The sequence below is a fragment of the Chryseobacterium culicis genome, assembly GCF_002979755.1.
In the GTDB taxonomy this organism is placed as follows: domain Bacteria; phylum Bacteroidota; class Bacteroidia; order Flavobacteriales; family Weeksellaceae; genus Chryseobacterium; species Chryseobacterium culicis_A.
In genome coordinates this window covers 156,665-214,335 of the sequence record NZ_PCPP01000001.1, presented here as the reverse complement: position 1 = coordinate 214,335, position 57,671 = coordinate 156,665, and the positions used below count along the sequence as shown (strand labels likewise).

At 36.1% G+C, this 57,671-nt stretch carries 52 protein-coding genes (1 of these 52 cut by a window edge); 19 read left to right on the top strand and 33 right to left on the bottom strand.

The annotated features are described in order from the left end of the window. Positions 1 to 1,475 carry the 5' portion of a T9SS type B sorting domain-containing protein gene (locus CQ022_RS01070; protein ID WP_105684234.1) on the bottom strand. Its footprint begins 628 nt before the window's first position, so only the first 1,475 of its 2,103 coding nucleotides appear in the window; the start codon lies at positions 1,473 to 1,475; its stop codon lies beyond the left edge, outside the window. Between the two features lie 193 nt (positions 1,476 to 1,668). Next, positions 1,669 to 2,466, bottom strand: a complete 798-nt coding sequence (locus tag CQ022_RS01065; protein WP_105684235.1) for a hypothetical protein — start codon at positions 2,464 to 2,466, stop codon at positions 1,669 to 1,671. A 204-nt stretch (positions 2,467 to 2,670) separates the two neighbouring features. Here CQ022_RS01065 and glgP point away from each other — a divergent pair, with 204 nt between their 5' ends. After that, positions 2,671 to 4,335: an alpha-glucan family phosphorylase gene (gene glgP / locus CQ022_RS01060; protein WP_105684236.1), complete on the top strand. Its 1,665-nt coding sequence runs from the start codon at positions 2,671 to 2,673 to the stop codon at positions 4,333 to 4,335. A gap of 81 nt (positions 4,336 to 4,416) precedes the next feature. On the opposite strand, the gene CQ022_RS01055 is transcribed toward glgP, so the two are convergent. Both CQ022_RS01055 and CQ022_RS01050 read right to left on the bottom strand, forming a co-directional pair. Beyond that, the gene (locus CQ022_RS01055; protein ID WP_105684237.1) at positions 4,417 to 4,605 is read right to left on the bottom strand and encodes a DUF6496 domain-containing protein; all 189 of its coding nucleotides are present in this window, start codon (positions 4,603 to 4,605) and stop codon (positions 4,417 to 4,419) included. Positions 4,606 to 4,618: 13 nt separating this feature from the next. Continuing rightward, on the bottom strand, positions 4,619 to 5,092 hold the full coding sequence (locus CQ022_RS01050; protein WP_105684238.1) for a hypothetical protein: 474 nt from the start codon (positions 5,090 to 5,092) through the stop codon (positions 4,619 to 4,621). 121 nt (positions 5,093 to 5,213) lie between these two features. Here CQ022_RS01050 and CQ022_RS01045 point away from each other — a divergent pair, with 121 nt between their 5' ends. Then, the gene (locus CQ022_RS01045; RefSeq protein WP_105684403.1) at positions 5,214 to 7,343 is read left to right on the top strand and encodes a S9 family peptidase; all 2,130 of its coding nucleotides are present in this window, start codon (positions 5,214 to 5,216) and stop codon (positions 7,341 to 7,343) included. Between the two features lie 58 nt (positions 7,344 to 7,401). On the opposite strand, the gene CQ022_RS01040 is transcribed toward CQ022_RS01045, so the two are convergent. The 3 genes from CQ022_RS01040 to CQ022_RS22840 form a co-directional block, all read right to left on the bottom strand. Then, positions 7,402 to 8,226 carry a GLPGLI family protein gene (locus CQ022_RS01040; RefSeq protein WP_105684239.1) on the bottom strand — a complete coding sequence of 275 codons (825 nt, stop codon included), beginning with the start codon at positions 8,224 to 8,226 and terminating at the stop codon, positions 7,402 to 7,404. 125 nt (positions 8,227 to 8,351) lie between these two features. Next, positions 8,352 to 9,149, bottom strand: coding sequence for a GLPGLI family protein (locus CQ022_RS01035; RefSeq protein WP_105684240.1), 798 nt, complete (start codon positions 9,147 to 9,149; stop codon positions 8,352 to 8,354). 90 nt (positions 9,150 to 9,239) lie between these two features. Further along, entirely contained in the window at positions 9,240 to 9,413 is a 174-nt protein-coding gene (locus CQ022_RS22840; protein WP_165791708.1) for a bacteriocin-like protein, read from the bottom strand. Between the two features lie 267 nt (positions 9,414 to 9,680). Between CQ022_RS22840 and CQ022_RS01030 the strand changes: the two genes are divergently transcribed. The 6 genes from CQ022_RS01030 to recG all read left to right on the top strand — a co-directional run bounded on the left by CQ022_RS01030 (position 9,681) and on the right by recG (position 18,629). Then, positions 9,681 to 11,336: a peptide MFS transporter gene (locus tag CQ022_RS01030; RefSeq protein WP_105684241.1), complete on the top strand. Its 1,656-nt coding sequence runs from the start codon at positions 9,681 to 9,683 to the stop codon at positions 11,334 to 11,336. Positions 11,337 to 11,470: 134 nt separating this feature from the next. Continuing rightward, positions 11,471 to 13,225 carry a peptide MFS transporter gene (locus tag CQ022_RS01025; RefSeq protein ID WP_105684242.1) on the top strand — a complete coding sequence of 585 codons (1,755 nt, stop codon included), beginning with the start codon at positions 11,471 to 11,473 and terminating at the stop codon, positions 13,223 to 13,225. A 61-nt stretch (positions 13,226 to 13,286) separates the two neighbouring features. Next, positions 13,287 to 14,276, top strand: a complete 990-nt coding sequence (locus CQ022_RS01020) for a YhcG family protein (RefSeq protein ID WP_105684243.1) — start codon at positions 13,287 to 13,289, stop codon at positions 14,274 to 14,276. Between the two features lie 23 nt (positions 14,277 to 14,299). Next, complete coding sequence (locus CQ022_RS01015; protein ID WP_105684244.1) at positions 14,300 to 15,811, top strand: peptide MFS transporter; 1,512 nt, start codon at positions 14,300 to 14,302, stop codon at positions 15,809 to 15,811. Between the two features lie 41 nt (positions 15,812 to 15,852). Next, positions 15,853 to 16,386 (top strand): thioredoxin family protein, encoded by a 534-nt coding sequence (locus CQ022_RS01010; protein ID WP_105684245.1) that lies wholly within the window; start codon positions 15,853 to 15,855, stop codon positions 16,384 to 16,386. Between the two features lie 155 nt (positions 16,387 to 16,541). After that, positions 16,542 to 18,629, top strand: coding sequence for an ATP-dependent DNA helicase RecG (gene recG, locus CQ022_RS01005; RefSeq protein ID WP_105684404.1), 2,088 nt, complete (start codon positions 16,542 to 16,544; stop codon positions 18,627 to 18,629). Between the two features lie 622 nt (positions 18,630 to 19,251). Here the strand turns inward: recG and CQ022_RS01000 are convergent. The 4 genes from CQ022_RS01000 to dapA all read right to left on the bottom strand — a co-directional run bounded on the left by CQ022_RS01000 (position 19,252) and on the right by dapA (position 22,064). Further along, positions 19,252 to 19,698 carry a response regulator gene (locus CQ022_RS01000; protein ID WP_105684246.1) on the bottom strand — a complete coding sequence of 149 codons (447 nt, stop codon included), beginning with the start codon at positions 19,696 to 19,698 and terminating at the stop codon, positions 19,252 to 19,254. Continuing rightward, positions 19,691 to 20,272 (bottom strand): helix-turn-helix domain-containing protein, encoded by a 582-nt coding sequence (locus CQ022_RS00995; RefSeq protein ID WP_105684247.1) that lies wholly within the window; start codon positions 20,270 to 20,272, stop codon positions 19,691 to 19,693. Before CQ022_RS00995 ends, CQ022_RS01000 begins: the two co-directional genes overlap by 8 nt. Before the next feature lie 296 nt (positions 20,273 to 20,568). Then, positions 20,569 to 21,072 (bottom strand): GNAT family N-acetyltransferase, encoded by a 504-nt coding sequence (locus CQ022_RS00990; protein ID WP_105684248.1) that lies wholly within the window; start codon positions 21,070 to 21,072, stop codon positions 20,569 to 20,571. A gap of 119 nt (positions 21,073 to 21,191) precedes the next feature. Further along, the gene (gene dapA, locus CQ022_RS00985) at positions 21,192 to 22,064 is read right to left on the bottom strand and encodes a 4-hydroxy-tetrahydrodipicolinate synthase (protein WP_105684249.1); all 873 of its coding nucleotides are present in this window, start codon (positions 22,062 to 22,064) and stop codon (positions 21,192 to 21,194) included. Positions 22,065 to 22,171: 107 nt separating this feature from the next. Here dapA and CQ022_RS00980 point away from each other — a divergent pair, with 107 nt between their 5' ends. From CQ022_RS00980 to recO, 4 genes are read left to right on the top strand one after another with little or no spacing between them, the layout of a single operon-like run. Then, complete coding sequence (locus CQ022_RS00980) at positions 22,172 to 22,930, top strand: 5'-nucleotidase C-terminal domain-containing protein (protein WP_105684250.1); 759 nt, start codon at positions 22,172 to 22,174, stop codon at positions 22,928 to 22,930. Beyond that, positions 22,930 to 23,880, top strand: coding sequence for a bifunctional metallophosphatase/5'-nucleotidase (locus tag CQ022_RS00975; protein ID WP_105684251.1), 951 nt, complete (start codon positions 22,930 to 22,932; stop codon positions 23,878 to 23,880). Before CQ022_RS00980 ends, CQ022_RS00975 begins: the two co-directional genes overlap by 1 nt. 1 nt (position 23,881) lies before the next feature. Next, a complete protein-coding gene (locus tag CQ022_RS00970) occupies positions 23,882 to 26,143 on the top strand; it encodes a T9SS type A sorting domain-containing protein (RefSeq protein ID WP_105684252.1) in 2,262 nt (753 codons plus the stop codon). Beyond that, positions 26,143 to 26,829 carry a DNA repair protein RecO gene (gene recO, locus CQ022_RS00965; RefSeq protein ID WP_105684253.1) on the top strand — a complete coding sequence of 229 codons (687 nt, stop codon included), beginning with the start codon at positions 26,143 to 26,145 and terminating at the stop codon, positions 26,827 to 26,829. Before CQ022_RS00970 ends, recO begins: the two co-directional genes overlap by 1 nt. A gap of 15 nt (positions 26,830 to 26,844) precedes the next feature. On the opposite strand, the gene CQ022_RS00960 is transcribed toward recO, so the two are convergent. The 4 genes from CQ022_RS00960 to CQ022_RS00945 form a co-directional block, all read right to left on the bottom strand. After that, entirely contained in the window at positions 26,845 to 29,514 is a 2,670-nt protein-coding gene (locus CQ022_RS00960) for an MGH1-like glycoside hydrolase domain-containing protein (protein ID WP_105684254.1), read from the bottom strand. A gap of 130 nt (positions 29,515 to 29,644) precedes the next feature. After that, positions 29,645 to 30,454 (bottom strand): glucose 1-dehydrogenase, encoded by an 810-nt coding sequence (locus CQ022_RS00955; RefSeq protein WP_105684255.1) that lies wholly within the window; start codon positions 30,452 to 30,454, stop codon positions 29,645 to 29,647. Between the two features lie 73 nt (positions 30,455 to 30,527). Continuing rightward, the gene (locus CQ022_RS00950; protein ID WP_228421827.1) at positions 30,528 to 31,001 is read right to left on the bottom strand and encodes a GNAT family N-acetyltransferase; all 474 of its coding nucleotides are present in this window, start codon (positions 30,999 to 31,001) and stop codon (positions 30,528 to 30,530) included. Between the two features lie 4 nt (positions 31,002 to 31,005). Beyond that, the gene (locus tag CQ022_RS00945) at positions 31,006 to 31,623 is read right to left on the bottom strand and encodes a DUF1684 domain-containing protein (RefSeq protein ID WP_105684257.1); all 618 of its coding nucleotides are present in this window, start codon (positions 31,621 to 31,623) and stop codon (positions 31,006 to 31,008) included. Positions 31,624 to 31,753: 130 nt separating this feature from the next. Between CQ022_RS00945 and CQ022_RS00940 the strand changes: the two genes are divergently transcribed. Further along, complete coding sequence (locus CQ022_RS00940; protein ID WP_105684258.1) at positions 31,754 to 33,334, top strand: GMC family oxidoreductase N-terminal domain-containing protein; 1,581 nt, start codon at positions 31,754 to 31,756, stop codon at positions 33,332 to 33,334. 2 nt (positions 33,335 to 33,336) lie between these two features. Here CQ022_RS00940 and CQ022_RS00935 read toward each other — a convergent pair whose 3' ends face one another. The 3 genes from CQ022_RS00935 to mqo all read right to left on the bottom strand — a co-directional run bounded on the left by CQ022_RS00935 (position 33,337) and on the right by mqo (position 36,179). Continuing rightward, on the bottom strand, positions 33,337 to 34,203 hold the full coding sequence (locus CQ022_RS00935) for an AadS family aminoglycoside 6-adenylyltransferase (protein WP_105684259.1): 867 nt from the start codon (positions 34,201 to 34,203) through the stop codon (positions 33,337 to 33,339). A gap of 1 nt (position 34,204) precedes the next feature. Continuing rightward, entirely contained in the window at positions 34,205 to 34,606 is a 402-nt protein-coding gene (locus CQ022_RS00930; RefSeq protein WP_105684260.1) for a hypothetical protein, read from the bottom strand. Between the two features lie 67 nt (positions 34,607 to 34,673). Continuing rightward, positions 34,674 to 36,179 (bottom strand): malate dehydrogenase (quinone), encoded by a 1,506-nt coding sequence (gene mqo / locus CQ022_RS00925; RefSeq protein WP_105684261.1) that lies wholly within the window; start codon positions 36,177 to 36,179, stop codon positions 34,674 to 34,676. A 511-nt stretch (positions 36,180 to 36,690) separates the two neighbouring features. Between mqo and CQ022_RS00920 the strand changes: the two genes are divergently transcribed. Genes CQ022_RS00920 through CQ022_RS00910 form a run of 3 tightly spaced genes read left to right on the top strand, consistent with a single transcriptional unit; the run spans position 36,691 to position 39,408 of the window. Next, positions 36,691 to 37,794 carry a hypothetical protein gene (locus CQ022_RS00920; RefSeq protein WP_105684262.1) on the top strand — a complete coding sequence of 368 codons (1,104 nt, stop codon included), beginning with the start codon at positions 36,691 to 36,693 and terminating at the stop codon, positions 37,792 to 37,794. A 10-nt stretch (positions 37,795 to 37,804) separates the two neighbouring features. Then, the gene (locus CQ022_RS00915) at positions 37,805 to 38,626 is read left to right on the top strand and encodes a hypothetical protein (protein ID WP_123864368.1); all 822 of its coding nucleotides are present in this window, start codon (positions 37,805 to 37,807) and stop codon (positions 38,624 to 38,626) included. Between the two features lie 11 nt (positions 38,627 to 38,637). After that, positions 38,638 to 39,408, top strand: coding sequence for a hypothetical protein (locus CQ022_RS00910; protein ID WP_123864367.1), 771 nt, complete (start codon positions 38,638 to 38,640; stop codon positions 39,406 to 39,408). Between the two features lie 76 nt (positions 39,409 to 39,484). Here the strand turns inward: CQ022_RS00910 and CQ022_RS00905 are convergent, their stop codons facing one another. Continuing rightward, positions 39,485 to 40,525 carry an NAD(P)H-dependent glycerol-3-phosphate dehydrogenase gene (locus CQ022_RS00905; protein ID WP_105684265.1) on the bottom strand — a complete coding sequence of 347 codons (1,041 nt, stop codon included), beginning with the start codon at positions 40,523 to 40,525 and terminating at the stop codon, positions 39,485 to 39,487. 224 nt (positions 40,526 to 40,749) lie between these two features. Here CQ022_RS00905 and CQ022_RS00900 point away from each other — a divergent pair, with 224 nt between their 5' ends. Next, positions 40,750 to 41,775, top strand: coding sequence for a M23 family metallopeptidase (locus tag CQ022_RS00900; RefSeq protein WP_105684266.1), 1,026 nt, complete (start codon positions 40,750 to 40,752; stop codon positions 41,773 to 41,775). A gap of 157 nt (positions 41,776 to 41,932) precedes the next feature. Here the strand turns inward: CQ022_RS00900 and CQ022_RS00895 are convergent, their stop codons facing one another. From CQ022_RS00895 to CQ022_RS00875, 5 genes are all read right to left on the bottom strand, one after another. Further along, positions 41,933 to 43,108 (bottom strand): MBL fold metallo-hydrolase, encoded by a 1,176-nt coding sequence (locus CQ022_RS00895; protein ID WP_105684267.1) that lies wholly within the window; start codon positions 43,106 to 43,108, stop codon positions 41,933 to 41,935. 15 nt (positions 43,109 to 43,123) lie between these two features. After that, entirely contained in the window at positions 43,124 to 43,777 is a 654-nt protein-coding gene (locus CQ022_RS00890) for an NAD(P)-dependent oxidoreductase (protein ID WP_105684268.1), read from the bottom strand. A gap of 62 nt (positions 43,778 to 43,839) precedes the next feature. Beyond that, entirely contained in the window at positions 43,840 to 44,250 is a 411-nt protein-coding gene (locus CQ022_RS00885; protein WP_105684269.1) for an Rrf2 family transcriptional regulator, read from the bottom strand. A gap of 66 nt (positions 44,251 to 44,316) precedes the next feature. Continuing rightward, positions 44,317 to 45,267, bottom strand: coding sequence for a hypothetical protein (locus CQ022_RS00880; RefSeq protein WP_105684270.1), 951 nt, complete (start codon positions 45,265 to 45,267; stop codon positions 44,317 to 44,319). Positions 45,268 to 45,408: 141 nt separating this feature from the next. Beyond that, positions 45,409 to 45,843, bottom strand: coding sequence for an FKBP-type peptidyl-prolyl cis-trans isomerase (locus tag CQ022_RS00875; protein WP_105684271.1), 435 nt, complete (start codon positions 45,841 to 45,843; stop codon positions 45,409 to 45,411). A 297-nt stretch (positions 45,844 to 46,140) separates the two neighbouring features. On the opposite strand from CQ022_RS00875, the gene CQ022_RS00870 reads away from it, so the two are divergent. Continuing rightward, the gene (locus CQ022_RS00870; RefSeq protein ID WP_105684272.1) at positions 46,141 to 47,148 is read left to right on the top strand and encodes a catalase; all 1,008 of its coding nucleotides are present in this window, start codon (positions 46,141 to 46,143) and stop codon (positions 47,146 to 47,148) included. Between the two features lie 176 nt (positions 47,149 to 47,324). Here the strand turns inward: CQ022_RS00870 and CQ022_RS00865 are convergent, their stop codons facing one another. The 9 genes from CQ022_RS00865 to CQ022_RS00825 all read right to left on the bottom strand — a co-directional run bounded on the left by CQ022_RS00865 (position 47,325) and on the right by CQ022_RS00825 (position 54,638). After that, complete coding sequence (locus CQ022_RS00865) at positions 47,325 to 47,738, bottom strand: nuclear transport factor 2 family protein (protein ID WP_105684273.1); 414 nt, start codon at positions 47,736 to 47,738, stop codon at positions 47,325 to 47,327. A gap of 3 nt (positions 47,739 to 47,741) precedes the next feature. Beyond that, on the bottom strand, positions 47,742 to 48,269 hold the full coding sequence (locus CQ022_RS00860) for a TetR/AcrR family transcriptional regulator (RefSeq protein ID WP_105684274.1): 528 nt from the start codon (positions 48,267 to 48,269) through the stop codon (positions 47,742 to 47,744). Between the two features lie 373 nt (positions 48,270 to 48,642). After that, positions 48,643 to 49,686, bottom strand: coding sequence for a TerC/Alx family metal homeostasis membrane protein (locus tag CQ022_RS00855; RefSeq protein WP_105684275.1), 1,044 nt, complete (start codon positions 49,684 to 49,686; stop codon positions 48,643 to 48,645). An 85-nt stretch (positions 49,687 to 49,771) separates the two neighbouring features. Next, entirely contained in the window at positions 49,772 to 50,380 is a 609-nt protein-coding gene (locus CQ022_RS00850) for a TerD family protein (protein ID WP_047382295.1), read from the bottom strand. 67 nt (positions 50,381 to 50,447) lie between these two features. Next, positions 50,448 to 51,395, bottom strand: a complete 948-nt coding sequence (locus CQ022_RS00845) for a hypothetical protein (protein WP_105684276.1) — start codon at positions 51,393 to 51,395, stop codon at positions 50,448 to 50,450. Positions 51,396 to 51,411: 16 nt separating this feature from the next. Beyond that, the gene (locus CQ022_RS00840) at positions 51,412 to 52,587 is read right to left on the bottom strand and encodes a toxic anion resistance protein (protein WP_185126834.1); all 1,176 of its coding nucleotides are present in this window, start codon (positions 52,585 to 52,587) and stop codon (positions 51,412 to 51,414) included. Positions 52,588 to 52,589: 2 nt separating this feature from the next. Next, positions 52,590 to 53,147 carry a TerD family protein gene (locus CQ022_RS00835; protein ID WP_105684277.1) on the bottom strand — a complete coding sequence of 186 codons (558 nt, stop codon included), beginning with the start codon at positions 53,145 to 53,147 and terminating at the stop codon, positions 52,590 to 52,592. Further along, a complete protein-coding gene (locus CQ022_RS00830) occupies positions 53,137 to 53,961 on the bottom strand; it encodes a phosphoribosyltransferase family protein (protein WP_105684278.1) in 825 nt (274 codons plus the stop codon). Before CQ022_RS00830 ends, CQ022_RS00835 begins: the two co-directional genes overlap by 11 nt. A gap of 8 nt (positions 53,962 to 53,969) precedes the next feature. Then, positions 53,970 to 54,638, bottom strand: coding sequence for an HAD family hydrolase (locus CQ022_RS00825; protein WP_105684279.1), 669 nt, complete (start codon positions 54,636 to 54,638; stop codon positions 53,970 to 53,972). A 626-nt stretch (positions 54,639 to 55,264) separates the two neighbouring features. On the opposite strand from CQ022_RS00825, the gene fusA reads away from it, so the two are divergent. After that, positions 55,265 to 57,331, top strand: a complete 2,067-nt coding sequence (gene fusA, locus CQ022_RS00820) for an elongation factor G (protein WP_228421831.1) — start codon at positions 55,265 to 55,267, stop codon at positions 57,329 to 57,331. The last annotated feature ends 340 nt before the right edge of the window (positions 57,332 to 57,671 follow it).

Here is a 57,671-nt window from a genome sequence, read left to right as displayed (position 1 = left end):
TCCAGAGTGGTCTGATCTTCTGCGCAAATAGTCACATCCTTAAGTTTATCAGAATATACAGGGGGAATAACCATTAAAGTAACCTTAGCCACATTATAACATCCCTGGGAATTGGAGACTCTCACATAAACAAATCCATTAGGAGCGATGTAATTATTGGCATTCAGGATCTCATTGGTCTGGCTAACAGCATCAGTCAGTGAAGGATAATATTTTTTTGTAGGATTGGTCTGGCCTGTTACCGAAGCATTGACCAGATTAAAAGAAGCTGTGGATGGGCTGGCTTCGATGAAGCATGATCTCAAAGTGGCCTCATTCACAACGACAACCGGATAAAACTTCAAGGTAATCTGTGCTACTGCAGTACATCCAAACTCAGAGATAACTTTCACATAAATAATTCCTTCTGCAGATACAAATGCCATGGGATTAGTAATCTCATTGACACCGGCATTGAGATCCGCCATCGTATGATAATACTTTTTAGTAACATTCGGGTTTCCAATAACGTCTGCGGTGGTTAAATCAAATAAAGCTGTGCCCGCATTATTATTGTTGCACTGAGTTAATGTTGCATTTTTAGCGGTAATAGATCCATCTTTGAATTTGAATGTTCCGACCTGTTTGCATTTGTTAAGAGGGTTAGTCGCATTGGTAGGATCCGTATAATTGATACTGTAATAATAGACCGTGGTTGTATTTACTGTGATAGGAGCTGTAATAGGGTTATTCCCTGTTAAAGCATCATTCTGGCTCAGGTGATAGCTTACCCCAAAGTTTTGATTTCCATTAAGAATTCCTGAGGATAATGTAGAAAAATCAAATAAAGCTGTTGTAGAACATATCACCACTTCTCTTGGATCTGCAGGATTTGCAGCCGGAATTCCGGGAGGATTAAAAGGTTGGGTCTGAATAGCCGGATCAGTAAATGGTGAAGCGAGTGTTGCAGTTCCACCCCATGTCAAAGAAAACGGAGCTGTGGTAGAACTTGTACTGCTTACCCAGTTGTCAATAAACAAATAATAAGTTTGTCCTGGTAAAACATCAAGATATTTGCAATACGGAGTTAAAGAACCTCCGGCAGCACTTAAAAGCGTACTTGTCATGTTCAATCCTGTAGCAGGACCAGGCCCGATAACCGTTGCAGCATTACAACGTATTGGTGACCCCAAACTTCCGCAGGTTACATTAGGACCAAAAATTGCCCAGTCATAATCTGCATCCGGATTATTCGGAACAAGATCAAAAGTAAGAGTTCCTCCTGTGGCGATTGTAATTTTATACCAAATTGAGTTGTGCTCACCAGTAAAGTCTATACAGCTTCCTGAGTTGACCAATTCTTTTATATTACCATATCCTGTAGGACTATAAGTGATATTTGAGTTTCCACAAACAGAAAGTGCAGTAGCACAATCGGCCTGAGCATAGAAAGTATGAGAGAGACATAGAAGTATGAAAAGTAAAAGTTTTCTCATAGATTTAATGTTTTTATGGTTACATCAGTTATACATCGTATTGATATTCAATGCACACCAAATATAATCTTATTTTAATTAAAAACAATGAAATCTAAATAATTTTAAACTATTACAAATTAAAACACTAAATAATTTCCAATTATTCACATTATCTCAAATTAATACACAAAATAACCAAACACAAAAAATCTTATTTTATACTTGTAATATTCCCACATAAATTTTCCAGATGAAATATTTTATGGAAAGGACTTTTTACTTCTTTCAAATGTTCTTTATCCTGAATGAAAGTATATCTTGAAGCAATAGAATTCATATCTGAAACAATAACTAACCAGCATTCATCTACAGAAGTATCATAATAAGGAAACTTTTCATTCTTCTTTTCAATGAGTTCCAGAATTTTTTCCGAACAGAGTTCATCAAACAGATTCATACTGTATTCGTGGGTGATAAATACATTTCTGCGATGAAAAGATTTTCTTACACTTTTTATGCAACCTACGGGTTTGTTTTTTTTGATGGTCTTATAAATGCTGATGATATTTTCCTGCTGTACTTCCAGGGTATCAAATTTCGTTTCCGGATGGAATTCTAAAAAATAAACACCACGATATTTCGTAGTGTCTTCCTGTTCTAATATTATTTCTGCCTGACGGAACATTTTATTCAAAGTACTTTCCACTTTCTTCATTTCCAGATGGTTGATTACTTCAGTCAGTTCTATTCCAATTTTTTTGTCGTTGAGTTTTGCGATAAAGTCTGGGCTCTCACAGGTAAGATTTTCAAATTTAACTTCGGGGAAGTGATGCATAAAAGAATTAAGAAGAAGGATCTCAGATTTCTTTCTGTACTTTTCACGGTCATGCAGCGGAGATTCGTCTATGGTACGGTGATACTTCTCTATGGGCTTTTTTTTCAAATGCCGGTTCAGGTAATATAAACTCAGATTCTTTATCAGATCTTCTTCAGAAAACGTCTTTTTCATGTGTGATTTTTTTATTTAATTAAAGAACACATGCAGCCCTGGGCTTTCATCATTAAAAGTTTTTGATAATCAAAAATTTACACTCTTAAAGATAAGCAAAAAAACAATCCGATATTTAGTTTTTAAATTAATTTATCGATTAATTAATGTAAAGTTTATTTTCATAATGTATACCTTTGCCTTTTCTAACACAAACGCACATTTATGGATTTTAGGAATTTCAAAATACCCTACAATATCAATCCTCAATACTCCAAAAAAGCCGTCTATTTCTCAATGGAATTTGCTCTTGAGCAGGTACTGAAAATATATTCGGGAGGGCTGGGCTTTCTGGCAGGATCTCACATGCGAAGTGCTTATAATCTTAAGCAGGATCTTATTGGAATCGGTATCCTATGGAAGTTCGGTTATTATGACCAGGCAAGAAATCACGATCAGACTTTACAACCTGTATGGACAAGAAAAATGTACAGTTTTCTTGAAGACACCGGAATAAAATTTCAAATCGAAATCCACAGTGCTCCGGTTTGGGTAAAGGTATGGTACCTTGATCCTGAAATTTTCAATACAGCACCTATGTTTTTTCTTTCCACAGACGTTCCGGAAAATGATCACGTTTCCAAAACAATCTGTCACAAGTTGTATGATGCCAATGAATCTACAAAACTCGCACAATATATTTTACTCGGAAAAGGAGGTGCCAAGTTACTGGACGAAATGAATATTGAAAGAGAGGTTTACCACCTCAATGAAGCGCATGGACTTCCCGCTGCATTCTATCTTCTAAAAAAATACAACGGAGATATTAATAAAGTTAAAGAAAAACTCGTTTTTACAACGCATACCCCGGAAGAAGCAGGCAACGAAAAGCATAGTTTCAGATTATGCTATGATATGTCCTATTTTTCAGGTTATAGCATGGAAGAGGTAAAAAAGATTGAGGGTTCTGATGATGACCGTTTTAATCATTCTCTTTGTGCATTGAGAATGGCAAGAATCGCCAATGGAGTTTCCCAGCTTCACGGTGTAGTTTCCAGAGCGATGTGGAGTAAATATCAGGGAATCTGCGAAATCACATCAATTACCAACGCTCAGGAATTTAAATACTGGGCAGACAAACCTCTTTACAATGCAAAAGATGAGAATGATGCCACTGTTTTTGATTACCGTAAAAAGTATCTAAAGAAAAAACTGTTCAGTATTGTTGCAGATCAAACAGGTAATTTATTTAATCCTAATGTTTTTACCATTGTCTGGGCCAGAAGATTTGCCGGTTATAAAAGAGCAGAGCTTCTTTTGCATGACAAGGAAAGATTCTACAGACTTCTGAACCATCCAAAATATCCGGTACAAATCATCTGGGCAGGAAAACCTTACCCAATGGATTACTCCGCAATTTCTACCTTCAATACCCTGGTTGAAGAAAGTAAATATCATAAAAACATTGCCGTTCTTACAGGCTATGAACTGTCTTTAAGTAAATCTTTAAAACAAGGTTCTGATGTATGGCTTAATAACCCAAGAGTTCCCAGGGAAGCTTCAGGAACTTCAGGGATGACGGCTGCTATGAACGGTTCAATCAACTTATCCACAGATGACGGCTGGATTCCGGAATTTGCCAAGCATGGAGAAAACTCTTTCGTGGTTCCAAAAGCAGATTATCAGAATATGAGCATCTACGAACAGGATAATTATGATTTGAACACCTTATATGAAATCCTTGAAAACGAAATTCTTCCCACCTATTATGATCACCCGGATCAATGGAGAAAAATCCAGTACAATGCCATGAATGATGTGAAAGATCATTTCAACAGCGACAGGATGGCTGATGAGTATTACAGAGTGCTTTATAACGAAATAAAATAATGAAAGGGTGAATTTGCCATTTTGCAGTTTCACTTTTTAATAAAAATGCCCGGAAAAATTTCCGGGCATTTTTATTGAAGTTTATTTACTTTTTTTCTTTGAAGGTACCTTTAAACCTTCTTCTCTTGCTTCGGAAATACCTATAGCAATAGCTTGCTTTCTGTTTGTCACTTTCTTTCCGGAAGAAGATTTCAGTTTTCCTTCCTTGAATTCGTGCATCACTTTTCCTACTTTGTCCTGAGCTTTTTCTGAATATTTAGTCTTGCTCATGATCAGATTTTTTTTAAGATTTTGGCAGGGATACCCCTAATTCATAAACGCAGGCATGTTTCAAATATTTTGAACGCTCTCTTGATGTTACCGATTCAAAATGATCATTCTTGATCACAATAATCGGGTCTTCTATATTTTCAATTTCAAAATTGGCAAAATAACGTTCATCCGGACTGGTTTTATCATTTCTTGCTTTTATTTTCTGCAGCTCATCCGCATATTTTCTGAATCCCGGATCTGAGGAATGGATAAATTTATACTCATCGCCTGCATACACATAGTAATGAATTTTTTTCTCTATCAACCCCGCTTCATCTGTAATTTCGGGATTATCATTTCCGTCTCTAAACACCACTTCCACCAATGTTCCGCCTTTTTTATGAGCACATTCTTCAGCGTCAGTAAAGCTGGAAAAACCGGTATAAACAATCTGGTCGTTTAATACATAACGGTTCAGTTTCTGGTTGTATGCATTCGTTTCCATAATTATTATTTGATTTGATTATAAGTAATGATATTCAATTTTTTTGCCAAAAAGCTTATTTGAAAAGCTTTTTTACACATTTTAATAAAATTATTATCTTTGAAATCCATTAATGCTAGAAATGAAAAAACTACTCTTAACTCTTACTGTAGCTGCTGTATTTCAAAATGTATCAGCACAGGAAATCACTTTAGATAAAATATATTCAGGATACTACCGTGGAAAAGGGATCGCAGGAATCACTTCCATGAAAAACGGAGAGAACTATCTTGTCATTGAACCGTCAGGAATTGCAAAATATTCTTACAAAACCTCTCAAAAAGAAGGAAACCTTGTGGACGGAAGATTTGAAAGCTATATTTTTTCTGATGATGAATCTAAAATTCTTTTACAGGTTGGAAGCCAGCCTATTTACAGACATTCTTTTCTTGGAAAATTTGATGTAAAAGATTTAAAATCCGGGAAAACCATCAGCTTGAATGAAGGAAAACCGGTTCAGGAACCTACATTTTCGCCAGACGCTACGAAAGTGGCTTTTATTGTTGACAATAATCTTTTCTATCAGGATCTTAGTTCAGGAAAAATTACACAGATTACTACAGATGGTAAGAAGAACTCTATCCTGAATGGTTTGGCAGATTGGGTGTATGAAGAAGAATTCGGACATGCAAAACAATATGAGTGGACAAAGAATTCTGATGCCATCGTATTTGTAAAATCTGATGAAAGCCAGGTTCCGGAAATCTATATTCCCATCTATGGAAAAACCCTTTATCCGGCTGAAATGCGTTATAAATACCCGAAAGCAGGTGAAAAGAATTCAGTGGTTTCAGCACAGCTTTATCGTCTTGACAATGGGAAAACAATGCAGCTGAACTTAGGTTCTTTTAAAAATTATTACATCCCGAATGTATTCCAGACCGCAAAACCAGATGAAATTGTTTTAATTACTTCTGAAAGAATCCAGAATGCTTCAGATATTTTAAAAATAAATACCAAAACAGGAGCTGTTCAGAAACTATTCACAGAAACTGATGAGAAATGGATTGATACAGACAGTCCAACTCTTGAATTCCTTGAAGATGATTCTTTCCTTTGGTCATCTGAAAGAGATGGAAACCGTCACCTTTACTGGTATGACAAGGATGGTAAACTAAAAAAGCAGATCACAAAAGGAAACTGGGAAGTAACCGATTATTATGGATTTAATCCTAAATCTAAAGAAATTTACGTTCAGACCACTGAAAAAGGGAGCATTAATAAAGTGATTTCCAAAGTAAATATCGAAAACGGAAAAACTCAGCTGATCTCCAATGCGGAAGGAAATAATTCTGCCAATTTCAGCAAGAATTATAATTATTTCATCGAAACCTCTTCTACAGCAGCAAAACCTTATACATATGTTTTAAAAGACGGTAACGGAAAAGCAGTAAAAGAACTTCAGAACAACAACGATCAGTTACAGAAGCTAAAGACTGATAATTTTGTTGAAAAAGAATTCATCACCATTCCAAATGCGGTAGGCGATCAGATGAATGCCTGGATTATGAAGCCTAAAAACTTTGATCCCAATAAGAAATATCCTTTATTTATGTTCCAATATTCCGGACCGGGATCTCAGCAGGTTGCCAATTCATGGGACAACGGAAATGCAATGTGGTTCAACCATCTTGTACAAAAAGGATATATTGTAGCTTGTGTAGACGGACGTGGAACCGGATATAAAGGAGCTAAATACAAGAAAGTAACCTATATGAACTTAGGGAAATATGAGATTGAGGATCAGATCACTGCAGCAAAGTGGTTCGGAAACCAATCTTATGTTGATAAAACCAGAATCGGAATGTTCGGATGGAGCTTTGGGGGTTATATGACCAGTTTAGCCATGACTAAAGGTGCCGATGTTTTCAAAGTGGGAATCGCTGTAGCTCCGGTAACCAACTGGAGATATTATGACTCTGTATACACCGAAAGATTTATGAGAACACCTCAGGAAAACCCTGATGGCTATGATAAAAACTCTCCTACAGAATACGCAAACCTATTGAAAGGAAAATTCTTATTAATTCACGGAACGGCTGATGATAATGTTCACTTCCAAAACTCTATGCAGTTTTCTGAAGCTTTGATTCAAAACAAAAAACAGTTTGATTTCATGGCTTATCCAGATAAAAACCACGGAATTAATGGTGGACAGACAAGGCCTCAGTTGTATCAGAAAATGACAGATTTTATTCTGAATAATTTATAAGTGTAATTCCAAATCAGAAATAAAAATCCCTTTCAAAATATTTTGAAAGGGATTTTTATTAAGGATATTTTACAGCCTTATCCAACTCTATAGGATTATTAAAAGCCTTTATTTTTTTCCTTTCGTTGGCTTCCGCTGGCTTTAGCTGTTCTTTAGACAAGACTGTCCCGTCCTCCAACAACAATTTCTGCCCTTCACGCATAGTCAAATTTCCATTAAATGCGTATTTAAAGGGATTGGAATAGAGGTCCAACCTTAATTTATTTAAATCTTTCTGGGTAACAGGAATTGCTCTGGATATAGAGGCATTTAATGAATTACGTTTATAATCATCCGCAATCTTTTCACTCTTAATCACATTAAAATAATAATTCTTTTTTGTATCATATAATTCCATAATCAATCCCGGTAATCCGTTAAACTTATAAGGTCCATAGGGAATTGGGATATCTTTAGTAAACCATGCGATCCAGTTTCTTCCTCCAAATTTGGTGATCGCCTTTTGAAGCGAAAGGTTATCAGATATCTTTATACTGTCTGTAATAGTCCACTGTTGCTTAGTTTCCTCAGACATTTTATAAAAATTCACATCCCCGATATATTCATAGTTCTGATAGGTATTGTTATTGTTCTTTTTGATGAGAAATGAAGTCAGCCTGTTGCCTTTAAATGCATATTGCCCGGTAGCAATAAACAATGAATCACTAATATAATTCAGTCTGTTATAATAGGCTATATCCTCCTTTGTAACATCCAGATAATAATTTTCCCTCGTAATATCTTGTAAGGTTGAATCTTTCTTGTATTTCACCTCATAGATGAATCTGTTGTTCTGAGCCAACATCATACATGTTCCCAGCAATATAAATAATAAGCTTTTCATAATAATTTAATTTTCAGATAATAATTCCGGGATAAAGAACTCCAGATCTGCTCTCTCATACTGAACCGGGTATTCCGTGTCATTGATAAAGATGTTAATTAAAAGGATAAGTCATAATTAATTAGTTAAGGATATTTTACCGCTTTATCCAATTCTATAGGATTGTCACCCCCTTTTATCTGATTCTGAATACTTGTTGTAATTTCTTTAAAACTTAGATTAACGGAGTTTCCATTAGCATCTCCAATCTTTGTTTTAATATTTCTGATTTTTATTTCAGCTAATGGATCATTGTAATAGTCAATTTGTAATTTCTTATAAACATCCCAGGTTATTTCTTTTCCCTTTCGCAAATAGAACATATTATTTTTATCAGACTTTTTAATTTTAATAAGGTTAAAATCAAAATCCTTCTGTTCGTCTGAAAGTTTAATAATTAAACCCGGAAGTCCATAAAATATATAAGGTCCATCCTGTAGTGGACTTGCACGATCAAACCAGGCAATCCATTTGCGTCCACCATACTTTGTTACAGCTTTCTGACATTCCACATCACCAATTTTCATTGTATCAGACAGAATCTGCCATTGTAGTCTATCATCAATGTTAATATAATATAAATCATACATTGAGGGGTGTGTAATACTTTTATAAACTGTATTACTGATTAAGTTTTTGAATGAATACATATTCTCAAAAATAGGTTGACGCCTCTGCCAATAACCATTTTTTTGCATTAATGAGTCTGCTTCACGTGCTTTTTCTGATCTAAAAACAGATTGCTTACCCAGAACATCCAGATAATAATATTCTTGTTTCACATCTTTTTTTTCAGTTCTAAAGATAAATTCATATATAAAAGTAATATTCTGTGCAGCCAAAATATTCGATATGAATAATAAGATAAAAAGTAATGCTTTCATGACAGTTTAAGTAGTATTCAGTATTAGAGAATAAAGAAAAAGAGATACTCATTGTATCTCTTTAAAAACCTGTTATTCAGGTTAACATCATTACATACAAGCATTATGGGACTCAACCACCTGGCCATTTTGTACCGTATACCAAAAGCCACATTCCAATCCATATTGTGCACATACATCACCAGCTCCCGGCTGACAAAAATCTTTTAAACCTCCTTGGACACTTTTTAATTTTTCTCTCGAAATCTTTTTTAAATTTTTCATAATAAATGTTTTTTAATATTATTTGTCACTATTGACATGGGCGAAAATAGAAAACAAATATCACTCAAACAGGAAATACACATGTATATTACTTGTACAACCACTATTTACACTATTTATACTCTGTGTACAAGTTAAATCCAGTAACACAAATCACTCTTTACACTTAAAATTTTATATTTATTTCATTAATCAATTACGCAGGTATTATTTATTTTATCAATTAAAATTAAAAAGCTATTTTTGGGAAATTTGAAATTTGAAAATATGAAGACTAAACATCCTAAAGGGCTGCCCTATCTCTTTTTTACAGAAATGTGGGAGCGTTTCGGGTATTACCTGATTCTTGGAATCTTTGTCCTATATGTTATTGAGCCTACGGGTATGAAAGGCGGACTTGGACTTCCGGATAAAACTGCTGATGACATTTTCGGAACTTATATTGCCTTAACCTATCTGACACCATTCATTGGAGGATTCCTGGCAGACAGGGTATTAGGATATATTAAATCTATTTATCTTGGAGGTTTTTTAATGGCTGCGGGATATATAGGAATGGGAGTTTTTAAAGATTTACCTTTATTTTATACTTCTCTGGCGTTAATTATAATAGGAAACGGGTTCTTTAAACCCACTATTTCAACCCTATTAGGAAACCTTTATTCTGAAGAACCTTATAAAGCGAACAAGGACTCCGGATATAATATTTTCTATATGGGAATCAATATCGGAGCATTTATCTGTAATATTATTGCCGCTTTTATGCGTAATAAATTCGGTTGGGGTGAAGCTTTCATCACTGCGGGTGTAGGAATGCTTATCGGTATGGTTATTTTCACCATAGGACGAAAGCATTATATCCACGCTGCTCAGATGAAACCTGTACAGGAAGGAGATACGAAGCTTTCTGAAATTATGCTTAAAGTTTTCGTTCCTGCTATCGTTGCCGGAGCAATAGGTTGGTTTATTCCTAACAATATTTTTGGAAGCGACAGTACAGATGCCTTTATTTTCGCATGTGTCCCTGTAATCTACTTCTACGCATCTCTTTATTTTAAAGCTAAACCGGACGAAAAAGCACCTATCGGGGCTTTGCTTTCTGTATTTCTGATCAGTATGTTCTTCTGGGCTGTTTTCAAACAAAATGGAACAGCTTTGACAAGATGGGCGAATTATTATACAGACAGAAGTGTTCCTGCATCTCTTGAAAAGCCATTAGAAGGAATCTATATGGTAGAAGGGAAAAGTTATGAGGACAAAGAAACGCCTGTTTATGACAACCAGTTCCGTTCTCAGAAAGACGACAACGGGGAAACTAAAAAGGAAATGGGAAAAGATGTTTATTTTAAAAATATATCCCCGGAACAGCGTGCTGCCCTTGAGAAAAACCCTGAAAACAAAGTATATTTATACAATACAGAATTATTCCAGTCTATCAATCCATTCTGGGTTATTGCACTCACTCCTGTTATCGTAGGATTCTGGGCATTATTGAGACGAAAAGGAAAAGAACCTTTAACGCCTACCAAGATTGTTTTAGGATTATTTATTTCCGGTCTTTCCTGTTTGGTAATGGTTTTAGCAGTGATGGCCGGAGAAAACGGATCGGTAAAAGTTTCACCATTATGGCTTGTTGCCAGTTATGGCGTGATTACAATTGGGGAACTATGTTTATCTCCAATGGGGCTTTCTTTTGTCTCTAAACTTTCTCCTGCAAGGATTACTGCATTGATGATGGGAGGATTCTTCTTGGCTAACTCTGTGGGAAATAAACTTTCAGGTATCCTGGCAAGTACATGGTATAATTATGAAAACAAAACGAATTATTTCCTTGTTAACTTTGCCTTGTTAATATTTGCTACACTTTTAGGTCTTTCTATGTTAAAAAGACTGAATAAGATTATGACTGAAAAAGGGCATTAAAATCCTTATTATTATAAAGATAAGTAAGCTGCGGAATCCTTCCGCAGCTTTTTTATTTAAAAATAAAATTAAAACCTTGCCAAAAACCCAAAATAAACTATATTTGTCAGTCTTAACAAAAATTAACAATAGAAATGGATAATATTGAAGCATTGAGTCCGAAGCCGGATGAATTTGTAGAGAATAAGAATTCCAGGCATCCTAAAGGATTATGGGTTCTTTTCGGAACAGAAATGTGGGAGCGTTTCAACTTTTATGGAATGAGAGCTCTTTTGACGCTCTTCATGGTAAATTCCTTATTAATAAAAGAAGCTGATGCAGCGATCATCTATGGTGGATTTCTAGCTTTATGTTATCTAACCCCTCTTTTAGGAGGATTTATTGCTGATAAATATATCGGAAACAGATATGCCATTATTATTGGTGGATCATTAATGGCGATTGGTCAGTTCCTATTATTCATCAGTGCCTCTACTTTCTCCGCGGATATCGGAAGTGCCAAACTTATTATGTGGCTGGCATTATTCGTTATTATTTTCGGTAATGGATTCTTCAAACCGAATATTTCCTCAATGGTAGGAAGCCTTTATCCAAAGCAGGAAAAATCTAAACTGGATTCTGCTTTCACCATTTTCTATATGGGGATTAACATTGGGGCGTTCTTAGGTCAGTTTATCTGTCCGTACGTAGGAGACGTAAAAGATGCTACCACTGGAGTAAGAGATATTTTTGCTTTCAAATGGGGATTCTTAGCGGCTTCTATTGCAATGGTAATTGGAACGATAACTTTCTTTATTCTTAAAAACAAATATGTAGTAACTCCGGAAGGAAGACCTATCGGAGGATTACCTAAAAATAATACAAGTGCAGATTTCGAAGAAGGAGAAACGCAAACAGCAAAATTTTCTGGTACATTCTTAGGAATTACGGTAGCTATATTTGTTGTTCTATTCTTTGTATTTAGATATTTACTTGTAGGAGAACTTGGGTTTAACTCAGTGGAAATGGGTCAAATGATCAAAGGAATTATTTATCCTTTTATCTATTCCGCAGGTATTTCCCTTGCCTTCCTGATTATGTCTTCTGCAGAAAATAAAATTGAAAGACAAAGAATCTGGGTAATCTATATCGTATCATTCTTTATTATTTTCTTCTGGGCAGCATTTGAACAGGCAGGATCTTCATTAACATTTATTGCAGACAACCAAACAGACAGAAACATTTTCGGATGGAATATGCCTCCTTCAATGGTTCAGATCTTCAACGGAATTTTCGTAGTTCTTTTAGCAGTTCCTTTCAGTTTATGTTGGGATAAACTAAGAGCAAAAGGAAAAGAGCCTGTATCTCCTTTCAAACAAGCAATGGGATTAGCATTGATCGCTCTTTCTTATTTCATCATTGCACACAATGTAAAGGATCTTGGAAACTCAGGTTTACTGGCAATCAAATGGTTAATGTTACTTTATTTCATTCAGACTTGTGGTGAGCTTTGTCTTTCTCCAATCGGATTATCACTAGTTGGTAAGCTTGCTCCGAAAAGATTTGCTTCATTATTATATGGTGTTTTCTTCATTTCTAACGCTGCTGGTTATGCATTAGCAGGTTCATTGGGAGCACTTATCCCTGCTACAGGTGATAAATTCAAAAAAGCTGAAGAATTAGGAGTTAATCTACAGGATGTTTTAGATAAAAAAGTAACGCTGACAGCTGATCAGGTAGCGGCTTTTGATAAGGCTCAGCTTCCATTACACAACCCTACGTTTGTAGGATTTGAAATCCACAACTTATTTGAATTCTTCATGGTATTCGTAGTTCTTTGTGGTATTGCTTCTGTCATCTTAGGATTAATTTCACCTATCTTAAAGAAAATGATGCACGGTGTAAACTAATTGTATCAACAAAGTATAATAAAACCTCTGCTAAGTCAGAGGTTTTTTTTATTTTCGTACGATGGAAATTTCCGAAGATTCTTTATTCCAATCCGTAAAGGAAATCATTAGACAGTCGCGCGAAAAAGTTTTTCGAATAGCGAATTCTACTTTACTGCTTACCTACTGGCAAATTGGAAAACTTATTGTTGAAGATGAACAACAGGGAAAAGAACGTGCAGAATATGGAAAATATACGCTGAAAAAACTTTCTCAGAAGCTTACCTTAGAATTTGGAAAAGGGTTTGATTATACCAACTTATCCAATATGCGAAAGTTTTACACTGCATTTCCAATTGTTGACACATTGTCTCAACAATTGAGCTGGTCACATTACAGATTGATTTCAAGTCAGGATAATAAAGACAAAAGACATTATTATCTAAATGAATCCGTACAAAATAACTGGAACGTAAGAGATCTCAAAAGACAAATCAATTCGCTAGCTTACGAAAGAGTTTTAGAACATAAAAAGTCTTCTTCGGAAAGTATTCACAGTGTTTTAAAAGATCCTTATATTTTTGAATTTCTTGGGTTAAAAGCTGATGAACAATTCTCTGAAAAAGAAATTGAAACAGCCATTATTGACCATATCCAGAAGTTTTTATTGGAATTCGGGAAAGGGTTCGCTTTTGTAGCCAGGCAACAACATATCTCAACAGATACATCGGACTTCTACATTGATCTTGTTTTCTACAATTACATCTTAAAATGCTTTGTCATAATTGATTTAAAAACCGAAGAACTTTCTCATCAGGATATCGGGCAGATTGATATGTATGTAAGAATGTATGATGATCTAAAACGCGGTGAAGGAGATAACCCAACCATCGGAATTTTATTATGTTCAGAAAAGGATGAAACTATTGTAAAATATTCCATTTTGAATGATAAAAACAATTTATTTGCCAGCAAATACCTGTTGTACCTCCCAAAAGAAGAAGAATTAAAACAAATTATTGATCAGGACAGAATCCGTTTTGAACTGGATCAGAAAGATAAAAACCCTTAATTAGAACTTAATCATATATCATTATGAGCTTAACTTTAGATGAAATACAAAATTTCAAAGGAAAGTATCCCAGACAAATCTGGAGCCTGTTTTTCTCTGAAATGTGGGAACGCTTCTGTTTCTACGGAATGCGTGGAATGTTGGTTTTCTTTATGATCTCCCAACTTAATTTCCATGAAAAAGAAGCCAACCTTCAATACGGTGCCACTCAGGCCTTTGTATATGCCTTTACTTTTGTAGGCGGTCTTTTTGCCGATAAAATTTTAGGATTCCGAAAATCCCTGTTCTGGGGTGGTCTCCTGATGATCGTAGGAAGTTTAATCCTTGCTACTGATCCGCACAAATTCTTTTTCTTGGGAATAGCATTCACCGTAGTCGGTACAGGTTTCTTCAAACCTAACATTTCATCTATGGTAGGACAGCTTTATAAACCTAATGACTCAAGAGCCGATGCCGGATTTTCACTTTTCTATGCAGGTATTAACCTAGGCGCTTTGCTGGGAGGTTATTTATGTATTGCTATTGGAAAAGGAGAATTTCTAAGTAATATTATTCCAGAAGAGATGAGATGGCATATTGCTTTTGGATTAGCTTCAATAGTAATGGTAATAAGCTTGATTAACTTTGTATTCACCCAAAGAACATTGGGAACTATTGGTCTACAGCCGGGGCATCCTTTAGCAGAAGAAAAAACAGCTCCCATACCAAAATGGAAAGAATATGGAGTATACGTTTTGTCATTGGTTTTTGTACCCATCATTATGACCATGGTTGCCAAAACAGAGTATACGGATTATTTCATGTGGACAATCGGGCCATTGACTTTAATCTATTTATTCTATGAAATGTCTAAAGTAACAGCTTCCGAGCGTAAAAAACTTTGGGCAGCATTGGTCTTCATTATATTCTCCATCATATTCTGGGGAATTTATGAACAAAGTGGAGGTTCTTTAAGTATTTTTGCGGCTAAGAACCTGAACAAAGATCTTTTCGGATTAGACCCAAATGGTGTGAATAACTCAGGTGGAGCTTTCTTCATTATATTCCTTGCCCCAATAATCGGACTTCTTTGGATCTGGTTGAATAAAAGAAAAATTGAACCCAACACCCTTATCAAATTCGGATTAGGATTCATTTTCCTGGGATTAGGATATTATGTTTTATTTGCCACCCGTTTATTTGCAGACCTTCAGGGAATTACTTCATTGAATTTCTTCACTCTAGCCCTGTTAATCATTACTCTCGGGGAACTATGCCTCTCTCCTATCGGATTATCCATCATGACAAAGCTTTCTACCAAGAATCTTCAGGGAATGATGATGGGAATGTGGTTTCTTGCTTCAGCTTACGGACAGTATGTTGCGGGGATTATCGGAGCCAGTCTTGCCACTTCAAAAGAAGGTTCTACCAACTATGATGCTTTGATCACTTATACTGATGGATATAAACAATTGGGATTATATGCGATAATTGCCGGAGTGGTATTAATTTTGATATCTCCGTACGTGAAAAAATTAATGCAAGATGTAAAATAAAAAATAAGTAATTATGCTTATTTTTACCTAAATATCACAATATGAAGAAAATTTTAAGCATAATCCTCTTACTTTTATTAAATTTCAGTTTTGCTCAGGTAAAGTGGATGACTATTGAAGAAGCCTTAAAAGCCCAAAAAGAAAATCCCAAGAAAATACTTATTGATTTTTATGCAGACTGGTGTGGCCCATGCAAAATCATGGATAAAAAAACATATGGACATCCTGTGATTGCTCAGATTCTCAATGAGAATTACTATCCGGTAAAGTTTAATGCAGAAGAAAAAAAGAGCATTGAAATCTTTGGAAGAACATTTTCCAATCCGAACAGTGAGCACAAAAAAGGAAAGAATTCCCTGCACGAGTTTACACAATATATGAATGTAGGAGCTGTTCCGAGTACGGTATTTCTGGATGAGCACGGAGATCCTATTACCATTCTTCAGGGAGAATTATCCGCTAAAGAACTGGAACCTTATCTGGAACTGATCTCAAAAGATTTGTTCAAAAAGATTAAAACCAGAGAACAGTGGGAAGACTACCAAAAAAAGTTCAAATCTAAAATCAAAGAGTAATTTAGAACTTCAAAACCCCAATTTTCGGGTTCAATTCTAAAAATTCACTATACAGACTTCCAATTTTTTTGGAAGTCTTTTTTATTTTACCGAAATTCGAACCTTTGTTTTTTCATACAGATCTGGAGATATTGAAACCAGATATCAAATCAAAAATGACTTTAGAAACTTCCATAGAATACGTAAAAGGAATAGGTCCGGAAAGAGCCAAACTCATCAAAAGTGTGTTGGGATTATCAACTGTTGAAGACCTGTTGAACTTCTACCCTATCCGTTATCTGGATAAAAGCAAAATTTATAAAATATCTCAGCTTCAGGAAGAAAGTAGTCAGGAAATCCAGCTGAGAGGAAAAATTACTCAGGTACAGGAAATCCAAACGGGGAAAACCAAGAGGTTATCTGCAAAATTCAATGACGATACCGGCAGTATGGATCTGGTGTGGTTTCAGTATTCCAAATGGCTGAAAGAACAGCTTCCTATCAACAAAGAGGTTTATATTTTTGGAAAGATCAATGTTTTCAACCGACAATTTTCTATGCCTCATCCGGAAATAGAAGCGGAAGAAAAAAAAGAAGGTGAAACCCGCCTTAAACCGATTTATCCAAGTTCTGAAAAATTGACTAAAAGAGGTTTAAATCAACGATTTTTTCAGAATGCATTAAGAAATATCTGCAAAGAGATTCCGAATCTTATTGAAGAGAATTTTCCGGAGTATCTGATGAAAACCTTTAAATTCATGTCCAGACAACATGCTTTTCTGAATGTTCATTTTCCAAAAGATCAGGAACATTTTGATAAAGCGGACTATAGGTTGAAATTTGAAGAATCATTCTTCTTTCAGTTAGGATATGGTTTAAAGAAATTACATCATAAAACGCAGTCTCACGGTAATCCTTTTCCAATTATCGGGGATCATTTCAATGATTTTTATGAAAACCACCTTCCTTTTGAACTTACCAATGCACAGAAAAGAGTCTTAAAGGAAATCAGAGTGGATATGAAGAGGCCTATTCAGATGAACAGGCTTTTACAAGGTGATGTAGGATCAGGAAAAACAATGGTAGCTCTTCTTACCATGCTTATCGCTATGGATAATGGTTTTCAGAGCTGTTTGATGGCACCTACGGAAATTCTCGCCCAGCAGCATTATAATGGGATCAAAGAACTTTTAGAAAAAACAGGAATCAATATCCGTCTCCTGACAGGTTCAACTAAAGCAGCAGAAAGAAGAATTATCCATGAAGAGCTGGAAAATGGTACGCTTTCTATTTTGGTAGGAACTCATGCGGTTTTAGAAGACAAGGTTAAATTTAAAAACCTGGGATTAGCCATCATTGATGAGCAACATAGATTCGGCGTTGCTCAACGGGCTAAACTTTGGGCTAAAAATAAAATTCCGCCACACATTCTTGTGATGACCGCTACACCGATTCCCAGAACTCTCGCTATGAGTTTTTATTCTGATCTTGATGTTTCCGTTATTGATGAAATGCCTGTAGGAAGAAAGCCTATCATTACTGCTCACAGACGTGAAAAAGACAGATTGTATGTATATAATTTCTGCAAAGATGAAATTAAGAAAGGCAGACAGGTTTATTTCGTATATCCTCTTATTGAGGAATCTGAAACCTTAGATTATAAAAACCTGATGGAAGGCCTGGAGCATGTCATGGAATATTTCTCAGAATACAATGTAACCATGCTTCACGGAAAAATGAAACCTGACGAAAAAGATGCTGCAATGGCTTATTTTGCTTCAGGTAAAGCAGAAATTATGGTGGCAACTACAGTAATTGAAGTGGGGGTAAATGTTCCCAATGCTTCCGTAATGGTGATTGAAAGTTCAGAAAGGTTCGGGCTATCACAGCTTCACCAGCTCAGAGGACGTGTGGGAAGAGGTGCCGAACAGAGTTACTGTATCCTGATGACTTCCGATAAATTATCCAAAGAAAGCAGAACACGTATCAAGACCATGACTGAGACCAATGATGGTTTCAAAATTTCTGAAGTGGATATGCAGCTTCGCGGTCCGGGAGATATTCTGGGTACCCAGCAAAGTGGTGTGGTAGATTTTAAAAGACTGGATCTTATTAATGATTCGGCAATCATTAAAACTACAAAAAATACGGTAGAAAGAATACTGGAAGCGGATCCAATGCTTTCCAGACAGGATAATCTGATTATTAAAAACTATTATATCAGGTACTACAAAGGGAAAAATAAGTGGAGTAAAATTTCATAAAAAAAACCGCAGAAAATTTTCCTGCGGCCCCCTTATAAAACTGTTATTTAGAAGAAATTACTTTTGGTCTGTTCAAAATAAATTTATTTTAATAGTTAGGCTTAATATTTTGTGATGTGGTGTGGTGTGAAAAAATATTTATATAACAATATAATAGATAAATAGTCTAAGACCTAACTATTAAAATAAATTATAAAAAACAAAATGAATTATTTTTTTCCAACTTGCTTATTATAAAAACTAACTGTTTTTCGGTGGAGATGAGGGAATGAAACGAATAAAAATACCTCCAACTACTTATTGAGTTTTCATGATTGTACCGTTTTGTTTAAAGATCTTCTGTGCTTTAAAATTGGAAAATTATTATAATTCATTTTGTTAACTAACATCGTGATTTATATAATTCTTTATTTTTAGAAACAATTACCTTTCATTCATCTGTATCTTCTACTATATAATGAAATTTGTGTCTGAGTTTACTTTTACAAATGTCAGTATATTAATTCAGATGCCTTTTATATTATTTTAATTATTCGTTATAAAATTATCACTTATTTGTGAATAGTATGCAGTAAATATGATTCAAAAATTCTTAACACTAAATTAATAAATCCCTTATCCATCATACTTTAAGGATTAAATTATCTTTATTCAATCCCGAAGTGTGATACTGCCAATTGATGGTAATAACTTCCGTAAGCACCTTTTTAAGCTTATCAAAACAATCAGGTTTTTTCATAAAAATGTGAGCTCCTTTTACAAAAATATCTTCTATTTCATTTTCCGGAATCGGTTCAGAAAAAATAGCCGTCACCATATTCTTGAATTTTGAATTTGAAGTGATATCTTCCAGGCACTCCATGCTTGTCTTTCCAGGAATAGCGTGGTTGATAAAAACAATTTCCGGAACTACAGCATCCTCATTATTGAGATATTCCATCAGGTTTTTTCCGTTACTGAAACATTGAACTTTTATAGAGATTTTCAACTCTTTTAGAATATTTTTAAAAAAAATCAATGTATTGTCATCGCTATCTGCTACTATTACGTTCAGAAATTCTTTATTCATACTGCATTTTAGGGTTTATTACCATGCTTTGTACTCTTCTTCGTCTGCCAATAATCTTTTGAAACTGGGATGGAGTGATTCCTGTTGTATTTTTAAACTGGGTACTCAAATGCGCCACACTGGAGTAATTCAGCTTGTGGGCAATTTCTGTAAGGCTTTGCTTGTTTCTTATGATCAAAGCTTTTGCATGCTCTATCTTTTGCAGAATGATAAAGTTCTCTATAGACGTGTAAGCCACTTCTGAAAATAGATTGGAAAGATATCCGTAGCTGTGATTCAGTTTCTCAGAAATATAGATCGATGCTTTTACGGGAATAATCTCATCAGAAAAGACAAGTTCTACAATAGCATCTTTTATTTTCTGTACCAAAGCGGTTTTTTGGCTTTCTATGATCTCGATACCATAATCTTCAAGATTTTTCTTAAAAAGATTGTGCTGTTCTTGGGTAAGGGGCTCATAGAATTCTACTTCACCGAAGTTCAGTAACCTGTACTTCAGCCCGTGTTCTTTTAGTTTCTCGTCCAATACCTTTTTGCAGAGGGCATTGAAATCAAATTTAACATACATTTTCATCCTAGTATATATAAAGCCAGTTTTATTTAGTAAATATAATAATTTATTTCATTTAAAAGTGAAATAGCTTTATTTTTTTTATTTTTGCGATATATACGAAAAAACTCCTGTATTATTGAATACAGGAATTTAAACACTAAGGATGAAAAAAATATACTGATAAAAAGCTGATTCAGCTCAAAACCAAGCATATGAATGTATTGTAATAAGTGATTTGGTTCTGAAGCAAAGATGAATTAAAAAAAGAAGTCACTTGTTATAGAATTACAGGATAAAGTTACAAAATTTTAAGTCATTTATCTGTGAATTAGAAATTCCATTAGAAAATCATCCATTACAAAACCGTTCCCAATGTCAAAAACACCTTCATCGTAAACCCTGTATCCCTGGGATTCATAGAAGTTTCTGGCAGAATTGTATTTATTGACATTTAAAATAATTCTATCGTTTTCGTTTTCATAAACCTTCTCATTGAGAAACCGAAGGGCTTCTTTTCCGAACCCTTTTCCTTTGCTCTCCGGAACCAGATAAATGCGATGCAGCTTGGTGGTTTTTTCTTCATAATGATGTTCGTATCCGATAAAGCCTTCATAGGAATCATTATCTTCATCCTGAATAAGATAATAATGATAATGCGGATTTTGGAAATGATTGAGAATTTCAGTTTCAGAATACATTCCAGAAAGCATGAATTCCATCTGTTCCTTCGAAAGAATATCTGCGTAAGCATTTTCCCATGATCTTCGCGCAAGATCCTGAATTAACGGGATGTCTGCAGCTGTTGCCTGTTTTAATTTCATGATTTGTTATAGTATGATGATTAAAAAAGTGAAAAGCCTAAACTTTTCACTCTTTATATTGTTCAATGATGACTGATGAGTCTTAAAACATGATTAAAATTCATCCTGTCAGTTCATTATTAAAGGTTTGCCATTTCAGCCTTAATTTTTGCATGAAGACCTTCTGAAGCCTTTACCAAAGGAAGTCTCAGATAATTCTTAATAATCCCTTTTTCTGTCAATATTACTTTAATACCGCAAGGGTTTCCTTCTGCAAAAATCAGACGGGTAATATCTACCAGCTTGTTGTGGATTTCATAAGCTTCTTTTACCTTTCCTTCGAAAGCCAGCTGTACCATAGTAGAAAATTCTTTAGGATACGCCTGCCCGATTACGGAAATTACACCATCACCTCCCGCTAATGTTACAGGTAATGTATATTCATCATCTCCGGAAACTAAAGAAAAACCTTCAGGTTTCTTTCTCAGAATATCAAAGTACTGTAAAATATTGGGTGCAGCTTCCTTAATCAAAAACAAATTAGGGAATTCTTTTGCAAGACGAATCGTAGTATCTGCTTCTACATTCTGCCCGGTTCTTGAAGGAACATTATAGATGATAATATTTTTTCCTGTGGAAGCTAACGCTTTATAATGCTGATAAAGACCTTCCTGATTAGGTTTATTATAGTATGGAGACACAGAAAGTACTGCTTCAAATGCAGAAAGGTCTGCTTCTTCAATCTGTTTCTTGACATCAAGAGTATCGTTACCGCCAATTCCCAACACTAAAGGAAGACGTTTATTATTTACCTTAATGATATGCTCAATTACCTGTTTCTTCTCCTCAGCAGAAAGCGTTGCGGCTTCTGCCGTTGTTCCCAATACAACCAAATAATTGGTCCCGTTGTCGATATTGTACTCCACAAGTTTTGTTAAACTATCGAAGTCAACGGATAAATCTTCATTAAAGGGTGTTACCAATGCAACACCTACTCCTTTTAAAATGCTCATCTGTTAGAATTATTTTTGCCAAATTTAATAATTTACAGTAAGAATTTGTAATAAATAATAATGTTTTATTATACATATAGTTATATTTGCATATACTAAAAGAGATTATGAAAAATAAATTCTTGTTACTAGGAATTGCTCTGGCGTCCCTTACAGCATGCAAAACGGCTTCTGCGCCGATGCTTGTAAATGTAAAGACCCAGAAAAATATTTCTATTAATAATGAGCTAAAGAATGATGAGGAGTTTGTAAAATTTATTGAGCCCTATAAGCAGAAACTGGACAAAGAAATGAACCAGAAGATTTCACACACGAATGTGGATCTTACCAAGCAGGGTGATAACAGCAATCTGGGAAATCTTTTAGCTGACTATACGTTTGAAGGAGGTAATGAATGGATTAAAACTCATCTTAAGCAAAACGTAGATGCTGCGCTGATCAATATCGGAGGAATCCGTACCACTATTGGAAAAGGAGATATTTTACTTAAAAATGTATTTGAAGTAATGCCTTTCGAAAATGAGGTGGTCATTGTAAAAATGAAAGGAGCAGATTTACCGGGTCTTTTTGAGTATTATGCAAAAACGCAGGTCAACAATCCTGTTTCTCATTTATACATTGAAACAAATAACGGACAGGTAATCAAAACCTTAATCAACGGAAAAGCAGTAGATCCGGCAAAAGATTATTATATTGCCACTTCAGACTATCTTGCGCTGGGAGGAGACAATATGAAATTCTTTGCAAAAGGAGAATCCATTGCAACAGGGATTAAAATGAGAGATTTATTTATCGATTATTTTAAGAAATCCCCTGAAGTTGTGGCAAATTCGGAGGTTCGTTTAAATTTTATCGGGAAGAAATAATGGATAGAAAAAGTTTTTTAAAAGCAATAGGCGGCGGATCTTTAGCAATGGCTTTAGCTCCCAACATGATGATGGCGGAAGAATTAAAAATCCTCAATGTAAAATCAGCAAATAAACTGACCATTCTTCATACCAATGACCAACATAGCAGAATAGAGCCTTTTGACGCAAGCTATACAAAAAATCCCAATCAGGGAGGTTTTGCAAGAAGAGCGAATTTAATTCAACAAATCAGAAATCAGGAAAATAATGTTCTTCTTCTTGATTCGGGAGATATTTTCCAGGGAACTCCTTATTTTAATTTTTTCGGAGGAGAACTGGAGTTCAAATTAATGTCCATGATGAAATATGATGCCTCTACCATGGGAAATCATGATTTCGACAATGGTCTTGATGGATTTTTAAAAGTGCTTCCTAATGCGAAGTTTCCTTTTATCTGTTCCAATTATGATTTTAAAAATACCGTTCTTGATGGGAAAACTTCCCCTTATCAGATCTTCAACAAGAATGGAATCAAAGTAGGAATTTTCGGAGTGGGAATCCAGCTGGATGGTCTTGTAGGCAAAAAACAGTATGGAGAAACCGTGTATTCCAATCCTATTGATGTAGCACAGCATTATTCAGATTTCCTGAAAAAAGATCAGAAATGTGATCTGGTAATTTGCCTTTCCCATATCGGCTACGACTACAGAGATGAACCTAATAAAATAAGCGATAAAATTTTAGCCGCCAATACAGAAAATATTGATATTATCTTAGGGGGCCATACTCATACATTCTTACCAGAACCTCAATCTTTTACCAACAGACAAGGCAAAAATGTTCTTGTCAACCAGGTTGGATGGGCAGGACTTCTTTTGGGCAGAATAGATTTTTATTTTGATACAAACAAAAACGTACAGCATATTTCCTGGAACAATCAGGTAATAGATAGCAGCATAACCGCATAATATGAAAAAACTCTCTATAATTTCTCTTGGTATTTTAGCATCCCTGCAGCTGATAAAAGCTCAGGTTATTTCATCCAAAAAATGGGCTGATCTGTTTTCTTACAACAAGATCTTAGCAATGAAAGAAGACAATGGAAAAATCATTGCGGCCACAGAAAACGGAATATTCTATTATACCATATCAACAGGAGAAATTACGAAGTTATCCAAGGCCAATGGTCTGCACAATATCGGAATCACAGCCTTTGATTATAATCCACAAACTAAAACCGGGCTTATCGGTTATGAAAACGGATCTATGGATGTGATCACGCCACAAGAGATCAAATATATTGTTGATATTCCTATTGCGACAGGATATAATGGGAATAAAAAAATCAACCATATTTCCATAACCGGAGATCAGGCGGTAATTTCTGTCGGGTATGGGCTATCCATATTTAACCTGCAGAATAAAGAATTTGGTGATTCAGCATTTTTCCTGTCTGGCGGGGTTTACCAGGCCAGTAATGAAGCCACAATATTCGGGAATAAAGTATATTCTGTAACTGACACAGGATTGAAAAGCCATCAAATGAATACTACGTTTCCGGTATATTCTACCTGGACAACGGAAGCTCCCGGAGCTTTTAAACATATAGATTCAGAATCAGAACTGGTTTTCTCAACGAATACAGCAGCCTATATTTATAATAACGGTACTCCAACACAACTTCCTACAACTTTCGAAAAAATCCGGGATGTTGTCATTACCTCCAATAGTATCGTCGTTACAGATAACAGAGTGTACACTTACGGCATCAATGGAGTATCACAAAATGCGGTAAGCCTTGGTGAAGAATGTAATACTGCACTAACAGCCGGTGGAAAAATTTTAGGAGGAACAGTATTGTCAGGGATAAAGGATGAAAGTAACAATACTTTTAAACCCTCAGGTCCTTTCTTCAATTTTGCCTATAATATCAATCTTTTTGATAATAGCCAGCTTTTGGTTTCTTCTGGAGCCAGAGCAAATAATTATAACCACCCGGCTATTCCTGCACAACTACCAAGTCCTGGTTTTTATTATTTCAATGGTACAGAATGGATTTATCCTTCATTCTTTGTTAAAAATCCTCCAGAGTTCGTTAATGTACTGGATGCTATTATTAGTCCTTACAATGGCAATGAGGTACTTTTCACCAATTATACAATGCGTGCTAACGGAGTATATAGAATGAAATATAATGCCACAAGCAAAGATTTTGAGCTGGTAAAATATTATGATCTTGGAGCACAACCTTATTACAGACGTCCTGTAGGTTTTGCTGTAGATCCTCAGAATAATCTGTTTGTTTCTTTTGGATTCAACGATGGAAACCCTTCTATGGGAATCTACGATAAAACAAGCGATGATTTTCTCATCAAGAAAATAGTTCTTGCCAGTGACGGGATACAGAAACCTGTTTTCCATGAAAATATGCTTTGGACACCACTCCCAAGATCTAATAATTTTTGGGTATATGACTATAAAAGTGCAACTAATCTTTCCGATGACACTGATTATATCCTAGGAAGTTCTAACGGATTTAATAGTTCAGGAGGTATATTATCCGTTGCATTTGATAAATCCGGTGATGCCTGGATCGGTACGGATGGAGGTTTAAGAATCATGCGCAACGCAGCAACTGAAATAAAGAGTTCTCAGCCTGAAGTAGAACCTATAGTTATAGAGCAGAATGGTTTAGGTGAAGAACTTTTCAGAGAATCAGCAATTCTGCAGATTGCAGTAGATGCCGGTGATTACAAATGGGTATCTGTTGACGGCGGTGGAGTTTATTACCTTTCTGCCGATGGTCAGAGAACCATAAAGCATTTTACAAAGGAAAATTCACCTCTTCCTACGAATAGTGTTACCGATATAAAAGTTGATAAAAAAACAGGTAAAGTATATTTTGTAACCTATAATGGGATTGTAACCTATCAGGGAGATGTTGCAGATGTGACCTCTAATTTCGGGGATGTTATGGTGTATCCTAATCCTGTTGTTTATTCTAATTTCAAAGGAAAAGTTACGATTAAAGGTCTAGCAGAAAAAACCAATATAAGAATTGTGGATGCTGCAGGAAATGTAGTTCACTCTGCAGTAGCAAGAGGAGGTTATTATGAATGGGATCTTAATAACCAGAAAGGAACAAGAGTAGCATCAGGGATTTATTTTGTCCTGATGACGAATGAAGACGGGTCTGATAAAGCTACCGCCAAAATAGGAGTGGTTAATTAATGAATTCACAAAACGGTTTTTTACTTTCGTTTATAAAATATGGGGAAAATGATGCTGTATTGCATTGTTTTACAGAAGAAGAGGGTTTTCAAAGCTATTTTCTGAAAGGAATTTATTCCAAAAAGAATAAAAAGAAAGCCCTGCTTCAGCCATTGAGCCAGCTTAATTTTTCCGTAAATCCATCCAGAGGTAACGGTATACCATCTGTTTCAAAGTTTGAACTGGTAAAAAACAATGATATCTACACCGATATAAGGGTCAATACTGTGATTTTCTTTATCTCAGATTTTCTGAGTCACATTCTGAAATATGAGAATAAAAATATTCCGATCTATTCCGGGATCAATCATTTTATCAGTGAACTGACTCATAAAAATTATCAGGCACACCTACTGTTTTTGCTGGCTTTTTTAAAAATACAGGGCGTTGCTCCTTTGCTGAGTGAAGGCAGGTTTTTAGATCCTGAAACCGGAACTTTTTCCCCGGGCATATGTCATCAGCTTTTCAATGAGGAAATTTCCACGCTGTGGAAAAAAGCCCTTTGTGCAGAAGATTTTTACTCCACAAAAATCCATTCGTCTTTAAGAAAAGATTTCCTTGACAGTCTTTTGGTATACTATCATTATCATATTACTGATTTCAAAACTCCGGCCTCACTGGAGGTGATACAACAGATATTTGAATAAGCCCAATTTGTCTTCTTACTTCTCTTTTGTTTTTTCAACATCATCCGGCATTTCGGTTTCGGATTCTGCCATTTCTTTTTTGGAAAACCGGGGTTGTAGAATTTTGGCAATAAGTCCCGTCCATCCTGTCTGATGGGAAGCTCCTACTCCACGACCGTTATCACCGTGAAAATATTCATAGAACAGGATATAATCTTTGAAATCCGGATCAGTCTGAAATCTTTCATACTGGCCATGAATCGGTCTTTTTCCATTTTCATCTTTCAAAAATATCTTGGCAAGCCTCTTGTTTAAAGCATCTGCAATCTGATCCAGGTTTGAATAGTTCCCGCTTCCCGTAGGATATTCCACTAAAAAATCAGGGCTATAGTAAAAGAAAAAACGCTGAAGACTATCAATAATAAGAAAATTGATAGGAAACCATACCGGACCGCGCCAGTTGCTGTTCCCTCCAAAAAGTCCGCTATCACTTTCTGCAGGCGTATATTTCACACTATAATTCGTGTCATTCAGCAGTAATGTATAAGGATTGTTTTCATATTCCTTGGATAAAGCTCTCACCCCATAATCGCTTAAAAACTCATCCGGATTCAACATCCGGCTTAGCAGTCTTTTCAAACGGTGTCCCCGAAGTAAAGATAAAAGGTGTTTGGAATCCTGCCCTTTCACTTCCCATCTTGAAACCAAAGAGGCAAGTTCCGGTTTATTATCCAGTACCCATTTCATTCTTTTCTTGAAATTGGGAAGGTTTTCAATCATTTCATCATCGATGACCTCAACGGCAAACATTGGGATCAATCCAACAATGGTTCTTAACTTCAGGTACATATGTGTTCCGTCATTGGAAGCTATGGCATCGTAAAAAAACTCATCCTGTTCATCCCAAAGGCTGAAATTTTCATCACCCATATTGTCCAGTGAGTGGGCAATAGCCAGAAAGTGTTCGAAAAACTTCATCGCCATTTCCTCATACACATTGTTATAGAGAGCCAGCTCCAAAGCAATTCTCATCATATTCAGGGCAAACATAGCCATCCAGCTCGTACCATCCGACTGCTCCAACTGTTCTCCGTTAGGTAACACAGTATTCCGGTCAAAAACACCAATATTATCAAGCCCTAAAAAGCCGCCTTCAAAGATATTGTTCCCATTAAGGTCTTTTTTGTTAACCCACCAGGTGAAATTCATCAACAGCTTCTGGAAAGCACTTTCCAAAAATTCCAGATCAGGTTTGTCTTTTAAGTATTCATCAATTTTGAATACTCTGAATACGGCCCATGCATGTACCGGAGGATTCACATCACTGAAATTCCACTCGTAAGCAGGAAGCTGCCCGTTAGGATGCATATACCATTCAAACAGGAAAAGTTTAAGCTGATGTTTTGCAAAATCCGCATCTATCAGTGAAAAACTGATGGTATGAAAGGCCAGATCCCAGGTGGCATACCACGGATATTCCCATTTATCAGGCATGGAAATAATATGTTCATTATTAAGATGCTTCCAGTCGTAGTTTCTTATTTTCTCTCTGGACTTTGGAGGAGGCATTTCGGCAGGATCTCCTTTCAGCCATTTTTCAACATTATAGTGGTAAAACATTTTGTTCCACAACATTCCTGCAAAAGCCTGTCTTTGTACCAGTTTTTCATCTTCGGAAGAAATACCTTTCTGGATCTCTGCATAAAATTCATCTGCTTCTTTCTGTCTTTGTTCAAAAAGAGTATCGAAGTCTTTAAAGGGTTCTCTTATATCCTTATCTGTAAGTCTGAATTCAAATATTTTAGTTTCTCCCCCCTGAAAATCCTCGTCAATAAAAAAAGAAGCTTTTGTTCCGGTATTCTGAGGATTGACCGACTGGGAATTTCCTGTCATCACAAAATTATTAATCCCGTCTTTACAGTATTTGGATTCATTGGAAGACTGGTAAAGCCTTTCATTATTGGTTTCATTGTTACAAAACAGGGTCTTTAAAGATTGTTTTGCATATACATTTTTTATCTCAATATCCTTATGGCTGACATTAATATGATCAGAATCTTCAGCAGACAACTGAGGCTTGTAGTCATCATATCCCCAATTCCATGTATTTCTGAACCAAATTGTCGGCAATAGTAAAAGAGGAGCTTCTTTTCCAGATTTATTGACAATTGTTATTCTGACCAGAATATCATTCTGGCTTTCCTTTGCATATTCAATAAAGATGTCAAAATATTCGTTGTGATCAAAAATCCCTGTATCAATCAATTCATATTCCGGTTCTTCTTTTCCTCTTGTTCCATTTGTTTTTACCAGATCTTCATAGGGGAAAGCATTTTGAGGATACTTATACAGCATTTTCATATAGGAATGCGTAGGGGTAGAATCTATGTAATAAAAGTATTCTTTTACATCTTCACCATGATTTCCCTGCCCGTTCGTCAGTCCAAAGAACCGTTCTTTGACCATTTTATCCTTTTTGTTCCAGAATCCCACAGAAAATATCAGCTTCTGGAGATCATCACAGATTCCGCAGATTCCTTCCTCGCCCCAGCGGTAAGTTTTGGCTTCTGCCGTATCATGACCTGTATAATTCCAGGCATCTCCATTTTCACTATAATCTTCACGAACAAGTCCCCATTCACGGTTACTGACATAGGGTCCCCATTTTTTCCATGAAATATCTGAAATTCTCTGTTTTTCTGACATAAGCGATAATTATGAGTTATGAGTAATGAATAATGAGCAATGAGTACTATGTTTCGTTTCAAGCGTTAAGAACAACCTCAAAACTTTAAACTTTAAATTTTAAACTTTGAACTTTGAACCTTTAACTCTACTACCCTCCCGTAGAAAAGCTCTCAAACGTGGTCATTCCACCATCCACAAAAATGCTGGCTCCCGTTATATAATCGGCAAGATCACTGGCAAGAAATGCCGCCAGATTTCCGATATCCTGTGGCTGTCCGATTCGGTTATAAGGAATCAGAGTAAGAAGAGAATTGAGGGCTTCCGGAGTACTCCATGCATTTTGATTAATAGGAGTCTGGATAGCTCCCGGACAAATAGAATTCACACGGATTTTATCTGCTCCATATTCCTGGGCAAGGGTCTGCATGAGCATTCTTACAGCACCTTTACTGGATGCATAATTAGCATGTCCGGCCCAAGGGATAATTTCGTGTACTGAACTGATATGAATGATTTTTCCACAAGCGACAGAACGTGAAGGATCTATTCCTCTCCGAAGAAACTCTTTAATGGCTTCTCTTGCACATAGAAACTGTCCCGTCAGATTAACGCCTATGACAGCATTCCATTGATCCAAAGTCATTTCAGTAAATTTCGCATCTTTTTGAATCCCTGCATTATTGATCAGGATATCAACGGTTTGAAACTCAGAAACAACATCCTGAAACATTCTGACCACCTGATCTTCCTTGGATACATCACACTGATAGGTCATTCCTTTTCCTCCTGCATCCGTTATTTCTTTTAAAACGGTTTTAGCTTCTTCTGCAGATCTTTCCGAAGAATGATTAACAATGACTGTTGCCCCAGCTGATGCTAATGATTTTGCAATCCCTGAACCAATTCCACTGGAAGCTCCTGTGACTACAGCCACCTGATTCTGAAGTGATATTTCCATGTTTTGTAATTTGATGTTACTCAAAGTTATGGAAAGATATCAGCAGATAAAAAATTATGATTTTAAAATTTTATTAAAGTTTTTTGTACATCAGGTATTGAGGACCACTTCTTCCGATTCTGGTTTTGCCATCATAAATGTATCCAGCCTGAAGATAAATATGATAAGCAGAATTATTTTTCTGGTTTACTGCCAGTACAATTTCATCACAGGTATTGAAGTGATTTTTGACAAAATTACCTACTTCCAGCATGGCAGCTTTCCCAATTCCCTTTCCCTGCATCTGAGGATTCACAGATAGAGAGCGTAATAAAACTGAATTTTCATTATCGGTAAGCTCAAGTTTATCATTCCCAAAATCAAGGACAAAAAAACCAACGGCTGCATCATTTTCAAATATGGTCACCGGAAATGCGTCTTCATCATTACGTTCACTGATGCTTTGTAAAGCCTGCTGAGCAGTTGCAGTAAAGCGCATCTGATTTTCATCCAGGGCATAGCTTACCCCAGATAGATCTTCCTGTTTAAAGAATTCTAAGTGTATCATAATATTAGTGATGGTAGACATCTTCATACATTACCCCCGCACGGATTTCCACGGGAAGTTTATTTTCCTCAGGAACAATAGGGCAATTATAATCGTAAGCGTTATAGGCACAGAAAGGATGATATGACTGGTTAAAATCAAGCACTATCGTATTTCCTTTCGGGATTTTTAAATCCATATATTTCCCTCCTCCATAGGTTTCTTTTTCATTGGTAGCATCACGGAAAGGAAGAAAGAGATAATCTTTGTATTTGTCCTGTTTGATTAAATCCAGACTCTGGTATAAAGTAACGTTATAAGGCTTTCCATCCAATGTAAATGTTGCTTTTCCATATTCCTGATACGACTTTGTTTTTCCTGAAGATGTAGGAAGATCGAAGGGTTGGGTATCTTTTGATTGGACAAATTGTGCCGTAACTCTGTATTTGGCATCAAAAGGAAAGAAAGGATGTCCTTTAAAGTTTTTAAGGTTATCCCCTCTTAATGGAGTTTCTTTTGGATTGAAATATTCTGCATTCAGTTCTTTCTGAAATTTCTGCACCTCTTTTTCTTCTTTTGATATCTTTTTTTGAGAAAAAGCCCATAACGGAAGCAATAAAAAGAGTATTATATATTTTTTCATGAATTTAAAATTATAAGTAAAACTATGAATTTCCGAAACAATAAAAGTTAAAATTGTAATAAAAAATATAATCTGTAATAAATAAAATAAGTGTCTGCACCTCTAGCATACTTTTTGAAAAACAAAGTTCATGGACAGAAAAAGCTTCATTAAGACCAGTGCTTTGGCGATATCAGGATTTTATTTTCTTCAATCCGAATTACTTCACGCTCAAGCAAGAACAAACAATGAGATAAAGGAATATAATGATGTTCCGATTATCATTATTGGCAGTGGATACGGAGGTGCTGTATCTGCCCTGCGTCTTTGTGAAGCCGGAAAAAAAGTAATCATTCTTGAAATGGGTCTTAACTGGGAAAAAGCAGGAATTCCCTTTTCCAATCTGCTGAAACCAGGGAAAAGTTCTGCATGGCTGAAAAAGAAAAGCATTGCTCCTTTTATGAATATTTTCTCTCTGACTCCTTTTACGGGAATACTGGACCGTCTGGATTTTGATCATATTAATATCTGGGTAGGAAGAGGTGTTGGCGGAGGTTCTCTGGTGAATGGTGGAATGGCTGTCACTCCCAAAGAAAGCTATTTCAAAGAAGTTTTCCCTGATCTTGATGCTGAAAAGTTTTATAATCATTATTTTCCTCTGGTACGGGAAGAACTTAAAGTAAATGTTATTGATGAACAGTTTCTGGAAGAATGTCCTTATTACAAGTTCACGCGGGTAGGTGAAGAAGAGGCTCACAAGGCTGGTTTCAAGACGATGAGAGTTCCCAATGTCTATGATTTTAAGTATATGGAAAAAGAATTCAGGAATGAAGTTCCGCGTTCTGCCCTTAATACTGAAGTGATCTACGGAAACAACTATGGGAAAAACAGTTTAGATAAAACCTATCTCAGAAAAGCTCTTGAGACCGGAAATCTGGAGATTCTTGATCTTCACCGTGTTCAGACTATTCAAATGAATGATGATAAAAGCTATACATTACATGTGCAGCAGATTGATACCTCCGGAGCTCTGGTTGCTCAGAAGGTTTTCAACTGTAAAAAACTGATTCTTTCCGCAGGAACCATGGGAACATTACAGCTTCTGTTGCAATCCCATGCAGAAAACGGATTTCCTGTCCATGAAAAGATTGGTAAAAACTGGGGAAATAACGGGAACTTTATGACGGGACGAAACTGGGTAAAACCTTTATCAGGAGGCACGGGAGCTAAGCAATCCACAATTCCTGTGGGAGGAATTGATAACTGGGATGATCCTGAGCATCCGTTTTTCACGGAAATTGCTCCTTTACCTATGGGAATGGATGTCGCTACAGCTTTGTATCTGCTGATCAACAGGGTTGATAAAAAGGGAGAAGTTGCTTACAATACAACCAACAAATCCCTTACCTTGAACTGGAATGAAAGCAATACTTCTAAAATGAAAGAAAATGCTCAATACTTTATCAGAAAAATGAATAAAGCTAATGGGGGAACCAGAAGTCATTTACTTTTCAATAACGGCTTTGGTGCAGATATTTGTTATCATCCGCTTGGCGGGTGCGTTTTAGGTGAAGCTACCAACGAATATGGAAAACTAAAAGATCATGAAAATCTGTATGTTCTGGATGGTTCTTTAATTCCGGGAACCATTGGTGTTAACCCATTTGTTACCATTACGGCTATTGCAGAATACTGTATTGAAAATCTTATCGTACAGAATGAATTTGCCTGAAATTAAGGCTTTGTCTGTACTTCCTTAAGATAATTTCTGATCTCATCTTCCAGCTTTTCCGGATAGATAAAATAAAGTTTTCCAGCCAGTGAAGTTCCCAGCTCATGTACCAGATCTGCATATGCAGACAAGGCCTGCCAGTTTTTTTCAATATTGCTATCAGAGAAAGTAGCTTCTATTGTACTCCATAGTTCCTGAGATAAGTATTTTTTGAAAAGTCTTCCGTGTTTATTGGTTGTGATAGTATTCCAGTCATGATTTCCTGCAATATACCATTCAATCAAAGGGACAAGATAATCTGTCCGAAGAATATTTTCAGACATAAATTTAGCATAGAAAATATCTCCGCGTTTCAAACACTTTGCAACGTAGGTTGTATCCCACCAGAAGTCATTGATCAGCTGCCGGAACTGTTTTTCCGTTGGCTTCTGAATCATGATTGACTGATATGTCGGGGACTTCAGGTTTTTAGTCAGGTTATCTTTATCCAGTAAAACTTTATACCCTACATCCCAATCTTCGGGAAGAGTTTCTTGATTGATTTCTTCTATAAATTCTGCTACCTGATACAGCTTAAAGTCAACTTTCACATGATCTTTATACAAAACCATTTTCATCGCATGCTTTCCTTCAAAAACACGATCATCTTCTTCAATCATGGAAATTGGATCACCAAAAAGTTTTATCCATTCATTTCCGGATTCATAGGTTGTTCTGTTTTCAAAAACAAGTTCGATATCAAGATCACTAAAATCATCTACAGGAGCGTAAGGGTTTACCAATGAACTGGTCAGGAGAACAGCACGGATATCCGGATTGTTTTCAGCCCAGTGAATAATCTGTTCTAATTTTTCTTCCCTTACTTTCATATTAATAGGATTCTGATATTTTTACCCGATACACATCAGAAGAATTTCTCTTGATTGATTCTACAAAAAAGCCTCCTTCCTCATGAATAACTTCTTTCAGATCAAAACTTTTACAGTCTTTAGGAAGTCCGGAAAATATGAGGGTAAACCAAAAGTCTTTCATAAAAGGAACCGGTGTCCAGTAGGGAGAAATTGAAATATTTTCCGCATGAATCAGCTTGCTTCTATGCTCAGACTGGTTATCAAAAAGATAGGTTGAATGCCAGATCCTGATCAGGTTTCCTAAAAATGGTGATGCGGGAAAACAACAGTGTACAATAACCTGCTTCTCCTCTTCTGTTTTCGCCTGAAGAGATTCCAGGATTTCCTTTGCAATAACTGGTTTTACAATTATTTCTTCCACCTTTTAATAAGTAATAAATAATGAGCAATGAGTAATAGCCTTTATTCCTCATTGCTCATTAGGGATGTTAATATTCTAATTCTAGTTTTTCTTTTGTATAATGCCTTACTTCATGAGTCAGTTCCGGGTTTGCGGCCAGTTTTTGTCCGTAAGAAGGAATCATTTCAAGCAATTTTTCTTTCCATTCTCCATTCAGTTTTTCCGGGAAACATTTTTCCAGCACATTCAACATGGCATATACTGCTGTAGATGCTCCCGGTGAAGCGCCTAATAAAGAAGCAATTGTTCCGCTCTTATTCACCACTACTTCAGTTCCGAATTCCAGTTTACCACCATCTTTTTCATCTTTTTTGATGATCTGAACTCTTTGTCCTGCTACTTTCAATTCCCAGTCCTCTTCCTTAGCATCTTTGATAAATTCTCTTAAATGCTGCATTCTCTGAGATTTCGTCATCGCAACCTGCTGGATAAGATATTTCGTCAGAGGAATATTATGCCACCATGCTCCGAAAAGTGATTTTAAATTTTTGGTGTTCACACTTTCGGGAAGATCGAGATAGCTTCCTTCTCTTAAAAATTTGGTTGAGAACCCTGCAAAAGGTCCGAAAAGAAGGGCTTTCTTACCATCAATGATTCTAAGATCAAGGTGTGGAACTGACATTGGCGGAGCATCCACCGTAGCCTGTGTATATACTTTAGCATGGTGTTTTTCTACCAGCTCCTGATTATGACTTACCAGCCATTGCCCTGAAACCGGGAAACCTCCATATCCTTCACTTTCTTTAATATCTGAACTGTCCAGTAACGGAAGAGCATATCCTCCTGCCCCGATAAATACAAAATCAGCAACGACTTCCTGTTTATGGCTATGAATTCTGTCTTTCACTTTCATTTCCCATTTACCGCTTTCTCTGGGACTGATGTCTTTTACTTCATGGTATAAGAAAACCTCTACGTTAGAATCTTCCAGAAGGTGTCTTCCCATTTTTCTTGTCAAAGTTCCGAAGTTAACATCCGTTCCCATATCCATCTTCGTTGCTGCCATTACTTCAGACTGATTTCTTTTACTCATCACCAAAGGAATCCATTCCCTCAGTTTATCATGATCTGTAGAAAATTCCATTCCTGAGAAGAGTACAGATTCTGCCATTTTATCATGACGTTTTCTAAGATATTCAGCATCTTTTTCTCCGAATACCAGGCTCATATGGGCACATGAATTGATAAACTCTTTCGGCTCATGAATATACCCTTTGGTAATCAGATAAGCCCAGAATTGTTTTGAAATTTCAAACTGTTCTGCAATGCTTTCTGCCTTGGTGATATCAATAGACCCATCTGGTTTTTCCGGAGTATAATTTAGCTCACAAAATGCGGAGTGCCCTGTTCCGGCGTTGTTCCATGCTGCAGTACTTTCTTTGGCAAACCTTCCTAGTCTTTCAAAGATTGCAATTTCCAGATTTGGATCAAATTCATGAAGCAGCGTTGCTAAAGTGGCGCTCATGATTCCTCCGCCTATCAGTACAACGTCGTATTTAGGTTTCGGTGTTCTGCTTGTAAGCGATTGTGACATAATTTTAAAATTTTACTTCAAATTTCGGGAAAAGTTTTAAAAACCAGAACGCGTTTAACGATTTTAACATGTTATTTTTTCACTCAAAAATACTTCTTTAACACACAACAAAAAACAATGGAAAATTTCAATAAACTATTATTGAAATGATTGATAATGTAAAACATTTGTTTATAAAAATGTTAAATTTTTATTTTTTTTAATTCACTGAACGGTAACTAATTGATTGTTTTTTCAAGGATGAAATTTTATAAAAATTTAAGTTTATTTAAGTTCAACATATTAAATACAGTAACCATAACCATTTACGCTATCATACTTTATCAACAATAAGTGATAAATCATTGTGCTAAATTTAAAAAATATCACTTTTAATTGATAAATACATAATATTATAGATACAATTCTACACATAACATATTGGATAACTGCTTTTTTTACGTACCTTTCAATTGGTTTAATACATATTCCAATAAGTATTTAATTAAAATTATTTCGTAAACATACTAAGATGAAAATCATTAACTTCGTGAGTACACTATTCGCGACAGTGGCTTTTGCCCAAAGCGGAAGTGTAGGAATTAACACGCCCACACCAGACCCCAGTGCTATTCTGCACATTGAGAACTTCAGTGGAACCCCGGCCACAGCTACAGCCACCATTTCAGGAGGAGCAGTTACCGGGATTACCATCAGCAACGGAGGCAGTGGCTATACTGCTGTACCAACAATCAATTTCTTTGGAGGAGGATCTATTGTCAACGGAGGATCAAAAGCCCGTGCTACAGCGACTATTTCCAATGGTCAGCTTACAGGTATCACCATTAACAACGGAGGCAGTGGCTATACTACAGCTCCTACAGTAACCGTTTCAGGAGGCAATAAAGGATTATTATTCCCCAACCTGAATATTGCTAACCTAAGCAGCACAACGAGCCCTGTTGCCTCTCCTGCCAATGGACTCATAGGATTTAATGGAGGAACCAACAGCAACAACAAGGCTCTTCATTTTTTTAACGGGACAACCAATACATGGCAAAGTACCATTGATGCTCAAAATACGCCAAAGGTTGCCTATCTTGATTTTACCGGATCTTTATCAGCTCTCGACAATGCTATAGCCGGAGCCAGCACTCAGCTCATGGTTAATAATCCAGCCGTTTCCGGAGTATCAAACATTAGTGGATTCAAAGTTCTTCCAAACACTGCCGGAGGATATTCCCTGATTCTTCCACAAGGAAATTATCTGGTAGAGGTTAACCTGAATTTAAACTCACCTCAGGAAAATCCATCGGGACAGGGAGGGACAGCTCCACTTTCAGGAAGCTCTTATTACCTGATGGGATATTTTATAGATTTTATCAACGATACCTATAATAATACAACGAATACCTTTACAGGAGGAGGTGCTACAAGAAAAGAAGTTCCTATTGTTTCTAAGATTAATACCAATCATCTTGCCACATGGTCTTATTATTATACGGTTCCTGCTAATGCCAATGCCAATATTATAGGAGGGCTCAGATTAAACCTTGGAAGAATGCAGAACAGTACATTCTACGATCTTGTGAATGTAATCCCAACCGGTTCTTATATTAAAATATCTCAGCTTTAAAAGAATGAATATGAAAAAATATTACATCCTGCTATTATTGATTATAGCTCAGACCATATATGCACAGGTTGCTATTGGGAAATCTTCAGTGAACAGCTCTGCGGTTCTTGAAGTTTCACAATCTACCAACAAGGGAGTACTTCTTCCAAGAGTGGATATTGTAGACATATTGAGTAATACTTCACCGGTAAATAATCCGGTACAAGGACTGGTTGTGTACAATAAAGGAAATTCTATCAGTCCAGGTCTTTATATCTGGAAAAATAATATGTGGACCCAACTTTCCGATACTTATAACCTGGTAAGTTATATGATGCTTCAGCGTGCTACTGATTATGCTGTATTAGGAGGTCTTTCCAATGGTACATATAAAAATTTCAATGATGCTGCTTTTACTGTAGTTTCCAATGATATTGGAGCTTTATACAATACCTCTACAGGAGTCATCACACTTCCCGGAAACAGTGGTTATTTGGTCAATGTATGCTTGAACATCAGAACAGCTCTTGAGAGCAGTACTGCCGGAATCGGGGGAACACCTGTTCATCTGCATCAGTATCTTGTAAAACTTATTGATCCGTCCAACGGAAATCAGTATGGGAAAACAATTAGCATCAATGCACAATCGATTGCCAGTAATAAGACTCATACTCTGAATATGAGCTTCTCCTTTGTAACAACTTCAACCGCTCCAATTCTTTTAGTTCCTGCCATTGCTCATGATGCAGGAGGAACTTATCAGAACGGATCAGGAGGAACAGCTCCTAATAACGGAGAAATAATCATTACGAATGCTAAAGTTGACATTCAAAGATCAGCACTTAATCAATAATCTATTGCACAATGAAAACATCTATTTACATAGCCTGTATGATACTGTTGAGTATTTTCTCGAATGCACAAGTTGGTATCAATACAAATACACCCAATGCCAGCAGTGTTCTGGACATTAATTCTTCCAATAAAGGGGTTCTTTTTCCGCAATATGACCTGCTTGTTTTGAACAGCACTTCAACTCCTATCGCCAATCCGGCAGATGGACTTATCATCTACAATAGCGGAGGAGCCTCTACTTTTCCTAAAGGATATTATGTTTGGGTAAGAAATCAATGGCAGCGTATTATCGTTTCAGGTTCTGAACCTCAGATCATGTCTCTGCTTATCAGTTCGGGAGTACTTATCCCTACCGGAAGCACAAATAATACATTAGGGAACTTTGCGGTTACTTCAAATAAAATTACAGGAGCTTCACTAGGTGCGGATAATTCCACGATTACCCTGCCTGCCGGAACTTATATTGTACGGTATTCTGTGGATTCCAGCAACGCGAATAATAACAATGGAACAGCTAATACCCAATATCTTGGCCAGAATTTCACCTGTACAAGATCTTACCTGATTAATTCTGCCACCAGTGCAACCATCACGGAAACCAACAGAATGTGTCAGCTATCCAGTTCTTTTACATTTTATCAGGGAAGTTATTTTTTAACATTAGCTTCTCCAACCACTATCCGTCAGAAATTTGAATTTGATTCAGGAAACGGCTTTACAGCCAGCAATCTGAATGTGAGATCATCATTAGCACTTGTCATTACTAAGATGAGTCTATAAAAAAAACTTAAGCACAGAAAATGCTTAAGTTTAATTATTTATGTTTAACAGGACCTTAATTCTAAGGTCCTGTTTTTTAATTCAATTTTGCAGTCAGCTTTTTAAACTGCTTTTCAGCATTTTTACCTTCATACAGAATAGCATAGACTGTATCGATAATCGGGAGTTTAAGATTTTTTTGTTTCGCTGTTTGATAAATGGAATCAGCAGCGTAATATCCTTCTGCTACCATGTTCATAGACTGAATAGCAGATTTTACCGTATATCCTTTTCCAATCAGGTTTCCAAGGTTTCTGTTTCTTGAGAAAAGTGAATAGGCTGTTACCAAAAGGTCACCCAAATAAGCGCTTTCATTCACATCTCTAGGTGCTTCGTAGATCGCTTCAAGGAAAGTTTCCATTTCACGGATGGCATTGGAAACAAATACTGCTGTAAAGTTGTCCCCATACCCTAATCCACTTGCTATTCCCGCTCCGATGGCAAAAATATTCTTAAGGATTGCACTGTACTCATTTCCTAAAATATCTTTACTTGTATGTACCTTGATAAAGTCTGAACTGAAAATTCCTTCAAGCTTTTCAGCTGTTGCATCTTCTACTGCGGCAATGGTAAGGTAAGAAAGTCTTTCCATAGCCACCTCTTCAGCATGACAAGGGCCTGCAATAACGGCCTGATTTCTAAAACCAATTTTAAATTCATCACGCAGATAATGCGCTACCACATCATTTACTTTAGGAATAATCCCTTTGATCGCTGAAATAAAGATTTTATCTGAATAATCACATGTCATTTTATCCAACGTATCAGACAAATAAATAGACGGAGTTGCCAAAACAATAACGTCACAGGCAGAAACCAGTTCATTAATATCTGTTGTCAGTTTTAAACTTTTAAGATTAAAATGTGCTGCTGTAAGATAAGTTGGGTTATGTCCACGAAGCTCAATGGCTCCTTTTACAAATTCACTTCTTACACACCAGTGTACTACTTTGCAGTTTTCAACAAGCATTTTTACGATAGCGGTTGCAAAACTTCCGCTCCCTACAACTCCTACAGAAATATCCTTTTTATTCTTTTTTGGATTCGAAGATTCTGAAATAATTTTCTTTTTAGCCATAATTGGAATGTGAACTGCAAAGATATTAAAACAAAGACGTAACGCGGGCTTTGAAACTATGATAAAAGCCATTTTCTGAAAAAATTAACACTTCAACACAATTAAATAGCTAATTAGCCGTTAAATACAGAAAAAACTGAATTTTAATTAAAAATAACTCACAAAGGTTATTTTTAATTAAATTTGCAGCTTCAAAACCGTTTTAACTTACTAAGAGAAGAAATATGAAAAAATTTCTAAACAGCAAGAAGAACGTAAACATTCTCCTGGGAGGACTTTTACTAGTAGTTTTTGCACAAGGTGTATTCATTGCAAAGCTCTTTTCCGAAAGAGATGACAAAACCTACGAAGTGAACCTTGTAAAAATAAACACTGAAAAAGACAGTATAGATTATTTAAAAATGAAAACTGATCTTACTCTCGTAGATCAGACTGTTGCTCAACTCAACTCTTTTCTGAAGTCCAAAGACATTACCAACGAAAAACTGATGATGCTCAACCAGGACAGTATTTCAAATTCTATTTATCTTTCCAAACAAGCAAACCGATACAGCCAGTATCTGATGGATCTTCAGAAAAAACTGATGCAGGTTCCATTAGGGATGCCTACTGACGGATATATTTCTTCCAATTTCGGAGTGAGAAAAAATCCTATTCCATTCAAAACTGTTTTTGCTTCTGTAAAAACAAGTATTGCAACGGAAGCTAAACCGGCAGTTGCTTCCGCTCCAAAACCTGAAGTAAAAGCTGAACCTGTAGAGAAAATTATCGAGCTTACCGACAGCTATGGAAACAAAAGAGAAGTAAAAGTGATGGTTACTCCAAAAGCGGCTCCAGTGGCTGCTTCTCCAGCTTCTACAACAAAAGCGGTTACCGGAAACACAACAACCAAAACAGTGGTTGCTGAAAAGAACAACGCTCCTGCTGAAGCTGATCAGATGCAGTTCCACAAAGGATTGGACATTGCGGTTGCTTATGGCTCTGATGTAAGAGCTGCCGCCGCCGGAACAATTATCTTTTCCGGACAGAAAGGAGGTTATGGAAACTGCGTGATTGTTTCTCACGGAAACGGATTGGCTACGCTATACGGACATTTATCACAACTTGTTTCTAAGGTAAATGATAAAGTAAAAGTAGGCCAGGTAATAGCCAAATCCGGAAATTCAGGACGATCTACAGGACCACATCTGCATTATGAAGTACACAAAAACAATACTCCGATTAACCCGAAATTGTTTATGAATTTATAATAAAAAGGCTGTCTATCTTGACAGCCTTTTTTGTTGATAATGAAATTTTTAAACCATTAAGACTCTATTAAGGTTCTAAGAATATTAAGATGAGCTTCGCTTTAAGCAGAGTCTTTCTTTTATTTTCCTTAAATCAGCTTCAATCCTTCAAAAAATCTTAATGGTTCAAAATCTTAAGAGTTCCTCTTGGATGGGTAAAAGTACCATCAGGACCTGCAATATTTGAATAGATAATATTTTTATTATAATCCTGAATATGGGTTACATTAAAACCTAGGTGTGGCTCATGCCAATAGACCATAAAAACATTTTTTGCTACTTCCACTGCGGTATATTCTACAGTATCGGTACTGTTTTTTGAACTTCCGGCTGTTCCTGTAAACGTCATTGTTTTGTTATCTTTAAAATCAAGAAGGAATTTTACGGCTCCAAAATCCACTTCCACTTGATGTCCGATTGCCGGATATGGAGATTTCAGATCCCAATCCATTTCTTTTAGGAAAACTTTCACTCCCATTTCAAGCTCTTCTTTTCCTTGTAGACTAGGATATTTTTTAACCATAAAATCTACGATAGCAGGTGAGATTTTATTTTCAGTGACTGCCTGTTTATAGTTTTCCAGATAGTTTTTCACAAAATCAAGAGATTGTGGAGATGTAGATAACTCTGCAAAATGGGAAGGAATAACCTGTTCCGGCTTCAATGCTTTCATAGCATCAATCTGCCCGATCCATTGATCAATTGCTTTTACATTTTGTGTATCTGCCATCCAAAGGTGTGAACCTACAGAAACTGAAATTCCACCTGCAATAGTTTTAATGGAAGGAATCCAAAGAAAACTGTGTGCCGGATCTTCCGGATTTTGTCTGATTTCAATTGTATGACCTTCAAGATCAGGAATTGCAACAGCTGCTTCAGGAACAATAATTTCTGATGGGGCATCTGCTTTCAACTGTGGTTTCCACACGCTCATTTTATCATCTTTTGAAGCTGAGATCAAATAGGCTGTCTGAGCTGTTGAGATAATCTTTGCGTTAGGAAAGGCTTTTTTGATAACATCCAGTCCAAAATAAAAATCAGGGTCACTGTGAGAAATAAAAATGGTTTTCAGATTTTTCCCTGTTGCCTTTATTTCTTTCACGAGCTGCTCTGCATACTGCTTCTGAAACTGAGCATCTACAAGTATGGCATCTTTATCTCCATAAATAATGGTAGAAGTAATAGGAAAAATAGCTTTGGTTCCCGGATTATATACTTTCACTTTAAGATTCCCTGCGAAAATGCTGATAAATCCTAACAAGGCCAATAACGACCATAATTTTTTTTGTATCATTTCTGTATTTTTATGTTAGTAAGCTGCTGTAAAACGTTCACGGATGTGATTGTTCTGCTCTAATTCATCTACCAGAACTACAGCTACATCTTCTACAGACAGACGGCTTCTTCCGTTTTCATCAAATACCGGAGTTTCCAGTGAAGTTCTGTATTTTCCAGTTCTTTCCCCTACGTTCGCCTGATTCATTTCTACAGCCGGGCTGAAGAAGGTCCAGTCCAACGTATTATTTTCTTTGATTTTGTTTAAATAATCTCTTGCTGCTGTTGCACCAGGTTTGTAAGCTTCAGGGAAATCAGGTGTATCTACAATTTGTACATGATCCGGCGTGTAAAGGCTTCCTGCTCCTCCTACTACGATCAGTCTTTTTACTCCTGATTGTTCTACTGCTTTTTGAATATTCTCAGAACCATTTAAGAAATCGTTGTAAAGATTAGGATTCGTCCATCCTGCATTGAATGTACTGATTACCGCATCGCTTCCTTTCAATGCTTCAGCCAATTCATCTACGTTATTGACATCAATGCTTTTTGCGGTTACATTTTCCTGTGTTTTAACTTTGGATGCATCTCTTACCAATGCCTCTACAGCATATCCTCTGTCTGCTAATTCTGATACCACGTGTGCTCCTACAAATCCTGTTGCACCGATTACTGCTACTTTTTTCATAATGTTTTATTTTTTTAAATTAAATTGTAATAAATTTTGTTACATTTAAGATGAAATTTTTTTTATTCGAACTGGTCAGTGAATTCTTGTAATGACTTGTCTCCTAAAAAGTTTACCACCAAACGATCTGTTTCTTCAAATAAAGTATTTAAATGATTGTTAATCTCCTTTCCAACACTGCATGCCGGATTGGGATTCTGATTTTTCTTCCCTAATACTTCCGTATTTTTTACGGCTTTATAGATCTCGGAAATTGTAATCACATCTGCATTTTTTGCAAGCTGGCTACCACCCTCTTTTCCCTGTCTGCTGATAATCAGACCTGCTTCCCTCAATACACTGATCTCTTTTCGGACGATCACAGGATTCACATTGATACTGCCCGCCATCCAATCAGAAGTAAGCCACTCCTGAGGACTTTTTGCCAATAAGGTCATAATATGTACTGCCGTAGCAAATCTTGTATTGTTCATTGTAATTACATTGCAAAGGTAAACATTTTTTCAAATGTAACAAATTTTATTACAGTTAATTTTTTCTTAAAGGATTAATTTATCCAGATCAAGCAATAAATAATTGATGTTTTGATTGATGGTACGTGTTGCAGACTGCATCTGATTAAGCATGGCCGCACGGTTATGAAGATCATCTGCCCTGTAAAATCCACCATCACTGAAAATAACAGATTGATCTGCCGTTTCTTTATTGTCATCAAACTGATAGTGAAGCCATCTCATTTTCATATTCCCGATAATGGAATGTTCTTCTCTGTTCGAAAATTTTTTCTCTGTGTACATATACCAGATGAAAGGAGGAAAATTGGGAGATTCTAACTTTTCTCTCCAGATATCTCTCAAAAGATTTCTCTGATGGATAAACTCCACTTTTTTCCCTTTGGGATTAAGGGTTGCCAGACCAAAACCTGCTCCGAGAACCCCTCCACCGATATCAATAGCATTGCTCCAGCCCTCATCATGTACAATTCCTCCCGCTATGGAAGCTGCTGCTCCGGCAATAATAGAATAAAGGATCAGTTTATTATTTCTTGACGAATTTAGGTTATCCACATAATTTCCGATCTGTGCTACTCTTTCTCCTTCACAGTCAAATTCTGCGGCCACAGCATCCAATTCCGTAAGAGCAATCGTTATTTTACTGTTTATTTTTGTCTTTAGCTGTAAAACTTTAATCTGGGAAGCAAGGGACGAGTCTTTTTTAAGATCAATAATTTCATGAACCTCATCAAGGTTATCCAGTGCATTTAATATCAGGATACTCTGATCGGAAAAAATCTCTTTTAATTCTTTATTGGCCGCTAAAATGGAATCAGAATTGTGGGAGGGAACTTTATTGCTGTAGTTATATTTGAACGGAGCCTTGCAGTAGCTGTCTTTCAGCGTAAGAATATTCTGCTGAATAGCCTGATTCTTCCTTGAAACGCAGGAAGTAAGAAGCCCGAAAACAATCAAAAGGTAAAAAAGTTTTTTCATTCAGTCATTTTTTTGTGCAGGATTGATATATTGTATTTCCTTCATTTTCCACTTCTTCTTTACAATTATCAATACGAATATAGCACAAATAAAAAAATTTACCTGAAATCAGGTAAATTTTTAATCTATTTTTAAGAAGGATTATTTAATATCCAGCAATTCTACTTCAAAAATAAGAGTACTGTTGGGTCCGATTTCTTTGCTGATTTCCTGATCCCCATAGGCTAAGTGTGGAGGAATAATCAATCTCCACTTGCTTCCGACAGGCATTAGCTGAAGTGCTTCTGTCCAACCTGAAATTACTCTGTTTAAAGGGAAAGATGCAGGTGTACCTCTTTTTACAGAGCTGTCGAATACTTTACCGGAAATGGTAGTTCCGTGATAGTGGCATTTTACAGTAGATTTAGGACCTGGTTTTGCTCCATCTCCTTCTGTAATAATTTCATATTGCAAGCCGCTTGGTAACTGCACAACGCTTTCTCTTTTACCATACTCTTCCATATATTCTTTACCATCTTTCAGGTTCTTTTCTGCCAATTCTTTTTTACGTTTAAATAACATATCTGCTACTCCCATATTATAATTTTTTACAAAGATAAGGCTTTTTTAAGCTTGGAAGATGGAAGCTCAAGGATGGAGGTTCAAAAAATCAAGTCTTTCAACATTCAACAAGATCTTATTAATTCATTCTTATTAAAAACAATTAAATACTACTAATCAATAACTTAAACAAATTATTAGTTGAAATCAGACAATCATATTGACTTATAATTCTTTATTACCAATCTTCTTTTCCACAAAATTCAAATAATTGTAATACTTGCTTAACACAGATTCCGAAACTTGGCGTTATAATTGAATTTTAAAAACTAAATGCCAAATCCATTAAAATATAATAAGAAGTTTGATGAACTGAATGAAGAGGAAAAAAAACTTCTGGAAATCAATAAAAAAACAATTGCGGATTTTGTTGAACAATCCTCTTCCATCAGTGATGTCAATTATGCTACCCGGAATGCTCATGCCAAAACCTATGCAGTAGCAAAGGGTACATTCCATATAGAGCCTGATATCCCCGAATTACTGCAGCCTTTCTTTGACAAGGAAAAATTTGACCTGACCATACGGTTTTCCAATGCTCAGCTGAAAATTCAAAATTCAAAAAAAGATATTCCTGCTTATGGGTTTGCTGTACAGATCAAGGATGAGAACGGTGGATTGCTTGCCAATTATCCATTGGTCAATTTTCCTTTGTTCCCTATTAATTCTGTTTCTACGTTTTTGAAGTTGTTTACAGCAATTAACCAGCTTTATATGAAGCAATGGAGAAAAGTATTCCCTTTGTGTATTCAGATGGTTAAAATGATTCCTTCATTATTCACTGGGGATATGCTCCGCAATATTATAAAACTTATCGGGAAGAGAAATGATTTTATTTTGTCTTTTGATTATTATTCTGTAGGAGCTTACCGTCTGGGCGATCAGGTCATTAAAATAAAACTGTCTCCTCAATCTGTGGATAAAAATTTTGGGAAAAAGCTAAAGATCAAAGATGTTTTAAAAAGTTACCTGCTGACCCACGATTTTGCAGCAGATGTTTTAATACAGGTTTGTTATGACCTGAAAGATCAACCGATTAACAGACTGAATATTGAATGGAAAAACGCTCCTTTTATTAAAATTGGTGAGGTCAGAATCAATAAAGATTCATTACTAGATGTGCGCAATTGTACAAATGAGCTTCTTTCATTCAATCCTTTTGAAAGTAAAATATTCTTCCAGCCTGTAGGAAAAATACAAAAGCTCCGCGATGAAGCGTATAAAGTTTCCGTGCAGACGAGGAGGAAGATTAATAAGCTGCTGCATGGGAAAAACAGTTAAAATAATGATGAATTATAAATGATGAGTGATGAATTTACATGCAGATGTAAAGGTTTTGTTCTCAAATAAAAGAGGTTGTCTCAAAAGTCAAATAATTTGGTCTATGTCATTGACTACGTCGAATCTTTGATTTCTGACGAAGGAAGAATGACACTTTTAAGACAGCCTGCTCTATTTTATCTAAACTTTCGGTCTTTTTCTTGAATAGCAAGGTCATTGATACTGGCATATCTTTTGGCCATCAGACCGTTTTCATCAAATTCCCAGTTTTCATTTCCGTAAGCCCTGAACCAGTTTCCATCTTTGGTTTGGTATTCATACTCAAAACGAACAGCAATACGATTTTCTGTATGAGCCCAATATTCTTTCTTAAGCTTATAATTAAACTCTCTTTCCCATTTTTTCTGGAGAAATGCTACAATATCTTCTCTTCCATTCACGAAGGTATCTCTGTTCCTCCATTCACTATTGATGGTATAGGCTTTGGAAACCTTTTCAGGATCCTGACTGTTCCAGGCATCTTCTGCCAATTGAATTTTTTCCATTGCCGTTTCAAGGGTGAAAGGCGGAAGCGGATGTTTCTGTTCCATGATTTATTGTATTAAATTGGTGACTATTTTTTTTGATTTTACAATTAATTCATTTGATTTAAAAAGCTGACTTTCTATAATACTGCTCTCAAAAAGCATATAAATATGATCTGAAAGGTCATCATCATTCAATAATTCTAAAAAGAAATTTCTCAGGTCTGCTTTATGGGATTGAATAACACTTAGGATTTTACTATTATCCATTGGGATTTCAGACAGAATATTCAGGAAGCTGCATCCCCGGAAACTTTCCTTTTCATTCATATAAACTAAAAAATCGAAAGCTTTGATGGTTTTAGATTTTGCATCTTTTTCTTTTGCTAAAAAACTATTGAGTTCATTGAACCAATAGTCGTGTCTCACATTCAGAAATTCCACACATAGGTCTTCTTTGGATTTAAAATACTGATAGAAACTTGCCTTGGCAACTTCTGCTTCAGAAATAATCTGATTAATTCCTGTAGAATTATAGCCTTGTCTTGCGAACAATTGAAATGTGGTTTCTATAATTCTTTCTCTTGGAGATTTCATATTGCTTTTCTTTTATGGAACAAATGTAGGAAAAAAAACAATATACAGACCGGTCTGTCTGTTTTTATTTTTAAAATATTTATTTTGTTTCGTTGGAAACGCAAAGGCGCTAAAGTTTTTATAATAATGTATTAAGGCGCAAGGATTTTATCTTCGATAAAATTGAATACCGCTAATAATATGGTTTTGAATAATGTGAATAATTAATATAAATAAGTATCCTTGCTGAAAATCTATGATTTTCTTGCGCCTTAAAACAGTATTTATATAATATATTAATCCTTTGCCTCTTTGCGTTTTCCAACAAAAATCAGCAAACAAAAAAGCCTCTAGAATTAAATTCCAGAGGCTTTTCATATATTTTTAAATATAATTATTTTTCTTCTAATTCTTCTTTCTTCTCTTCTTCTTTTTCAGGGAAGATGACAGACAAGAGAACTGAAATCACCAATACTCCTCCTACAATTCCTAAAGAAACCGGAGACGGAATGTGAATCCATGGTGCAATAAGCATTTTAACTCCAATGAAGGAAAGGATAATAGCCAATCCGTATGGAAGTTTGCTGAACATGTGGATAAAGTTTGCTAACAGGAAGTATAATGATCTTAATCCTAAAATAGCAAAGATATTTGATGTATAAAGGATGAATGGATCATTTGAAATCGCAAAAATAGCCGGAATAGAGTCTACTGCGAAAAGAACGTCAGTAAATTCGATAACCCCTACCACTACTAAAAGAGGAGTTGCCATTTTGATTCCGTTCTGAATGGTGAAGAATTTATCACCATCATAGTTATCGGAAACTTTCCAGAAACTTTTGATCAGCCTTGCTCCTGCAGTATTGCTGTAATCCTCATCATCGTCATCATCACCATCACCCCAGGATTTAATCCCTGCATAAACCAGGAACAACCCGAATAATGTCATGACAACGTTGATTTTTACGGCTTCTCCGAAAATGTTCATCTCAGGAAGATAAGTCAGATTAATCAATCCTACTCCAGCAAAGATGAATATAGCCCTGAAGATCAATGCTCCAATGATTCCCCAGAAAAGAACCTTGTGATGAAGATATTTCGGAACTTTAAAGAACCCGAAAACAAGGATAAATACAAATAAATTATCCACAGACAAGGCTTTTTCAATCCAATAGGCAGCCTGATACTGTGTAAATTTTTCTATTGCCAAAGCATGGCTTGCCGGACTGCCATCGGTATTGAATACCCAATACACCACTCCTGAAAAGACCATTGAAAGCGAGATCCATACGATAGACCATATGGTAGCTTCTTTGGAAGATACTTCGTGACTTTTTTTATTAAATACTCCTAAGTCCAGGAGCAGCATGATAACGACTGTTACTGCAAATCCCCACACCAGACCTGGGTGCAGTTCTAAAATACTTTGATGTTCCACGTGAGTTATGTTATTATATGATAAAAGCAATAGATGTACAGAGTACAAATATTGCTATTTTATTTATCTTTTGATTTACAATTGATTATAGATAATTCATCTGCACTGTTTGGATCGTCTGCTCCAGTTTTTTATCTGCTGTAGGATCTCCGATAGCGTTGAATTTCCATTCTCCGTTTCTCTTATAGAAAACCCCCATTACCATGGCAACATGTCCGTTGAAAGAAGCATCATTGGCAATATCATATTTTGCAAACACTTCTCTCACATTGGTAGGCGTTCCTTCATAGATACGGATAGAAGCAAAAGGAATAGTTCCGAAATCCTGACCTCTGTAGCTGTTCAAAACCATTGCCACGTGCTCTACATTGGGCTCCAGCTGGCTGAAATCTACTGTGATTACTTCGTTATCCAATCCATCATCTCCATCCACGTCACCTGTAAGGTCATCTCCACTGTGTCTTACAGATCCGTTTCTGGATTTAAGATTTCCAAAATAAATTACTTCAGTCACATTTTTATTTGAATCATATAAAATACAGCTTCCGTCTAAGTCTACTGCTTCTTTTTTAGTTCCAAAAAATCCTTTCTTTTCAATTGCTCCCCAGTTGATTCCTACACAAGCCTGGGAAAGTTCAGCACCATTTTCTTTTTTAAGGTTAATTCTCTGACCTTTTTGTAAGTTGATAGCCATCTTTTTATGTTTAGTTATTATTTACATTTTGCAAAAAAGTGAATCTTCTTTGCTTTCAAATTTCGTCTTAGTTATTGTTCAAATTCAAATTAAGCATTGCCCGCAGAATATTGGTTTCTTCGTCAAAATCAAATATTTTACTCATAATATCCATATTTTCCAGGTTTTTGATATAGTCTTTCAAAACCCCTTCCACTTCTGCCGGCAACGTACGTTTCCTTTCGTTCATACTGTGTTCCAGCTGTTCATTTTTACTTCTCAGCTGATCAATAATGGTACTCTGATTAGATTGATTTTCAGAAATATCCAGCTTGTCCAGTTCTTTGTCAAAAAGATACAATTTCTTTTCGTCAACACTGAAAATAAAATGATCATCAGACTGAAAGATTTTGAAAAGTTCATAATCATGGGTTCCAATGAGGTAACCACATACAAAACGGACTTTAAACCCTTGTATATTAAGCCTTCCTAACAGTTTTCTTTCAATGGAGTAATCTTTATACTGATATGCGGGAAATGAATCGGATTTCAACAGCGTCTCATCTGCTTCCGCTCTGTAAAATTCCTGAGCATATTTTTTATGAAAGTATAATACATTATCCCAATTGGCTGTAAAACTATCTTCCGTAAGATCTTTATACAACGTTTTCAGATGTTGGGAAAATACACCGCTGTACATTTTCCTATCGGTCTGAAAACTGTCTACCTGTCTTTCTTCAAAACCTGAAATATATTTACTGTTGATGTTAATTTCATTGATGACCGCCAGCATATCATTCTCCTTCTGCTTTTTAATTTTAGTCAGAAGTTCTATGAGGCTGTCCGTATACTGCAGGTGGAAAAGTTCCAGTTTATTGTAATCCAAAGCCGTATTTTCCTGGAACAGATTGTGGATAATATCTGTTTTGATATAAATTGATATGATATCAATATGTTCAAAAAAATTAGCGAGAAGCTTAAGCTTTGTTAATCTTCTTTTGCTTTGCGACAATATGGTTGCTGCATCATCCCCCACCTTAGTACTCTATAAATTAACCTCTGACATTCGCTTTAAGTTCATGCTCCAATGTCTGAAGATCCTGATCCAGTTTTCTTCTGTTATCTGCTCCCTGTTTCTGGATTTGTTTCACTTCATTCAGTGTATTGATAAGCATTGACGTTGTTTCTTTCAATGTTTCTACAGATACAATAGTTTGTTCGTTTGCTCTGGCAACATTTATTGAATTCTGACCAAGACGCTCTGCATTCTTTCTTAAGATTTCTTCTGTAGTAGAAGATACTTTCTGCTGGATCTCAATATTCTGCTGTTGTCTGTACATTGCTACAGCCAGTGAAAGCTGGTTTTTCCAAACAGGAAGTGTAGTGGTAAGAATGGTCTGTGCTTTTTCAGCGATAGAAACGTTGTTATTCTGTACCAGTCTGATCTGTGGAAGCGACTGCATCATAATCACACGCACCACTTTAAGGTCAGCCATTCTTCTGTCTAATCTTGCAATGAAATCTCTCTTATCAGCAATCTGATAATCCTGAAAATTCTGAGGACTCGTTTCCATCTGAGCAAGTTCTACAGCAGCTCTTTCCATTCTTATATTTCCTGCAATTACAAGACCTTCAATCTGCTTGATAGAATTCACATTGCTTTCAAAGATGGTCTGAAGGACAGCATTATCTTTTGTAGAAGTGATGATTCCTGCATTTACTTTATAAGAAATCTGTTCGATATTGTTGATGATCTTATCATACTTTGTAAACAAGTTTTCCACCTGAGTTATTACCTTTTTCATGAAGGGTAATTTGCTCAGGAAACTTTTCACTTTATTTCCGTTAAGCTCTTCTACATCTACATAGTTAAGCTCCACCAAAAGATCATTGATAAGCCCTCCTACTTCTCCTGAGTTGGATCTTCTTACGTTTCCTAAGAAGCTGTCACTCTGGTTGGTTAATGTTTTCTGAAGTTCTGCCCCGAAATTTACGATAGAACCTGGGTTGGCTTCATCAATAGAATTTGCAAGAACTTCATATTTCTCACGTTCTTCCGACTGCAACTGAGTCAGATTTACATTTCCCTCTCTATCCACAAGCACTGCCGGCGCTGCATTTTGAACAGGCTGAGCCGGTGTTGGCGGAACCATTGGAGTAGGTTCAAAGGTTTTAAGAGGTTCTATTGATCCTAGCGGATCTATGGGTTGATTTTCCTGATTGTCCATGATTACTTCTGATAAATTGATACAAACTTCTCAAGGCCGTCTCTCTGTCCTGCACCTACAGCCTCAAATTTCCATTCTCCGTTTCTGTTGTAGATTCTTCCGAATTCTACAGCCGTTTCGATTGAGAAATCTTCGTCTAATTCATATTTTAAGATCTCTTCATTCGTATCTGTATTGAAAATTCTGATGAAAGAATTTCTTACCTGTCCAAAGTTTTGTTTTCTTGCATCTGCTTCGTGGATAGTTACTACTACTGTAATTTCTTTGATGGCATCATCAATTTTTGTAAGGTCAATTTTGATCTGCTCATCGTCACCTGCTCCTTCTCCTGTAAGGTTATCTCCTGTGTGGATTACAGATTTGTCCGGAGACTCAAGGTTGTTATAGAAAATAAAGTGATTATCTGAAACTAATTTCTTGTCGTCCCCAAGCAAAAATAAAGAGGCATCAAGGTCAAACCCTGTTCCTGTAGAAGTATTATTGATATCCCATCCTAAACCTACAGTGAATTTAGGTGCGTTAATATTTTCTCTTTGTCCTTTTTGTAAGTTAATAGCCATAATATAATTCCGTTTGTGTTAAAGTATTGATGTTATTTTCGTATTCTTTTATTAAATGATAATTGTTACTGATAGCCAGCTCCAAAAGCAGGTCCATCTGTTCTCTTTTTACTTTAGACGTAAGATAATCAAAATTACTTGATTCCAGTCCTAAAATATATTTTACAATCCTTGTATTGAACTGAAAACTTTCTTTATTCATCACTTCTGCAACATGTTTTACATTTTTTACTGCATAGTAATTGAAAAAGTTTTCAATTTTAGGGTCAAGGTCAAAATTCATCAGTTCAGCGTAATACATGAACATAAAGTCCGCCTCCACATCATATTCATTCAAAATTCTGTTGACCGTATATTCATGACTTCCAGTGATTTTTATATCGTCTATAAAAATACAAAGTTTTCCTCTCAAAAAATCTTTATCGATATAATAAGTATCATTTGCGATCAGATTTTTACGATCTTCAAAATTAAGATTCCCGTAATCTGTGATATAGGTATGATTACGATTGATCTTAGATAAAATACTTGACTTCTTTCCTTTCTGAAACAGATAAAAATCCAGGTGCTTTTTAAAGTAAAAGCATAAAAAGTTGGATGCCGTAGGAATAGCCATATAGGGGCTTGGCAGCACAACAATCTCTTTATCGGTATTTAAAAGCTCCTCATTTTCAGAAATAAATCCATCAAATAATTCTTTGGCAAATTTTTCAGCATACGACTTATCGCCATATTTGAAATAGCTGTATTCCGCAGGTGAGAAAGTGAACTCATCCGCCGAATGAATGTGGTGTAAGCTGTATCTTTTATTCATGTTTATTTTTAGTATTTAAGTAAATGTGCACTGAAACCGAAGTCTTTTGCTCCCTGATAATCTGCTACCGGATTGTCTCCGATATGCAGGATCTGATGCAGTGGCAAATCCTGATCTTTAACCTTATTCTTCACTTCCTGGAAAATAAGCGGATTCGGTTTGGAACAGTTGATTTCATCAGAATAGATATGAAAATCTATGTACTGATCCAGATTTTCATGGATCAGAAATTTCCTCATGGTTTTTCCTTTGATAAAGCCTGTATTACTCAGAATATTAATTGTCTTTCCTTGATTTTTGATATCCTCAAAAAAACCGTGGATATTTTCAAAAATCACAACGGGCTTATATTCCAGAAACAAATCTTCGCTTTTACTGTAAAACGCATTAAGTTTTTCCTTATTCATTTGTTTAACATCTACATCCAGAGCCCCAAGAATCATCAAATAGATTTCAAAAGTATCTATATTCCCTCCAGTAACTTCATTGATGGTATTACAAAGATCATCATAATATTTTACGGTTTTCGCAACCTCCTCTATCGGTTTTTCTACGTTGAAAAATGAGGAGAACAGCTCAACTCTTTTTGCCTTAAATTCAGGATGAGATTTGATTAAAGTGAGCCACAGGTCAAAAGAAAAATGACAGTGGTTGTGGATGTCGATATCTGTTTTCAATAGGTTTTAAGTTAAAAGTTTTTATTAGCTTCTTGAAAAAGATTTAAAATTTTTTAATCATCAAAAAGTGTTTACAATACTATTCTTCCCAAAGATAAAATTTTTATCATAAAAGCATTACGTTCGTTATCTGTTTTAAGATATTTTTATGAAATCCAATGATTTTGACAGGTTTCCCGAAGATGATTTCCGAACCGTTTACGATCAATATCAAAAAAAATATTTTTAAAAATTCTTTGAAAATCAAAAAAAAATTATAATTTCGCAACCGATTAAAAATCAACAATGTCAACAAAAATGATAAATATTATAACGTTAAGCAATCCTGTCAGAGCTGTGTTCTTTGGCAGCACTGAATATTTATCTGAATAGTTCTATAGATCTTTTATACCCAAAAATATATTGAAGACCTGTCTATTCGGATAGGTCTTTTTTGCTGCCCTATTTTCAGACTTTAACAATTCAAAGAACTTCTGTTGTTTGTTAAGATCTCTGAAAATTTCCCTTTGATACAAAATACAAAAATGTTTTGCCGACTTTATAAGTCCGGAGTGTATTTTGTGCTCATTTTTTTCAGAATCTTTTCTCAACACAGATCTAAAAATCAACAATTTAAATCAAACAAAATGAAATACAACACACGAAATATAGGGATCATAGCACACGTAGATGCAGGAAAAACAACTTTATCGGAACGAATTCTTTATTACACAGGGCTCATTCATAAAATTGGTAATGTAGATGATGGAAATACCACCATGGATAAGGATATTCAGGAAAGAAACAGAGGGATTACGATTTCTTCTGCGGCCATTTCTACTCAATGGAAAAAAGATAATAACGTGTATAATATCAACATTATTGACACTCCTGGGCACATTGATTTTGCCGTGGAAGTGGAACGTTCTCTAAGGGTTCTGGATAGCGTTGTTGCTGTTTTCTGTGCTTCTTCAGGAGTGCAGCCACAGACTGAGAATGTTTGGTTCCAGGCTGAAAAACATGGAACATCCAAAATTTGCTTCATCAATAAAATGGACAGAATTGGAGCCGATTTCTTCGCCGTTCTTCATGAGATAAGAACTAAACTGAATGCCGTTCCTCTTGCTCTTCAGATTCCGATTGGAGCTGAAGTACATTTTGAAGGGGTCATTGATTTGGTCAAAATGAAAGCATTATACTGGACAGATGAAAACGGAGAAACCATGGTAGAAAAAGAAATCCCCGATCATTCTATTGCTGAAGCAAAGGAATACAGAACAATATTACTGGAAACTTTGGCAGAATATGATGAGACTTTCTTTGATATCTTTATGGATGATGAACAAAGTATCACCGTTGAAATGATCTCAGAAGCGATACAAAGAGTCTGCAGATCCGGATCAGCTGTACCTGTTCTCTGTGGTTCTGCCTTTAAAAACAAAGGGATTCAGCCTCTTCTTGATGCTGTCGTAACTTATCTTCCGGCTCCTGATCAGCTTGCTGACCTACAGGGAAGGGATCCTTATACGGAAGAAACGGTAACATTGGAAAGGAATGAAACAGCTTCTTTTTCAGGTCTTGTATTCAAAGTGGTGATTGATAAACATATGGGAAGACTGGCTATGCTTCGTGTATATTCCGGAGCGATACAATCCGGAGATACCCTACTGAATGTAAGAACGGGTGACAGTTTCAGGATTTCCAGAATTTTACAAATGCAGTCCGATAAAACATTATCCATGGAAGAAGCTAAAGCAGGAGATATTGTTGCTCTAACAGGAATAAAGGATGCCAAAACCGGAGATTCTTTATCTTCTTCGGACCAACCGATATTACTGGAAGCGATTACGATTCCAACTCCTGTTATTAGAGTAGCTATTGAACCGAAAACCAATGGTGATGATAAATCTTTCGGTTTGGTGCTGGCGAAAATTCAGGAAGAAGATCCTTCTTTGGTGGTTGAAAGAGACCCGCAGACCGGGGAAACTTTATTAAGTGGACTGGGAGAACTTCATCTTGAGGTTACTTTGGAGAAAATCCGTCTGAACCATGGTATTGAAATTAATCAGGGAAAACCTAAAGTTTCTTACCGTGAAGTCTTAACGGAAACCAGAATTCACAGGGAAAAGCTTTCCAAACAAAACGGAGGAAGCGGCCAGTTTGCTGATATCACTTTTGAAATAGGACCAAGGGATGATCATGAATATGGATTGGAATTCATCAACATGATCAAAGGAGGAGTTATCCCCACTGAATTTATTCCTTCTGTTGAAAAAGGATTCAGAGAAGCCATGGAACACGGGCCCCTGAAGGGATATCCTCTTGAAAACATGAAGATCACTCTTCTGGATGGTTCTTTCCACGCTCAGGATTCTGCAGCTTTTGATTTTGAAATTGCAGCAAGAGAAGGGTTCAAAGCGGCTGCAAAAGGATGCAGTCCTAAATTTTTGGAACCTATCATGCAGGTTGAGATCCAAAGTATTGAGGAATACACAGGCGCTGTCACTGCAGATATCAACAGAAGAAGGGGAATAATTACTTCTATTGATGAAAGATCAGGAAGAAAGATCTTTGCAGCAGAAGTTCCGTTGGCTTCCACTTTCGGATATATTTCTGATCTGAGAACGCTGACAAGCGGAAGAGCTTCCATCAGCATGAAATTGTCGCACTATGCTTTAGTGCCTGATTTCATTGCCAATACTTTAATAACCTAAACAAGCAAGGACTGTAGATTTTTTCTTACAGTCCTTGTCTGGTTATGGATGTTTGGTGAATTGTCAATCGTCAATCCGCTGGCGCTTGTCAATTTTTTCTCTACTGCAAAAATTCACTATTCACTTGCAAAGCAAAATTCACTTATGGGATATGGAGTTTTGAATGGTCAATCGTCAATCCGCTGACGCTTGTCAATTTTTTCTCTACTGCAAAAATTCACTATTCACTTGCAAAGCAAAATTCACTTATTGGATATGGAATTTTGAATGGTCAATCGTCAATCCGCTGACGCTCGTCAATTTTTTCTCTACTGCAAAAATTCACTATTCACTTGCAAAG

What these genes read in the sequence shown, in the direction of transcription:
- CQ022_RS01065 (WP_105684235.1), bottom strand. Translation starts at nt 2,466, where the DNA reads ATGAAAAAGACGTTTTCTGAAGAAGATCTGATAAAGAATCTGAGTTTA.
- glgP (WP_105684236.1), top strand. Translation starts at nt 2,671, where the DNA reads ATGGATTTTAGGAATTTCAAAATACCCTACAATATCAATCCTCAATAC.
- CQ022_RS01055 (WP_105684237.1), bottom strand. Translation starts at nt 4,605, where the DNA reads ATGAGCAAGACTAAATATTCAGAAAAAGCTCAGGACAAAGTAGGAAAA.
- CQ022_RS01050 (WP_105684238.1), bottom strand. Translation starts at nt 5,092, where the DNA reads ATGGAAACGAATGCATACAACCAGAAACTGAACCGTTATGTATTAAAC.
- CQ022_RS01045 (WP_105684403.1), top strand. Translation starts at nt 5,214, where the DNA reads ATGAAAAAACTACTCTTAACTCTTACTGTAGCTGCTGTATTTCAAAAT.
- CQ022_RS01040 (WP_105684239.1), bottom strand. Translation starts at nt 8,226, where the DNA reads ATGAAAAGCTTATTATTTATATTGCTGGGAACATGTATGATGTTGGCT.
- CQ022_RS01035 (WP_105684240.1), bottom strand. Translation starts at nt 9,149, where the DNA reads ATGAAAGCATTACTTTTTATCTTATTATTCATATCGAATATTTTGGCT.
- CQ022_RS22840 (WP_165791708.1), bottom strand. Translation starts at nt 9,413, where the DNA reads ATGAAAAATTTAAAAAAGATTTCGAGAGAAAAATTAAAAAGTGTCCAA.
- CQ022_RS01030 (WP_105684241.1), top strand. Translation starts at nt 9,681, where the DNA reads ATGAAGACTAAACATCCTAAAGGGCTGCCCTATCTCTTTTTTACAGAA.
- CQ022_RS01025 (WP_105684242.1), top strand. Translation starts at nt 11,471, where the DNA reads ATGGATAATATTGAAGCATTGAGTCCGAAGCCGGATGAATTTGTAGAG.
- CQ022_RS01020 (WP_105684243.1), top strand. Translation starts at nt 13,287, where the DNA reads ATGGAAATTTCCGAAGATTCTTTATTCCAATCCGTAAAGGAAATCATT.
- CQ022_RS01015 (WP_105684244.1), top strand. Translation starts at nt 14,300, where the DNA reads ATGAGCTTAACTTTAGATGAAATACAAAATTTCAAAGGAAAGTATCCC.
- CQ022_RS01010 (WP_105684245.1), top strand. Translation starts at nt 15,853, where the DNA reads ATGAAGAAAATTTTAAGCATAATCCTCTTACTTTTATTAAATTTCAGT.
- recG (WP_105684404.1), top strand. Translation starts at nt 16,542, where the DNA reads ATGACTTTAGAAACTTCCATAGAATACGTAAAAGGAATAGGTCCGGAA.
- CQ022_RS01000 (WP_105684246.1), bottom strand. Translation starts at nt 19,698, where the DNA reads ATGAATAAAGAATTTCTGAACGTAATAGTAGCAGATAGCGATGACAAT.
- CQ022_RS00995 (WP_105684247.1), bottom strand. Translation starts at nt 20,272, where the DNA reads ATGAAAATGTATGTTAAATTTGATTTCAATGCCCTCTGCAAAAAGGTA.
- CQ022_RS00990 (WP_105684248.1), bottom strand. Translation starts at nt 21,072, where the DNA reads ATGAAATTAAAACAGGCAACAGCTGCAGACATCCCGTTAATTCAGGAT.
- dapA (WP_105684249.1), bottom strand. Translation starts at nt 22,064, where the DNA reads ATGAGCATTTTAAAAGGAGTAGGTGTTGCATTGGTAACACCCTTTAAT.
- CQ022_RS00980 (WP_105684250.1), top strand. Translation starts at nt 22,172, where the DNA reads ATGAAAAATAAATTCTTGTTACTAGGAATTGCTCTGGCGTCCCTTACA.
- CQ022_RS00975 (WP_105684251.1), top strand. Translation starts at nt 22,930, where the DNA reads ATGGATAGAAAAAGTTTTTTAAAAGCAATAGGCGGCGGATCTTTAGCA.
- CQ022_RS00970 (WP_105684252.1), top strand. Translation starts at nt 23,882, where the DNA reads ATGAAAAAACTCTCTATAATTTCTCTTGGTATTTTAGCATCCCTGCAG.
- recO (WP_105684253.1), top strand. Translation starts at nt 26,143, where the DNA reads ATGAATTCACAAAACGGTTTTTTACTTTCGTTTATAAAATATGGGGAA.
- CQ022_RS00960 (WP_105684254.1), bottom strand. Translation starts at nt 29,514, where the DNA reads ATGTCAGAAAAACAGAGAATTTCAGATATTTCATGGAAAAAATGGGGA.
- CQ022_RS00955 (WP_105684255.1), bottom strand. Translation starts at nt 30,454, where the DNA reads ATGGAAATATCACTTCAGAATCAGGTGGCTGTAGTCACAGGAGCTTCC.
- CQ022_RS00950 (WP_228421827.1), bottom strand. Translation starts at nt 31,001, where the DNA reads ATGATACACTTAGAATTCTTTAAACAGGAAGATCTATCTGGGGTAAGC.
- CQ022_RS00945 (WP_105684257.1), bottom strand. Translation starts at nt 31,623, where the DNA reads ATGAAAAAATATATAATACTCTTTTTATTGCTTCCGTTATGGGCTTTT.
- CQ022_RS00940 (WP_105684258.1), top strand. Translation starts at nt 31,754, where the DNA reads ATGGACAGAAAAAGCTTCATTAAGACCAGTGCTTTGGCGATATCAGGA.
- CQ022_RS00935 (WP_105684259.1), bottom strand. Translation starts at nt 34,203, where the DNA reads ATGAAAGTAAGGGAAGAAAAATTAGAACAGATTATTCACTGGGCTGAA.
- mqo (WP_105684261.1), bottom strand. Translation starts at nt 36,179, where the DNA reads ATGTCACAATCGCTTACAAGCAGAACACCGAAACCTAAATACGACGTT.
- CQ022_RS00920 (WP_105684262.1), top strand. Translation starts at nt 36,691, where the DNA reads ATGAAAATCATTAACTTCGTGAGTACACTATTCGCGACAGTGGCTTTT.
- CQ022_RS00915 (WP_123864368.1), top strand. Translation starts at nt 37,805, where the DNA reads ATGAAAAAATATTACATCCTGCTATTATTGATTATAGCTCAGACCATA.
- CQ022_RS00910 (WP_123864367.1), top strand. Translation starts at nt 38,638, where the DNA reads ATGAAAACATCTATTTACATAGCCTGTATGATACTGTTGAGTATTTTC.
- CQ022_RS00905 (WP_105684265.1), bottom strand. Translation starts at nt 40,525, where the DNA reads ATGGCTAAAAAGAAAATTATTTCAGAATCTTCGAATCCAAAAAAGAAT.
- CQ022_RS00900 (WP_105684266.1), top strand. Translation starts at nt 40,750, where the DNA reads ATGAAAAAATTTCTAAACAGCAAGAAGAACGTAAACATTCTCCTGGGA.
- CQ022_RS00895 (WP_105684267.1), bottom strand. Translation starts at nt 43,108, where the DNA reads ATGATACAAAAAAAATTATGGTCGTTATTGGCCTTGTTAGGATTTATC.
- CQ022_RS00890 (WP_105684268.1), bottom strand. Translation starts at nt 43,777, where the DNA reads ATGAAAAAAGTAGCAGTAATCGGTGCAACAGGATTTGTAGGAGCACAC.
- CQ022_RS00885 (WP_105684269.1), bottom strand. Translation starts at nt 44,250, where the DNA reads ATGAACAATACAAGATTTGCTACGGCAGTACATATTATGACCTTATTG.
- CQ022_RS00880 (WP_105684270.1), bottom strand. Translation starts at nt 45,267, where the DNA reads ATGAAAAAACTTTTTTACCTTTTGATTGTTTTCGGGCTTCTTACTTCC.
- CQ022_RS00875 (WP_105684271.1), bottom strand. Translation starts at nt 45,843, where the DNA reads ATGGGAGTAGCAGATATGTTATTTAAACGTAAAAAAGAATTGGCAGAA.
- CQ022_RS00870 (WP_105684272.1), top strand. Translation starts at nt 46,141, where the DNA reads ATGCCAAATCCATTAAAATATAATAAGAAGTTTGATGAACTGAATGAA.
- CQ022_RS00865 (WP_105684273.1), bottom strand. Translation starts at nt 47,738, where the DNA reads ATGGAACAGAAACATCCGCTTCCGCCTTTCACCCTTGAAACGGCAATG.
- CQ022_RS00860 (WP_105684274.1), bottom strand. Translation starts at nt 48,269, where the DNA reads ATGAAATCTCCAAGAGAAAGAATTATAGAAACCACATTTCAATTGTTC.
- CQ022_RS00850 (WP_047382295.1), bottom strand. Translation starts at nt 50,380, where the DNA reads ATGGCTATCAACTTACAAAAAGGTCAGAGAATTAACCTTAAAAAAGAA.
- CQ022_RS00840 (WP_185126834.1), bottom strand. Translation starts at nt 52,587, where the DNA reads ATGGACAATCAGGAAAATCAACCCATAGATCCGCTAGGATCAATAGAA.
- CQ022_RS00835 (WP_105684277.1), bottom strand. Translation starts at nt 53,147, where the DNA reads ATGGCTATTAACTTACAAAAAGGACAAAGAGAAAATATTAACGCACCT.
- CQ022_RS00830 (WP_105684278.1), bottom strand. Translation starts at nt 53,961, where the DNA reads ATGAATAAAAGATACAGCTTACACCACATTCATTCGGCGGATGAGTTC.
- fusA (WP_228421831.1), top strand. Translation starts at nt 55,265, where the DNA reads ATGAAATACAACACACGAAATATAGGGATCATAGCACACGTAGATGCA.